Here is a 47,568-nt window from a genome sequence, read left to right as displayed (position 1 = left end):
GTGGCGCCGGTCCGAGTGTACTGCCTGGCCTTCGCGTTCGTGGCGGTCGCGCACCTCCAGGGCGTTCGGGCGGCGGGGTGCGGGCGCCGGACGAGTCACACCGTGAGTCCACAGTGGACCAAACCCAGGCCGCTCCGACCGCTTACGACCGGTGGGCGGGACGCGGCACGTGGCGCCGGCACGGGCGATCCCCGCGAACGCCGCCCGGCGGGCCGGACCCGGTGGTCGCCGCCGCGAACCGACCGGCGAGCGCACTCCCTCCGGCCGAGGGCTCGACGGTCACCGGATACCGCGCTCGCCGCGAACCGACCGGCGAGCGGAATCCCTCCCGGCGGGAACCCCAGCGCTCGTCGGGCATGGCGCTCGCGGCCGCGAGCCGCACTGCGAGCGCACTCCCCTGGAAGGCCCGGTGGTCGTCGGGTGCCGGCACGGCATCCCTCCGTCCACAGTGGACCACTTCCGCGATGCCCTCGGGTCAGGCTCCGCAGCCCGCGCCGTCGCCGATCGGGCGTTCGGCGGGCACCGGCGCGGTCGCCGCGCGCAGGATGCCGGTGTGCAGCTCGCGCGCCAGGGCGGCCGGGGTGGGGTGGTCGAACAGCAGGTTCGCGGGCAGCTTCAACCCCGTCGCGGTGTTCAGGCGGTTGCGCAGTTGCAGGGCCGACAGCGACGTGAAACCCCATTCCTGGAACGTGGTCGCGCCCTCGAGCTCGGTCGCCGAGGTGAACTGGAGCACCGCCGCCGCGTGCTTGCGGACCAGGTCCTCCAGCGCGCGCAACGCCTCCCGGGGTGGCAGGTCGGCCAGCCGGCCCGCCAGGTCGGACCGACCGGGACGGCCGGACAGCTCGGCCAGCAGCGGCCGGGCCAGGGTCGACGCGGGCAGCGCCGTCCAGTGCGGGGTGAAGCACGTCAGCGTCGTCTCGCGGACCGCGCGCGGCAGCACCGCGCCCAGCACGTCCGCGCCCATCGGCTGCCAGCCGATCGACGTCGCGCCCGGCCGGTGCGCGGCCAGCGCGTCGAAGTACGCCGCCATCGGCAGGAACCGCCGCTCGCACGCCGGGTCCCAGACACCCGGCGCGGGCGAGAACAGCACGAACGCGTCGAGCGCCCGGTCCGCGGTCAGCTCGTGCAGGTGGGTCGCCGCGGCGATCAGGTCCGCGGCCGGGGTGTCCGCGCCCAGCGGCGCGGTGTGCAGCACGGCGGTCAGGTCCATCCCGGCCAGCAGGTCGGCCAGCGCCGACCGGTCCGCCGGGTCGCAGCCGACGATCGTGGCGTCCACGCCCTGCGCGGCGAGTTCGGCCTCCAACGCCACGTCCTCGGTCCGGTCCGCGGTCGGCGGCCGCAGCACCACGACCCGCGCCGCGCCCCGGGCCGCGAGCAGGCTCACCACGTCCCGACCCACCGGGCTGAACCCGTCGGTGACGAGCACCGTCCCGCGCGGCCGCCACTCCTCCAGCGCGGGCGGCGCGGGCACCAGCCTGCGGGCGCTCGTCCCGGTCGGCCGCACCGCCACCTCGTCCTCGTCCACCCGGCCCGCGAGCACGTCCAGCACCCGCGCCACGCTCGCCTCGTCCACCCGCGCCGGCACGTCCACCGCGCCACCGGGCGCCCGCGACGTCTGCCGCAGCCCCCACACCAACGCCTGTGCCGGCGTGGACACCGGGTCGCCGACACCGGTCGACACCGCGCCGCTGGTGAGGCACCACACCGGCCCGGTCACCTGGGCCAGCAGCGCGGCGGTCGCCGACGCCTCGGCGCCCAGCGCCAGCAGCGACACCACCGCGACGTCGTGCGACAGCCGCCGCAAGGCCTCCGCGTCCGGGTCCACCAGCACCGACTCGGCCCGACCGGCCAGCGCCCGGGTCCACGGGTGCTCGACCGCCGACCCCGGCACGACCAGCGCGAACGGCCGGCCGACGCCGTGACCGGGCCGGGCCGGGCGCCACACGACGCGGTGCCGGGCGGCGTCGGCGCGGGCGGTCAGCGACGTCCCTCCCTGCCACGCCTGCAACGCCGGCAGCACGGCCCGCAGCGCCTCGCGGCGGACGGCGTCGGTGATGCCCAGCGCCCGCGCCACCGCGTTCTCGTCGGCCAGGTCGAGCCCGAGCCGGGGCGCGGTGGGCGAGTCGAGCCACAGGTGCTGCCGCTGGAACGGGTAGGTCGGCAGGTCGGCGCGGCGCGCGCCGGGGAACGCGGGCGTCCAGTCGACCACGCCGCCGTGCGCCCACCACTCCCCCATCGACCGGTGCAGCGCGGTCACGTCGTCCTGCCCGCGCGCCAGCGACCCGACGGCGGTGACGTCCCGCTGCCCCGCGACCTCCTGCACGCTCATGATCAGCAACGGGTGCGCGCCGACCTCCACGAACGCGGTGTGCCCGGCGTCGAGCAGCCCCCGCACCGCCGACTCGAACCGCACCGTGCGGCGCAGGTTGCGGTACCAGTAGCCGGCGTCGAGCCCGGCGCCGGACTCGCGCCCGCCGGTGACCGTGGAGTGGAACGGGATCCGCGCCTCGCGCGGGCTGACGTCGGCCAGCTCCTCCAGCATCGGCGCCCGCAGCACGTCGAGGTGGTGCGAGTGCGACGCGAAGTCCACGATCCGCTTGGTCCGCACCCCGCTCCCGCCGAGCACCGCCCGCAGCTCCTCGACCGCGTCCGCGTCGCCGGACACCACCGTCGAGCCCGGCCCGTTGACCACGGCCACCTCCAGCCGCCCGGCCCACCGCGCCAGCAGCTCGCGGACCCGGTCGGCGGGCAGCCCGACCGACAGCATCGCGCCGTCCCGGTCCAGCGTCCGCACCAGCCGCGACCGCACGGCGGTGATCCGCGCCGCGTCCGCCAGGGTCAGCACGCCGGCGACGTGCGCCGCCGCGATCTCGCCCTGCGAGTGGCCGACGACCGCGGCCGGCCGCAACCCGTGCGAGCGCCACACCGCCGCCAGGCCCACCATCAGCGTGAACAGCACCGGCTGGACCACCTCGACCCGGTCCACCGGCAACCCGGCGGCCAGCACGTGTGCGATCCGGAAGGTCACGTACGGCCGGAACGCCTCGTCGCACTCGCGGACCACCCGGGCGAACACCGGCGAGTGCCGCAGCAGCTCCCGGCCCATGCCCGCCCACTCCGCGCCCTGGCCGGGGAACACCAGCACCGGACCGGGCTGCTCCACCGCCCGGCCGCGCACCACGTCCGCCGACTCGCCGCCGCACGCCACCGCGTCCAGGCCCGCCAGCAGCCGCTCCCGGTCCCGGCCGACGACGACCGCGCGGTGCGCGAACGGGGTCCGGGTGGTGGCGAGCGAGAAGCCGATGTCGCCGGTGCCGCCGGGCGCGCCGGACCGCAGGTGCTCGCGCAGCCGCCGGGCCTGGTCGCGCAACGCCTGGTCGGTGCGCGCGGACAGCACCCACGGCAGCGCGCCCGACCGGTCCGGCGTGGCCGGGGTGTCCCGGTCCGGCGACTCCTCGACGATCACGTGCGCGTTCGTGCCGGAGATGCCGAACGACGACACCCCGGCCCGCCGCGGCCGACCGCCCGAGGGCCACGGGCGCGGGTCGACCAGCAGCTCCACCGCGCCGCTCGACCAGTCGATCAGCGGCGAGGGCACCTCGGCGCGCAACGTCGCGGGCAGCTCGTGGTGCCGCAGCGCGAGCACCATCTTGATCACCCCGACGACGCCCGCCGCCGCCTGGGTGTGGCCGACGTTGGACTTCACCGACCCCAGCCGCAGCGGCTCGGCCCGGTCCTGGCCGTAGGTGGCGAGGATCGCGTGCGCCTCGACCGGGTCGCCGATCCGGGTGCCGGTGCCGTGCGCCTCGACCGCGTCCACGTCCGCCGGCCGCAGGCCCGCGTCGGCCAGCGCCAGCCGGATGACCTGCCGCTGCGCGGCCTCGCTCGGCGCGAGCAGCCCGTTGCTGGCGCCGTCCTGGTTGACCGCCGTGCCGCGCAGCACGGCCAGCACGGGGTGCCCGTTGCGGCGCGCGTCGGACAGCCGCTCCAGCACGACCACCGCCGCGCCCTCGCCCCAGGACGTGCCGTCGGCGATCGCCGCGAACGGCTTGCACCGGCCGTCCGGCGCCATCGCCCGCTGCCTGCTGAACTGCACGAACACCGCGGGCGAGGACATGATCGTGACGCCGCCCGCGACCGCCAGGTCCGACTCGCCCGACCGCACCGACCGGCAGGCCAGGTGCAGCGCCACGAGCGAGGCCGAGCACGCGGTGTCCACGGTGATCGCCGGACCCTCCAGGCCCAGCGTGTAGGCGACCCGGCCGGAGATCACGCTCGGCGAGGTGCCCGCCATCAGGTGGCCGTCGCCCTCGCCGACCGCCTCGTGCAGCCGCGGCCCGTACTCGGGCGGCATCGCGCCGACGAACACGCCGGTGCGGGTGCGCCGCAGGCTCGTCGGGTCCACGCCCGAGCGCTCCAGCGCCTCCCACGTGGTCTCCAGGGTCAGCCGCTGCTGCGGGTCCATCGCGCGCGCCTCGGCCGGGCTGATGCCGAAGAACGCCGGGTCGAACGCGCCCGCGTCGTAGACGAACGCACCCTCCCGCGCGTAGGACTTGCCCGGTCGGTCCGGGTCGGGGTCGAACAGGTCGGCCAGGTCCCAGCCCCGGTCGACGGGGAAGCCGTCGACCGCGTTGCGGCGCGCCGACACGAAATCCCACAGCCGCTCGGGCGAGGCGATGCCACCGGGCAGCCGGCAGGCCATCCCCACGATCGCGACGGGTTCGGGGTACTCGTGTTCGTGTGCCATGCGCTATCGCTTTCTCGGTGACCGACGAATCGTCGGGAAAAAGAGCATCCAGGAACTCACAGGCCATACTCCGGTGCCGAGTTCCTCGACCGATTCTGGCGAAGTTTCACGCCTCCTCGCAACTTATTCAGGCAAGATCACCCGAACCGGGCGGAGCGCATGATTTATTCCACTAAAACTGTCACCGAATTGCCGGTTCCAGGCACGAATTCACCCGCTTGAGGTAACTCGTACGCGTGATAATGCCGCTACCCGGGAAACCAGTACCCGGAAATACCTTCGCGGCCGGGCCGCGCAAATGCAACCTTTTTCCGACACCCGCCCCGAATGGCGGAAAACGGACGCCCGTCAGGCCGGGTCGCCGAGCACCGCCGGGTCCGCGCCGTCCAGCAGGTCGGCCACCGCGGCCAACCCCTCGCGCGGCGCCTCGACGGTCAGCGGCAACCACACCGAGAACCGCGTGTCACCCGGCCTCGACTCCACCCGGATGTCGCCGTGGTGCTTCTTCACCACGATCCGCCACGAGATGTCCAACCCCAGCCCGGTGCCCTCGCCCACCGCCTTCGTGGTGAAGAACGGCTCGAAGATCCGCGACTTCACCTCCGGCGCGATACCCGCGCCCGTGTCGCCGACCTCCACCACCGCGCAGTCGCCGTCCCGCCACGTCCGCACCGTCAACGTGCCGCGACCACCCATCGCCGCCACCGCGTTGTCCACCAGGTTCGTCCACACCTGGTTCAACTCCGCCGCGTACGCGGGCAGCGCCGGCAGCGACCGGTCGTACTCCCGCACCACCTCGACGCCGTCGCCCAACTTCCCACCCAGCATCACCAACGTCGAGTCCAGCAACTCGTGCACGTCCACCACCTGGAACGGCGCGCGGTCCATCTGCGAGTACTGCTTCGCCGCGCCCACCAGCGTCGACACCCGCGTCGTCGCGTCCTCGATCTCGTTCATCAGGCTCTCGGTCTCGACCGTGTACCCCAGCCACCGCACCGCGGGCTCCGACGCGGTCTGCGGGCACAACCCGACCGCCTTCTCCAACCACTCCACGTCCAGGCCACCCGCCACCAACCGGGGCGCCAGGTCCCACCCGCCCTCGATGCCGCGCGCGTCGAGCCAGTCCGACACCTCGTCCTCGCGGTCCGCGGTCTCCATCGGGCTGAGCCTGGGCGCCTTCGCCACCCGCTCGACCGCCTCCTCCTGCAACCTCACCAGCGCCGGCAGCACCGCCGGGTCCAACTTCCCCTTCGCCAGCATCGCGAGCTTGTGCCGCATGCCCGCCACCCGCTCGCGCAACGCCGCCGTCGCCCGCACCGCCGCCGCGGCCGGGTTGTTCAACTCGTGGGTCAACCCCGCCGACAGCGAACCCAGCGCCAGCAGCCGCTCCCGCTGCGCCACCACCCGGTTCGTGTTCTGCATGCCCAGGAACAGGCCCTCCAGCAGGTGCACCGCCATCGGGAACCACTCCCGGAAGATCGCCCCGAACTCGTCCGCGGGCAACTGGTACATCCGGGTGTCCACCACCGCGTCCACCGTCGCCCCGTACAACCGCGTCGCCACGCCACCGGCGCTCACGAACGACTGGGTCGCGCCGAAGTACGAACCCCGGTGGCTGCTCCGGATCACCTCGACCCGCTCACCGCCCACCGTGCGGCTCAACGCCACCTCGCCGTCCAGCAGCACGAAGAAGCACGTCGCCTCCTCGCCCTCGGACAGCACCCGCGAGCCCGCGACCCTGGTCTCCACCTGGCCGTGCTCCACCAGCCACGCCAACCTGTCCTCGTCCAGGTGCTCGAACAGGAACAGGTCGCGCAGGTCGTCCGCGGTCAGGTTCTCGATCACGACTTCTCCAGGTAACGATGGACCAACGACACCGCCATCGCGCCGTCACCGACCGCCGACGCGACCCTCTTCACCGACTCCGCCCGCACGTCGCCCGCCACGAACACGCCCGGCAGGCTCGTCTCCAGGTGGTACGGCGGCCGGGCGGGCTCCCAACCCGCCGGAGGCGCCCCGTCGGCCACCAGGTCCGGACCGGCCAGCACGAAACCGCGCTCGTCGCGCGCCACCGTGCCCGCCAACCAGTCCGTGTGCGGCGCCGCACCGATGAACGCGAACAACCACGACGCCTCGACCGTCCTGGTGTCACCGGTCTTGTTGTGCACCAACGTCAGCGACTCCAGGTGGGATTCCCCGGAACCGCCCACGACCTCCGTGCAGCAGGACACCTCGATGTTCGGCACCCGCGCCAACTGCTCGATCAGGTAGTGCGACATCGACCGCTCCAGCGAGTCGCCCCGCACCACCAGCACCACCCGCCGCGCGTGCCCCGCGAAGTACAGCGCCGCCTGACCCGCCGAGTTCGCGCCGCCCACCAGGTACACATCCTGACCCGCGCACCCCGGACCCTCGGTCGTCGCCGCACCGTAGAACACGCCCCGACCGGTCAACCCGCCCAGACCCGGCGCCTCCAGCATCCGGTAGGACACGCCCGTCGCCAGGATCACCGTGTGCGCGGCCAACTCCGTGCCGTCCGCGAACCGCACCACCCGCGCCGCGCCCCGCGCCTCCAGCGCCACCACGTCCCGGGTGGTCAGCATCTCCACCCCGAACTTGGCCGCCTGCCGGCGCGCCCGCCCGGTCAACTGCTCACCGGACACCCCGTCCGGGAAACCCAGGTAGTTCTCGATCCGGCTGCTCGTGCCCGCCTGACCGCCGGTCGCCCGCCGTTCCACCAGCACGGTCCGCAACCCCTCGGAACCGCCGTACACCGCCGCGCCCAACCCCGCCGGACCGCCACCGACCACGATCAGGTCGTAGAAGTCGGTCGACGGCGTCGTGCTCAGGCCCACCCGGTCGGCGAGCTCCCCGTCCGACGGCTGCACCAGCGCCTCGCCCTGCGCCGTCACCACCACCGGCAGCCGCGACCCGTCCAGGTCCGCCGCCGCCAGCAGCCGCGCCGCCTCCTGGTCCGCGTCGTCCAGCGCGTGCCAGCGGAACGGCACCGAGTTGCGCGCCAGGAAGTCCCGCACCTCGTAGGAGCGCGGCGACCACCGGTGCCCCACCACCCGCACCTGCCTGGCGGGCTTGCGGTCGGTCTCGCCCCACGCCCGCAGCAGCTCGTCCAGCACCGGGTACAGCTTCTCCTCCGGCGGGTCCCACGGCTTGAGCAGGTAGTGGTCCAGGTCCACGACGTTGATCGCCTGGATCGCCGCGTCGGTGTCCGCGTACGCGGTCAGCAGCACCCGCCGCGCCACCGGGAACAGGTCCATCGCCGCTTCCAGGAACTCGATGCCGCTCATGCCCGGCATCCGGTAGTCCGCCAGCAGCACGGCGACCTCCTCGCCGCGCAGCTTGATCTCCCGCAACGCCTCCAGCGCCTGCGCGCCCGACTCCGCGCGCACGATCCGGTACGCCTCGCCGTACTGGCGGCGCAGGTCGCGCGCGACGGCGCGGGACACCGACGGATCGTCGTCCACGGTCAGGATCGAAGGGCGGGCGACCTGGGCTGTCGTCATGCCGCACAGTCAATCAGCCGGCGGCCACGCGCACGACCCCCGCGTCGACCGGAACACCTTCGCAACCTTTTACCCACTCGTGGAAGATTTCTTTTTGTGATATAATCCGAAATCATCCGCCTATTGTCGTGGCGTGACTCCCTCCCCCGGTAGAACCGCGCTGACCGCCGCCGCCGCGCGCGCCGCGCACCTCCTGGTCGACCACGCCCCGATCGTGTTCGCCGACGACCTCGCCGCGCCGCTGCTCGGTGACCAGGCCGACGCACTGCTCTCCTACCACCGGGAACACGGCGCGAACCCGATCCTGGCCACCGCCCGCGCCGAGGTCGTGTGCCGGGCCCGCTACGCCGAGACCGCCGTCCTGGCCGCCGTGCGACGGGGCGTCGACCAATACGTGGTGCTCGGCGCGGGACTCGACACCTTCGCGCTGCGGAATCCGACCGCCGTCCGCGTTTTCGAGGTCGACCACCCGGCCGCCCGGGCCTGGAAGGCCGACCGGGAAAAGGCGGCGGGAATGCGATCACCCGCGGTGTCGACCCCGGTCGACCTCACCCGCGAATCCCTCGCCGACGGGTTGGCGGCGGTGGGGTTCGATCTCGACCGGCCGGCCGTCGTCGCGTGGCTGGGCGTGAGCATGTACCTCGACGCGGCCACCGTCGACCGGGTGCTGGGCGAACTGGGCCGGCTCGCGCCGGGGTCGGAACTGGTGTTCGACCACCTGCTGCCCGAGGGCGAGCGGGACGACGTCGGCGACCTCTACGTGCGGGCGGTCGGTCCGGTGGTGGCCGCGGGCGGTGAGCCCTGGCGCAGTTTCCCGGGCGTCGCCGAGGCGACGGCCCTGGTCCGCCGGCACGGGTTCGGGTCGGTCGCGTCCGTGGGGCAGCGCGAGTCCGTCGACGCGGCGTTGTGGGAGCGGTCGGACTCGCTGCGTCCGGCGCGGGTGTCGAGCCTGGTGCACGCCCGACGCTGATCTTTAGTCAACACTGAAGGAATAGTGACCCTTACGGGTGAACCCGGCCGGATAGGGTCATCCCATGACCGCCTCTCCCCCGCTCGCGCAGGTAGGGCGGGTGGAGGCGGGCTTCCAGGCGGCGCTCGGCCGCTTCGCCGGACCGGTCCGCGGCGTCGGGGTGCTGTCGATCAGTGCGTTCGGCGTGCTGGGCGTGCCGGCCGACGCCCTGCCGCTCGGCGTCGCGCTGCTGGCGTTGATGCTGGTGGGCGCGGTCGCGGACCTCGGGCCCCGGCGCTGGGCGCTGGTGGCGGCGGTGGCCCGCGTGGTCGCGGTGTGCGCGGCGCAGGGGTGGCTCGGCGACGCGGACCAGTGGGCGCTCAACGTGCTGACCACGACCGCGATCACCCTCCAGTGGGAGTGGTCGCCGAAGGTCACCGTGCCGGTGACCGCAGGGCTCGTCGCGGTCGCGCTGGTCGGGTCGGGGTTCCACGACGTCCCCACGACCGTCGCCCGGGTGGTGGTCGAGTGCTCGCTGGCCTGGCTCGCGTTCGCGCTGCTGCGCCGGTCGAGCAGGCAGGTGGACGAACTCCAGGCCGGGCGGGCCGCGCTGGAACGGGCCGAGGCGGTGGCCGTGGCGACCCGGCGGCGGGAGCGCGAGTACCTGGCGCTGCTGCACGACACGGCGGCGGCGACGTTCCTGGCGGTCGCGGTGCGCGACACCGACCCGGACGAGGTCGCCGGGTACGCGCGGCGGGACCTGGCCGTGCTGACCGGCGGGTCGGGCGTGCCCGGCGACACCCCGGTCGACCTGGCGTCCTCGCTGCGCCCGGTGCTGGACCGGGTGCCGCTGCGGGTGGACGCGGTGTGGGCGACCGCGCTGGTGCCGACCTCGGTGGCACTGGCGCTGGTCCGCGCGGTGCGGGAGGCGCTGCGCAACGTGCGCCGGCACGCGGGCGTGTCGACCGCGCGGGTCGAGGTGGCGGCCGGGGACGGCGTGGTCGTGACGGTGTCCGACACCGGGGTGGGCTTCGACCCGGACGCCGTGCCCGATCACCGACGGGGTGTCCGGGGGTCGATCGTCGAGCGGATGGCGGCGGTGGGCGGGCACGCCGAGGTGACGTCGCGGCCGGGCGGGGGCACGACGGTCCGGCTGGTGTGGCGTGGGTGAGGCGCACGTGACCGCCACCATGCGCCTGGTGCTGCTGGGCGTGGTGGCGACGATCCAGCCGGGCTTGAGCCTCGTGCCGCTCCTCCGGTACGACCACGCGCCGGCCGCCGGTATCGCTTTCGGGGTGTTCGCGCTGGTCACGGCCGGGTGCGCGCCGTGGGTCGCCCGGCGGCGGCCGCTGCCGGGGTGGGTCGAGGCGTGCGGCGCGGTCGCGGTGCTGGGCGCGTCGGTCGCGGCGAACGCGGCGCTGCCCGCCGACGGGTTCTTCGGCCCGGCGCACTGGTCGTTCGGGTTGGTCGGGTGGCACCTGCTGCTGTTGCTGACCGAGCGGTCCGGTCCGCTGGTGGGCGCCCTGGGCCTGCACGTGGTGGTGAGCATCGCGCAGTTCCTGTCGGCCGGCGCGCCCGACCGCGCCGACGTGGGTCGGGCGGGTGTGGTCGTGCTGAGCGTGACGAGCTTCCAGCTCGGCATGTTCGTGATCATCCGGGTGCTGCGGCGCGGTGCCCGCCAGGCCGAACTCGCCGCCGCCGCGCAGCAGCGGGCCGAGACGCGGGTGGCGCTGGCCAGGCAGTGGGAGCAGGACCTGCGCACCGGCTTCGCGGGTCAGCTCGGCGCCACGCTGCCGCTGCTGGCCGACCTCGCGGACGGGGTGCTCGACCCGCGCGACGAGGAGACCCGGCGGCGGTGCGCCCTGGCCGCGACCCAGCTGCGCCGGCTGTTCGCCGAGAACGACGACGTGCCGGACCCGCTGGTGCACGAGGTGGCGGCGTGCGTGGACGTGGCCGAGCGACGGGGCGTGGCGGTGTCGCTCGCGGTCGGCGGCGCGCCGGTGCCGGTGCCGAAGGACGTCCGCCGCGCCCTCACCACTCCCCTGGCCACCGCGCTGTCGGCCGCGCACGGCAAGGCCCGGGTGAGCCTGCTGCGCACCCCCGACGAGGTGCGGGTGGCGGTCGTCGCGACCGGCGGCCCGACCACCGCGACACCGCCCGACCCGTCGAACGGCGTCGAGCCGGCCGGCGGCCGGGCGGTCGCCGTGGAGACCGACACGTACGGTGGCCGGACGCGGACGGAGGCGAGATGGCGCGTGAGGTGAGCGCGGTCGTGGTGGACGACCACCCGGCCGTGCGGGCCGGGGTGGCGTACTGGTTGTCGACCGGCGAGCCGCCGATCCGGGTGGCCGCGGCCGGTGACGACGTGCGGCACGCGTGGGTCGGACCCGGCGCGGACGCGGACGTGGTGATCCTCGACCTGCACCTGGGCGGACCGACGCCGGTGCTCGGCGACCTGCGGCGGCTGGTCGAGGCCGGGCGGCGGGTGGTGGTGTACTCGATGCGGGCCGACGACGCGATCGCGTTGCAGTGCCTGGAGTCCGGCGCGCTGTGCTACCTCACCAAGGCCGAGGGCGAGGAGCACCTCGTGCAGGCGACGCGGGCGGCGGCCGAGGGCGCGCCGTACACGCCGCCGTCGTTGGCGGGCGCCCTCGCGGGCGACCGGTCCGACCACCGGCCCGCGCTGTCCGCCCGGGAGACCGAGGTGCTGGTGGAGTGGTTCCAGTCGGAGTCCAAGGACTTCGTCGCGCAGCGGCTCGGGATTTCGCTCAGCACGGTCAACTCGCACCTCGAGCGCATCCGGATCAAGTACGCGCTCATCGGCCGGGAGGCGCCGACGAAGGCGGCCCTGGTGGCGCGGGCGATCCAGGACGGACTGATCGACATCGACGACCTCTGACCGACCGGCCACTGTGGTGCGAACGACCGACAGCACCGACCGCGCCGGGCCGCTAGCGTCGCGGGCAACCCCTCTCGTGAAGGAGATCCGTGTTGACGCACGTCCGTGGACCCCTGCTCATCGCAGCCGCCGCCCTGCTGCTGTCCGCGTGCGGCGGCACGACGTCCGGCACCGCGACCACCGCCGACGCCGGCACCACCGCGCGGGAGACCACGAGCGCCGCCGAGTCGACCACGAGCAGCGCGACCAAGCCCAGCGCCACCAAGTCCGGCACACCGCAGACGTCCTCGGCGGACGCCACCGCGCCCGGCACGGAACTGAAGGTCGGCGACCGGGCCGTGGTGCCCTTCAAGTACGGCACCGACAAGAGCGGCACGATCGCGATCACCGTCACCGCGATCGAGCAGGGCGACAACGCGGACCTGGCGAAGTTCGGCGACAAGGCCAAGGGCATCACGCCGTTCTACGTGCGGGTGACCGTGGAGAACCTCGGCGGCACGGACCTCGCCTACAGCTCGGTGAGCCTGCGCGGCCTGGGCGAGGACGGCAAGAGCAGCGGCGTGATCATCTCCGGCGAGACCGCGAAGTGCGAGTCCGAGACCGCCGGCAAGGACTTCACCACCGCGGGCGTCAAGTACGAGACCTGCGTGCTCACCGCGACCCGCGAGGGCGCGAAGATCGTCGCCGCGAGCTTCGACAAGGGCGACGGCTACGACAAGGCGCCGGTGGTCTGGAAGGGCTGACCGGCCCGCGACGAAGGCCCCCGGTGACCACCTGGTCCCGGGGGCCTTCGCGATGCCGAGGTGAGGAGAAGGAAGGCACTAGAGCCTGGGAGTGTGGGAGGAAGCGCCCTCATGGCCTCACCGCGCCACAGTAGCGACCCCGCTCCCGGGTGATCAACCCGGTTACGCCGGCACCAGCTCGGTCAACCGCGCGGTGGTGATCACGTCCGACCCGGCGGGCAGCCCGTCCGGCGCGGCGAGACCGACGTAGGTGACCGGCCCGGTCCACGTCGTCCGGCCGTCGTCCACCGTGTACTCCCCCGCCAGGGTCAGCAGGTCCCGGACCGTGAAGTACCGGCGCCGCAACACCTGGCGCGCCAGCAGCGCGGTGCCGAACCGGTTGTCCTCGACCCGGTTGTGCTGGTCCAAGCCCCGGCCGTACAGCTGGGTCCAGGTGGCCACCCAGCCGGCGGGACCGCGGTGGAACACCACCGGCAGCGCGATCCGGCCCGGCCCCCGGGTGCTCGACCTGAGGCGCACCGTCGCCGGTTCGAAGGGCAGGCCGCGCTGGTCGAGCGAGCGCAGCATGTACCCGAACTGCGACTCGGCGACCTGGTCGAACCCCTCACCCGAGTACACGTTGACCTGCGGCACGACGTAGTGCCCGCGCAGACCCTCCAGCGGCACGTCGATGAACTCGGTCGCGCCGTGCTCGGACTCCGTCACGTCGCCGGAGTAGTACGCGCCGAGCGCGTGGTGGTTGGTCCACGACACCTGGCCGGCGAAGGTGAAGTCCTCGTGCAGCAGCATCACCGACAGGTCGTGGTCGGTGGTCCGGGCGCTCTCCCGCCAGTAGGTGAAGAACCGCAGCAGTTCGCCGTCGGCCGGGGTCACCGAACCGCGCGGCAGCACGCCGAACCCGTCGGCGGTCGTCTTGCCGGACAACGGGAGCGCGACGTCGAGTACCGCCGGGTCGACCACCACCGCGCCGCGGTCGGGCAACCGGGAGCGGATCTCCGCGTCCACAGTGGCCTCGATCGCCGCGAGCCGCGCCCGGTCGAACGGCGGCCGCTCGTCCGTCGTGGCCCAGCCGCGGCCGAACCGGTTGACGAACACCCGGGAACCGCCCGGTTCGGTCCGGTTGAGCAGGTGCTCGCGCACCGACAGCAGCACCCGACCGGACACCCGGCCCACGACCCGTTCCAGCGCGCGCTGCACCACGTCCGGGTCGGCCACGCGCAGCAGCCGGTCGAGCGACCGCGCGAACGCGCCGGGCGAGGCGGACAGCAACTCGACCGCGCGGGTCGCGTCGCCGGACCGGAAGGCGCGCTCCACGTGGGACGCGGGCGACCGGAACTCCTCGTCGCCCCGGGCGACCGCGAAGACCCGGCGCGCGTGCGGGCGGTCCGGGTACTCGTGCGGGTGCAGTCGTTCGCCGAGCCGCTGCCAGCGCCGGGCGAACCGCGCCACGTCGCCGAGCCTGGTCTCGTCCGCCGCCACCACGTCGTCCAGCACGGCCATCAGCGCGCGCCGCTCGGGACGGCGGAACGCGCGGAACCGGGTGGGCGTGAGCAGGGTCGGGTCGCCGCCGGAGACCTGGCACGCCAGGCGGAGCACGTCGGTGACCGTGTCGACGCCGACCACCGGCAGGCCGCGGCCGAACCGGACGCCGTTCAGCACGGCGCGGACCTCCCGGATCGGCGGCACCGGCACGTCCTCGCCCGCGCACAGCTCGGCGAGGCCCGCGAACAGCCGCAGGTCCTCCTCGTTGCCCGGCACCGTCGAGCCCGCGAGGGCGCGGTAGAGCCGGACCGTCTCGACCGCGGACGTGTCGCCGAGGTGCAGGACGGTCAGCCGGTCGGTCACGGCGGGCAGGAACTCCTCGTGCGCGCGCACGAGTTCGGCGAAGTCGTGCCGGTACCGCCCGTAGACGGCGGTGTGGAACAGGGCGTCGTTGCCCCAGCGGACACCGAGGCAGGACAACCAGTGCTCGACCGTGCTCGGCACGCCGGCCGGGAAGTCCACGAAGTACGGGTTGTGCCGCACGTGGTCGCCGACCAGCGCGCGCACCGCGTCCAGTGCCACGACCGCGCGGTCGAGCGCGACGTCCGGCGCGAGCGCGGCCAGGTGCGCGAGCAGCGGGCCGGATCCCTTGAACCCCACCGCCATCAGGGCGGCGTCGAACTGGCGTGCCACCGCGGCGCCGTCGCCCGCCGGCGCGGGGTCGGCGGGCACGCGCAGCGTCTTGCGGATGAGGAGCGAGTCGATCACCGGGCCATCGTCCCTCGCGGACGGTGCGACGACCACCGGTTTCCGGCTACTCGGGCGCGAGCAGGATCGCGGTCGCCCGGCGGACGGCCAGCGTGAACAGGCCCATGGCCGTGCCCGGCGTGCCGAGGACGACCAGCAGCAGCGTGCCGCTCAACGGCTGCACGGCGATGCACCCCCGGTCGCCCTCCAGCAGCACCGACTGGAGCCTGCCGAGTCCGGAGAACTGGACGAAGCGCTGACCGACGCCGGCGGAGGCGGCGCCCATCGCGGAGGCCTGCGCCGCCGCGTCGTCCGGGTGCGGGGTGCCCGGCGCGAGGTCGGCGGCGACCACGATGCCGTCCCGGCTGGTCACCGCGAGGCCGTCGACACCGTCGACCTCGGCGCGCACCCTGGCCAGCAGCGGGCCGAGCGCGTCCGGGTCGGTGAGCCTGATCTGGACGCGGTTGCCGGTCATACGGTCAGGGCCTGCTCGACGCGCCGCAGGTGCAGCCGGGCCAGGGCCAGGTTGGACCGCGCGCGGTCGAGGACCAGGTACAGGAACAGCCTGCTGCCCTTGAGCTCGGCCAGCGGCCGGATGATGTGGTACTGCCTGGTCAACGTGATCAGCATGTCCTCGATCGTGTCGTCCAGCTGGAGCGAGGCGATCGTGCGCAGCTTGGCCCGCACCACCTCCGTGTTGCCCGCGCCCGCGGCCTCGAGGTCGAGCAGCGCGTTGCCGCCCAGCGCGCCCAGCGTCATGCCGCTGTCGTAGTCGACCAGCGCGACGCCCATCGCGCCCTCCACCGACATCGCCTCGCGCAACGCCTCTTCGATGTTCACCCGCGGGACCTCCACCCCAGTGCACCGGCCGATTCCGACACGCACCGTACCCAGAAGATCCCCTGTTCCGGGTAGCCGCTGATCGTTTGGGCGAGTGAATAGGGCAGGAATGTTACTTTGCGAAGCCACCCGGTGTGATCAAGAGAACGCGCCGAGCCCCTCGCGGATTCCGGCCGACGACGATCTCGCGCACCCGGCCGGGGTGCGGTCGGGCGTGGCCGAACGGCGGGTGCGGCGGCGGCCGAGCACCGCCCCACCCGCCGGGCGGTCAGGCCAAGCGGATGTCCACCGGCACCGCGGCGGCGAGCGTGTGGCCGACCGGGGACGACCGGATCACCTTCTCGTGCAACGACTCCAGGTCCGCGCGCGGCGCGTCGGACTCCACCCGGACGGTGGCGGTGATCGAGTCGAAGCCGGCGTGGCCGTCCGCGAGGCCGAGGAACACGTGCAGGTCGACGTTGCCCTTGACCTCGACGGTCAGCGAGTCCAGCGCGATGCCGGCCACCGTGGCGTTGGCCGCGTAGCCGACCGCGAGGCAGTTGCCGAGCGCGCCGAGCAGCTGCTCGACCGGGTTGGCCGCGGTGTCGCCGCCGCCGAGCGCGGTCGGTTCGTCGGACGGGGTCGGGTCGAAGGAGCGGACCGCGGCCTCGGACCGGAACGCGCCCTTCCAGCGGACGCGCGCGGCCCACGTCGTGCGGGCGTTGGCGGGGTCGGTCTGCACGGCGGCGACCAGGTCGCCGACCGCCTTGATGTCGACGTCGTTGAGCGGGCTCTGCACTTCGGTGGTCATGGCGGCCTCCCGGGGGTGAGGGGGAACTCCCGGTCAGGATGCCGCGCCGGCGCGCCGCCGTTCGGCTCAACCGCATGGTGGGAAGCGGTGCGGGAGCGGTGCCGCTGTGGTAAGAGCGCACCGTCCACTTCGGACTCCCCGGCCACCTGATCGAGTGGTGCGGGCGCGTCGTGGTTGGACCTGTGGTCTGGTGGGCACCCCGGGCTTTTCCGCAGGTGTCGCTCAAGGAGGTTCGCCGGTGGCGGGTACGGACGAGGTGGTCGGCGAGGGCGCGGTGGTCGCCGGGTTCGACGGGACGGACCGGTCCCGCGCGGCGGTGCGGTGGGCGGCGCGGGAGGCGCGGGCCACCGGGCGGCGGCTCGTGGTGGTGTACGCGGTGCGCGGCGCGCTGCCCGAGGTGGTGTTCACGCCGACCGTGTCACCGCTGCCGCAGGTGGTGAGCGAGGAGACGGTGCGGGAGTACGCGCACGACAAGGTCGCCGAGGTGGCGACCGAGGTCGGCGGGCAGGTCGAGGCGTACGTGCTGGACGGCCACCCGGCGCAGGTGCTGGAGAAGGTGACCGAGGGCGCGGACCTGCTGGTGGTCGGTGCCTCCGGGTCGGGCGCCCTGGCCCGCTCGGTCGGTTCGGTGGCCGCGGACGTGGTGACGCACGCGCCCGCGCCGGTCGTGGTGGTGCGGGACGGCGGTGTCGAGGACGGCCCGGTGGTCGTCGGCGTCGACGGCTCGGAGACCAGCGCGAAGGCGATCGACTTCGCGTTCGACTTCGCCGCGCGCCACGGTCTCGGCCTGGTCGCCGTGCACGCGTGGACCGCCCTCCCGCTGGAGGCGCTGAGCCCGGTGCCGGGTTGGGAGTACGACCCGGAGCTGTTCCGGTCCTCGTCGGAGGCGTTGCTGCGGGAGGCCCTGGCCGGGCCGGAGCAGCGGCACCCGGAGGTGGCCGTCGAGCGGGTGACGGTGTCGGCGCGCCCGGCGGAGGCGCTGCTGGAGCACGCCGACCGGGCGTCGCTGGTGGTCGTCGGCAGCCACGGCCGAGGCCTGGTCCGCCGCGCCCTTCTGGGCTCGGTGAGCCACGCGCTGCTGCACAACACCCCGGGACCGCTGGCGGTCGTACGCGCCTGAATCCCGACGGGGGCGGGCCGTGCCCGCCCCCGCGCGTCGCCCCACGACGAAGTCACCGCCCTGGACGCCACCGCCGAAAGCGGCCGTGAGCCCGGCCGGCGCGAACAGCGGCAGCGGAGTGCGGCGGTGTCCGCCGGGCCGGGGACGCTCGCGGCGGGCGCCGGGCCGCCGGGGAGGCCGGCTCATCGGGCTCGGTCCGCCGCGCCGACGACCACTCCCCGTCACCACCGCGGCGGGCCCGTCCGGCATCGCCGATTGCCGGGAGACCGAGCCCCTCTCGGGTTGCGGCGTGTTGCAACCGACACGCCGTCGAGCCGCAGGATTGCGCGTCGACGCCGGTCCTACCGGGTGAACGTTGGGCCGGACGGGCCGCGGCCGTTCGCGTGTCGACAACTGGTCCACACAGTCGTGCTAGAAGACGGGGAATGGGGGACGTATCGTCTCCGGACCGGAAACCCTGGGGAGGACGACGATGACCACCCGACGCGGACTCGTGATCGGCGGCGTTGAGGCGCCCGCGCTGTCCGGGCGCGAGGTAGAGGACCACAACCCGTTCACCGGCGAGGTGCACGCCGTGCTCGCGGCCGGTGGGGTCGAGGACGTCACGCGCGCGGTCGACGCGGCGCAGGCGGCGTTCGCCGAGTGGGCCGGGGTGAGTCCGTTCGCGCGGCGGAAGTTGTTGCTGGGCGCGGCGGACCTGCTCGAGTCGCGGGCCGAGGAGGCCGTGGAGCTGGTCGCCCGCGAGGTCGGCGGGGTGCGCGGTTGGGCGCTGTTCAACGTGGGGTTGGCCGCCGAGGTGCTGCGCGAGGCCGCGGCCGCGGTGACGGCGCCGCAGGGCGACGTGCTGGCGACGCAGCACGGCGGGCTCAGCCTCGGCGTGCGGGAGCCGGTCGGGGTGGTGGCGGCGTTCGCGCCGTGGAACGCGCCGCTGATCCTGGGCACCCGGGCCGTGGCCGCGCCGCTGGCCGCCGGGAACACCGTGGTGCTCAAGCCGAGCGAGGCCGCGCCGTTGGCGTGCGGGTACTTCATCGCCGACGTGCTGCGCGACGCCGGGTTGCCCGACGGCGTGCTGAACGTGGTGACCAACGATCCGGCGGACGCCGCCGAGGTGGCGCAGGCGCTGGTCGCCGACCCTCGGGTGCGGGCGGTCAACTTCACCGGGTCGACGGGTGTCGGCCGGATCATCGGCGAGCTGGCCGCGCGGCACCTCAAGCCGGCCGTGCTGGAGCTCGGCGGCAAGAACGCGATCGTGGTGCTGGACGACGCCGACCTGGACCACGCGGTGGCCGCTGCGGTGTTCGGGGTGTTCCACAACGCCGGGCAGATCTGCATGTCCGGCGACCGGGTGCTGGTGCACGAGGCGATCGCCGACGAGTTCACCGCGCGGTTCACCGCCAAGGTCGCCTCGCTGCCGACCGGCGACCCGACCGCGCCGGGAACGATCATCGGACCGCTGGTCGACGCGCGGTCGGCGAAGCGGGTCGCCGCGCTGGTGGCCGACGCGCGGGCCAAGGGCGCGACGGTGCTGACCGGTGGCGACGAGCCGACCGGCGCGCTGCACCCGGCGACCGTGCTGACCGACGTCACGCCGGACATGGACCTGCACCACGGCGAGGCGTTCGGGCCGCTGTGCGTGCTGGCCACGTTCACCGACGACGACCACGCCGCCGCGCTGGCCAACGACACCGAGCACGGGCTGACCTGCGGGATCCTGACCGAGAACGGCGTGCGCGGGCTGGCGCTCGCCCGGCGGATCCGGACCGGCATCGTGCACGTGAACGACCAGACGGTCGGCGACGAGCCGCAGGCGCCGTTCGGCGGCGTCGGCTCCAGCGGCTACGGGCGGTTCGGCGGGCGGTGGGGCGTGGAGGCGTTCAGCAACACGCGCTGGATCACCGTCGCCACCGACCGCCCGCACTACCCGTTCTAGCCGCGGGGTCAGGGCCGGGGACCGATCTCCCGGCCCTCCTCCGTCACGAGGATCGCCGACGCCGGGCACGAGTCCGCGGCGTCGAGCACCTCCTCGTCCGGCGCCACCTCGTCGCGCAGCGCGGTCGCGGTGGCGCCGCGCAGCGCGAACAGCTCCGGCAGCAGCGCGGCGCACATGCCCGAGCCGATGCAGGTGTGCCCGTCCACCGACACGTGCCAGGTCACGGTGCTCACCAGCCGATCGGCATCGACCGCGGACCGCGCACCAGCATCTGCGTCTTCCACGTGATGTCGCCCGCGATCCGCAGGTCCGGCAGGTCGCGCAGCAGCGCGAGGAGCGCCTCCTGGAGTTCGAGCCTGGCCAGCGGCGCGCCGAGGCAGTGGTGCACGCCGTGGCCGAAGCCGACGTGGTGGTTGTCGGCGCGGTCGAGCACCAGCTCGTCGGCCGAGTCGAACCGCAGCCCGTCCCGGTTGGCCGCGCCGATCGCGACCAGCACGGGCTCCCCCGCGCGCACCAGCACGCCGCCGACCTCGACGTCCTCGGTGGCGTAGCGGGCGAACCCGGCGCCCGCGCCCAGCGGCACGAACCGCAGCAGCTCCTCCACCGCGGCCGGCACCAGGTCCGGGTTCTCCACCAGCCGCCGCCACCGGCGCGGCTGCTCGAGCAGCGTGTAGACGAAGTTGGGGATTTGGCTCGCGGTCGTCTCGTGGCCCGCGATGAGGATGCCGACGCACAGGTCGACCAGCTCCTCCTCGCTGAGCCGGTCGCGGACGTCGCGGGCCTCGATCAACGCGGTCATCAGGTCGTCGGCGGGTTCCTCGCGGTGCCGCGCGATCAGGCCGCCCATGTAGTCGAGCAGTTCGGTGCGGTTGCGCCCGAACTCCTCGGCGGTCAACCCGCTGGTGGACAGCGCGGCGTCGCTCCACACCCGGAAGCGCGGCCGGTCGGCGGCCGGCACGCCCAGCAGCTCGCAGATCACCGCGACCGGTATCGGCAGGGCGTAGTCCTCGACCAGGTCGGCGGGTTGACCGGCGGCCTTCATGTCGCGGATCAACCCGGTGGCCAGGTCGGCGACGCGCGGGCGGAGCAGTTCGACGCGACGGCCGGTGAACGCCTTGGCGACCAGGGTGCGCAGCCGGGTGTGGTCGGGCGGGTCCATGGCCAGGATCCCGCCGGGACGCCTGCCCGGTGACATCCGCGGCTCGTCGTGGTCGACCGACGCGGCGCGGGAGAACCGGCGGTCGCCCAGGACCAGGCGCACGTCGGCGTACCGGGTGGCGAGCCAGGCCGGTTCGCCGTGCGGCATCCGGACCCTGATCATGCCGTCGGCGTCGCGCGCCGCGGCGTAGGCCTCGTTGAGGTCGAGTCCCTCCTCCTCGTTGAACGGGTAGGAGACGGGCTCGACGCGCGTGGTGGTCATCCGGGAACCCCTCCACTTTGTAAGCGGTTGCTTACAAGCTAGCGACGGTGACGCAGCGCGTCAACGCGCGCACTCAGCGCGACGCACTACCCTCGGCCGCCATGACGTCCGAACCGCCGGTCCGCAAGCGGGACGCCACCGCGACGAAGGCCCTGATCCTGGACGCCGCGGCGGTCCTGTTCGCCGAACGCGGGTTCGACCGGACGACGGTGCGCGACATCGCGGCCCGCGCGGGCGCGAACCAGGCGCTGCTGTTCCGGTACTTCGGCTCGAAGGAGGCGCTGTTCGAGGAGGTCGTCGCGCGCGGCGGGCGCGAGCAGCTCGAGTCGACGCCCGCCGCCGCGCTGCCGGCCGCGATGATCCGCCGACTGCTGACCGGCGACGGCCAGTCGATCGCGGTGTTCCTGCGCGCCGCGCACAGCGACCGCGCGGCCGCGGAGGTCCGGGCCAGGCTCGGCGACGACTACACCCGGGTGCTCGCGACGCTGACCGACGCGCCGGACGCGGAGCTGCGCGCCGAACTGGTGCTGGCGTGGGTGCTCGGGCTGGGGTTGGTCCGCGAGGTCGCGGGCGCCGAGCCGTTGCGCGGCGCCGACCCCGACGAGGTGGTGCGACTGCTCGCGCCCGCGGTGCGGACACTGCTCGAACGCGCCGAGTGACCACCGCTTTTCACCATTCTGGTGGACCTGTGCGGGCGCCGCGCCCGGCTAGCCTTGGCGAATGGAAAAAGGTGACCTGGTCCCCGATTTCACGCTGTCCGACCACAAGGACCAGCCGCGGTCGCTCACCGAGTTCACCGGTTCCGGCCCGGTGGTGCTGTTCTTCTACCCGGCCGCGCTGACGCCGGGCTGCACGATGGAGAGCTGCCACTTCCGCGACCTCGCCGCGGAGTTCGCCCGGCTCGGCGCCCAGCGGGTCGGCATCAGCGCGGATTCCGTTGCGCGGCAACGGGAGTTCGCCGAGACGAACGGCTTCGACTACCCGCTGCTGTCCGATCCGGACGGTGCCGTGGCGACCCTGTTCGGAGTGCGCCGCAAGGTGCCGCTGCCCGGTCCGCTGGCCGCGCTGAAAACCCGCCGGTGGACGTTCGTCATCGGGTCCGACCACGTGCTGCTGGACGTGGTGAAAAGCGAGGTGAACATGGTCGCGCACGCCGACCGGGCCCTGGAGGTGCTGCGCGCGCGGGAATAGCGGGAATAGTCGGAAAGGCGCCCGGCGGGCACCGGGCGCCTTTCCTCACCGCTCGTTCACAGTTCCACGAGCACCTTCCCGCGTTTGCCCGCCCGGTCGGCGAACAGGCTGCGGTAGGCGGTCGGGATCGCGTCGAAGCCGTAGTGGATGGTGTGGTCGTAGACCAGCTCGCCGGACCGCACCAGGTCGCCGAGGTCGCGTTCCAGCTCGGCCCAGCAGACCGGGTCCTCCATCCACGCCACGGAGAAGATGCCCCGGACCGTCGCGCGCGGCCGCATCAGCATCGGCAGCAGCCGCGGCCCGAGCGGATCACCGCCCGCCTGGGTTTCGAACTGGGCGCACACCGCCACCTCGGCCTCGATCGCGAGCATCCCGAACACCTCGTCGGTCAACGCGCCGCCCACGGTGTCCAGGTACCGGTCGACGCCGGTCGGGAACGCCTTCTCCAGCGCCGCCCGCACGTCCTCGGGCCGGTCGCCCGGTCGGTACACCAGCACGTCGTCGAACCCGAGCGACCGCAGGTGGTCGGCCTTCTCCGGGTAGGCCGTGGTGCCGACCACCCGACCACCCGCCCGCCGGGCGAGCTGGCCCGCGAGCGTCCCGACCGCGCCGCTGGCACCGCTGACCAGCACCTCGTGCCCCGGCCGGACGGTGAGCGCCTTGGTCATCGCGCCCCACGCCGTCATGCCCGGCCCGCCGAGCACGCTGATCGCGGTGTAGAGCGGCAACGCGTCGTCGTAGCCCGCCGGGTCGAGCGGGCGGTAGGCCGGGAAGACCAGCGGCGCGTTCTCGGCGGTGTGCCACGTCGACCGCCACGGTTGCGGGCCGCCGGTCGCGATCACGTGGCTGCGCCAGCCGCCGAAGCCCTGCACCACCTCGCCCGGCCGGTGCGCGGCGTCCGGCCCGGACTCCAGCACCCGCATCACCGAGTCCGCGCCCATGTGGTCGCCCAACGGCGTGTCCAGGGCCAGGCCCTGCTGGTACGGGTCGACCGACACGAACAGGGTTTCCAGCAGCATCTCGTCCGGCGCGAGGCGGACGTCGACGTCCTCCACCACCTTCTCGTAGATCCGGTCGACGTCGGGCAGTCCGGGCAGGTGCTCTCGGACCACCCATTTCTCGATCTTCACAAACGACCCCTCTGGAGTTCGAGCCGACGCGGTCGTCCGACCGGCGGCGCGGACGGTCCCACCGGGATCACCAGGTGGGTGGGCGGAGGCCCGTGGTCGTCCACGTGTGCGGTGAACGGGACCCCGTCGTCCCGGCACACGAACTGCATCACCTGACGACCCGCGGCGGCGGCGCGGATCAGTCCACCGGTCGTGGCCCACACGCCGGACTGGTAGAAGTCGCGCAACCCGGGCAGGCCGGGTCCGTACTTCTTGACCAGCTCCTCCAGCGTCTCGCCGCTCTCCACGAACGGCTGCCAGCCGAGCACCGTGCCGTCGTAGTTGCCGGTGTAGCGCACCTGGGTCACCGGCGTGGACAGGTCGCGGACCACGATGGACTCGGAAATGCCCGGGTAGCGCTTCTCCAGGTACCGGACCAGCGCCTCCCGGGTGCGGCGCTTGGCCTGGTAGTAGCCGCGGCCGTGGCGCACCGGCAGCGTGTGCAGCACCTCGCCCGCCTTCTTGCGGGTGACCTGCTCCGGACCCTCGTCCACCTCGCGCCACGGCGCGATGTCCGCGAAGTAGGTCATGTAGACCACCGTGGACCCGCTGGGCGAGAGCTCCGGGAAGTGCCTGCTGCGGAACTGGACGTTGATGCTGCCGTGCCGGATGCCGACCAGGTCGGCGGCCTCCTCGTCGGTCAGCAGGTGCGTGGTGCACGGTTCGCCCTCGGGCACCGGCCGGTCGAGGCCGAGGAACAGGCACACGTAGCCGGGGAACACCATGCCCGGCTCCTCGATGGTCCGGGTGTAGAGCTTGCGGTACTCCTCGGTGAGGTAGCGGCCCTTGAGGAACTTCATCACCGTGGTGTGGCCGTCGGCGGCGGACACCACGACGTCGGCGCGGAACTCGCGGCCGTCGTCCAGCCGCACGCCCGCCGCCCGGTCGTCCTCGACGATGATCTCCTCGACCTTGGCGTTGTAGGTGACCTTCCCGCCCAGTCGCAGGTAGCGCTGCTCGATGGACCGGGCCAGGCCCAGCGAGCCGCCCTCGGGCACGCCGGCCGACCGGTTGGCGTGCGCGGCGAGCTGGAAGTAGAACGGCAGCACCGGGAAGTTCGCGTGCTTCTCGTACAGCACGTAGTTGAACGCCTCGCGCAGCAGCGGCGAGCGGAACCGGGTCGAGTAGTCGGTCATCAGCGTGCCGATGGACTTGCGGACCACGTTGAAGTACGGCACGAACGAGGCGAGCATCCGGGTCTTCTCCAGGAAACCCATGAGGCCCAACGGTTTCAGGAACGGGTAGACGCCGAGCGCGCGGCGGAACTTGCGCAACCCGTCGCAGAAGTCCCGGATCGGCCCGGCGTCCTGCGGCGCCAGGTCGAGCAGGTGCGCCTCCAGCCGGTCCGGGTCGGAGTAGAAGTAGACCTTCCGGCCGTCGGTGGCGCGCACGATGTTGAACACGTCGAAGTGCCGCATCTGCTTGCCCTGCAACGCGCCCAGCTCGAGCCAGATCTGGTGCATCTCGTTGCCCGGGCCGTTGCCGAGCAGCCAGCTCACGCAGCAGTCGAAGGTGAAGTCGCCGCGGTCCCAGGCCGTGCAGCAGCCGCCGGGGATCTCGTGCATCTCCACGACGTGGCTGTCGTAGCCGTTCATCTGCGCGTAGCAGGCGGTGGAGAGGCCACCGAGGCCCGCGCCGATGACCAGCACCGTCTTGCGTCGGGATCGGGTCATGAGCCTGCCGTCCTCGCTGTCGGTCGGGTGGCCGCGCGTCGCTCGGCGTGGTCGAGCTGGGGCAGCTCGCCGAGCTTGCCGGGGTGCCACGGCGCGGAGCCGGTGCTCTCCCAGGCGCGGAACGGGACGCCCAGTTCCCGGCACGCGAACTGGGTCGCGAACCGGCCGGACGAGGCGGCCTTGATCAGGCTGCCGCCGCCGACCCAGTGGCCCGCCAGGTGGAACCCGGCCAGTCCCGGCAGCGCGAGCCGGTCCTTGGCCACCAGCGCGTCGAGCAGGTCGTCCGCGCGCGGCGACTTCCACGCCAGGATCGCGCCGCGGTGGTTGCCGGTGTAGCGCTCGGTGGTCGCGGGCGTGGCGATCTGCACCAGCTCGATCCGGTCGCCGATACCGGGGAACCGGCGTTCCAGGAACTCCCGGACGAACGCCTCCAGGTCCTTCTTCAACGCCCAGTAGGCCCTGCGGTCCTTGGTGCGCAACGACTTCCACAGGTCGTAGTCGGCGAAGTAGTTGCAGTGGATCAGCGAGCTGCCCTCCGGCGCGAGTCCGGACATGAAGCGGGACCGCAGGTGCACCACCATGCTCTTCTGGAGCGCGCCGGGCAGCCGGGCCGCGTCGTGGTCTTCGAGCAGGTAGGTGGTGCTGTGCGGCTCGTCGGCCGGCACGTCGCCGCGGTAGCCCACGAACACCGACACCACCGACGGGTAGAGCTGCTCGGTGTCGGGCAGCACCTCGGTCAGCAGCTCGTGCAGCCGGGGGTTGGTGTAGCGGCCCTCCAGCAGCGTCGCGACGGTGGACGGCGTGTCGCACGCGGCGATCACGTGGTCGGCGTAGTGGCGTTCGCCGTTGCGCAGCTCGACGCCGACCGCGCGGCCCTCCTCGACCAGGATCCGGGTGACCTTGGCCCGGTAGTCGATCCGGCCACCGAGTCCGAGGTAGCGCTCCTCGACCGAGCGGGCCAGGCCGAGCGAACCCCCTTGCGGCACACCGACGTTGCCGTTGTGCGCGGCGGCCATCGTGTAGTGGTAGGGCAGGATCGCGAAGTTGCGCGGGTCCTGGAAGAACATGTTGCGGAACGCGACGCCGAGGAACTCGTCGCGCAGCCCGTCGGCGAAGTCGGCCATCTGCCGCCCGGCGGTGCGGGCGAACAACCGCAGCAGCGGCACGACCTTGCGCGCCATGGCGAGCTTCTCCCGCAGCGTCATCAGCGGCGGCGGGGTGAGGAACGGGTGCAGCTCGACCTTGGTGAACCGGCGGTAGTCCGCGCAGTAGGCCCGGATCGCGTCCGCGTCGGCGGGCGAGCACGCCTCCAGCTCGGCCTGCAACCGGTCCGGGTCGGTGTGGAAGGTGACCTGGCGGCCGTCCGGCGCGACCACCCGGTTGAACATGTCGAAGGTGGTGACGGTTTTGCCGTCCAGGGCGCCGAGTTCCCGCCACACCTGGTTGGCCTCGTTGCCCGGCGCGGTGCCGTTGAGCCAGTCGATGCAGTAGTCCAGCAGGTACCCGCCGCGCGACCACGCCGTGCAGCAGCCGCCCGGCAGCACGTGCATCTCGAAGATCCTGGTCTCCAGGCCGCTCATCTGGCCGTAGCAGGCCGCGGACATGCCGGCCACGCCCGCGCCGACGACGATGACCCGGGGCCGGGAACCGGCGGCGCGCGGCCGCCGGTCCCAGACGTGGCGCGTGCTACGCGACATCCCGCGCGCCTCCCGCCGTGAGCGCGCCGCGCAGCAGTTCCGCGTTGCGGGCGAGGTGCTCGCCGCTGAGCATCTCCGCGTGCGCGCCCGAGCCGGTCAGCACCGCGGCGCCCTGCTGCGAGCTGGCGCACCACGTGCCGTGCGCGGACGCCGCGTAGAACTCCGCCTTGTGCTCGTCGGAGATCACCGTGACCGGGCCGGACACCGTGCCCAGGTTCGGGGTGCGGCTGGAGAAGTGCAGGTACTCGCGCGCCTGCCGGAGGGTTTCCTCGGCCACCGCGGCGGACCCGGTGTGCCGGTGCAGGTGCTCGGCCAGCTCGTGCTCGAACTCGGCCACGTGCTCGTCGGCCAGGGTGAACCGCTCGGGCACCCGGTAGGAGTCCATGATCACCACGTGCGCGGCCGCGTGCCCGCGCCGTTCCAGCTCCTTGGCGACCTCGAAGGCGAGGTTGCCGCCGAGCGAGTAGCCGAACAGCCGGTAGGGCCCGACCGGTTGCAGCGACTGCACGAGATCCGCGTACTCGACCACCTTGTCCTCGCCCGGCACGTAGTTGAACGCGGCCAGCCGGTACTCCGGCAGGTGCCCGGCCAGCAGCCGGTACACCAGGCCGTGGCCGCCGGCCGGCGGGAAGCAGAACACCGTCGGCTCCCGGTCGGGGTTGAACAGCAGGTACGGCTTGGCGCCCGCGATCGCGCCGGTGACGATGTGCTCGACCGTCTTCGCCATGCCGCGCAACGTGGTCACCCGGAACAGCAGGCTCACCGGGATGGTGATCGCGAACTCCGACTGGAGGTGGTGGATCAGCTCGATCAACGTGATCGAGCTGCCGCCCGAGTCGAAGAAGTCCTGCTCCAGGCCCACCTGGTCGACGCCGAGCAGCGCCTGCCAGTGCTTGGCCGTGCGCACCTCGTACAGCGTGGTCGGCGGTTCGTGCACCGCGACCTCCGGCGCGGTCGGCAGCGGCAGCGCGGCCACGTCGACCTTGCCGTTGGCCGTCAGCGGCAGCGCGGGCACCGCGACCAGGTGCGCCGGGATCATGAACGTCGGCAGGTACTCGCCGAGGTGGGCGCGCGCCGCCCGGCCGTCGAACTCCGCGTCCCGCGCCGGCACGCAGTACGCGACCAGCGCGTCCTCGCCCCGGGCGTCGGGCCGCACCAGCACCACCGCGTGCGCGACGCCGGGCACCCGGCGCAGGTGGCTCTCCACCTCGCCGACCTCGACCCGGTGGCCGCGCACCTTGACCTGGCCGTCGGCCCGGCCGAGCAGCTCGACCCGCCCGGACGCGGTCCACCGCGCCAGGTCGCCGCTGCGGTAGAGCCGGACCGCGCGTCCGTCGAAGTCCCTGGTCACGAACCGCAGCGCGGTCTGCTCCGGGTCGCCGACGTAGCCGGCGGCCACGCCGGAGCCGCCGATCCACAGTTCGCCGACGACACCGGCGGGCACCGGTTCGCCGCGCTCGTCCAGCACGTACAGCGCGGAACCGGGCAGCGGGCGGCCGATCGGCACCACCCGACCGGGCTCCAGGTCGTCCACCGGACCCTCGAAGCACGCGCTGTCCACGGTGGCCTCGGTGAGGCCGTAGGAGTTGAGCACCCTGGTCCGCGGCCCGCACAACGCCTTCAGCCGGCGGTACTCCTCGACCTTCCACACGTCCGAGCCGACGACCAGCAGCCGCAGGAAGTCCAGCCGGGAGCCGGTGCGCTCGCAGTGCGCCATCAGGCCGCGCACCACGGCGGGCACGAACTCGGCCGTGTCGACCCGTTCGGCGACCATCGTGTCGTACAGCGCGGCGGTGTCGAACAGCAGGTCGCGCGGCACCAGCACGAGCGTGCCGCCCGACGCCAGCGCCCGCACCAGGTCGCCGGTGAACACGTCGAACGCGAACCCCGCGAGTTGCAGGTGCACGCGGGCCTCGGTGTCCAGCCGGTACTCCTCGCGCCACGCGGCGAACGCGGAGGCGAGGTTGCGGTGCTCGACCACGACGCCCTTGGGCGTGCCGGTGGAGCCGGAGGTGAACACCACGTAGGCCGGGCTGTCCAGCGCGACCGGCGGCAGTTCGGTCCACAGTGGACTCAGCGACGCGAGGTCCACCGCGCCCAGCCCGGCGAGCACCGGGTCCGCGTCGGCCAGCACCAGGGAGGCACCGGCCGCGGCGACCAGGTCGCGCAGCCGGTCGACCGGGTGGTCCGGGTCCAGCGGCAGGTACGCGGCGCCCGACTTGAGCACCGCCAGCACCGCCACGACCAGGTCGGTCGACTTCGCCAGGCACAGCCCGACGACCGAGCCCGCGCCGACGCCGTCCGCGCGCAGTCGACCCGCGAGCCCGGCGGCCCGATGCTCCAGCTCGGCGTAGGTGAGCCGGTCCGCGCCGGGCAGCACGACCGCGATCGCGTCCGGGGCGGCGAGCGCGGCGGCCGACACCAGCTCGGTCACCGGCGCGTCGACGCGCACCACGTCGGTCGCGCCGCTCCACTCGTCGAGGATGGTGTCCCGCTCGCTCGGCGACAGCATGGGCAACCCGGTGGCGACGGCGGTGGCCGGCGCGCGGGTGAGGCTGTCCAGCAGCGTCGTGTAGTGCCCGGCCATCCGGCGCACGGTCGAGGCCAGGAACAGGTCGGTGTTGTACTTGAACGCGCAGTGGAACCGGCGGTCGGCCTCGTCCTCGTAGACCGAGAGGGTCAGGTCGAACTGCCCCTCCTCCTCCGGCAGCTCGACGTACTCGAGCCGGTAGCCGTACTTCTCGGTGGACACCTTGTGCGACAACAGGATGAACATCGCCTGGAACACCGCGGACCGGCTCGGGTCGTGCTTGAGCCCCAGCCGGTCGACCAGCAGCACGAACGGGTACTCCTGGTTGTCCAGTCCGTTGAGGACGGTCGTGCGCACCCGGTCCAGCAGCTCGCCGACGCCCGGCTCACCCGCCAGCGACACGCGCAGCGGCAGCGGGTTGACGAAGTAGCCGTAGACCGAGCCGAACTCCTTCTCCGTGCGCCCGGTCACCGGGCTGCCGACGATCACGTCGTCCTGGCCGGAGTAGCGGCTCAGCAGCAGGTAGTACGCCGCCATCAGGACCACGAACACGGTGACGTCGTGCGCGCGGGCCAGCTCGTGCACCCGGGCGCTGAGGTCCGCGTCCAGCACCAGGAACTCCGACGCGCCGTTGTCGGTCTGCACGACCGGGCGCGGCTTGTCCGTCGGCAGGTCGAGCACCGGCACCCGCTCGGGCAGGTGGTCGCGCCAGTACGCGAGCATCCGGTCCGCGTCCGGGCTCGCCAGGAACCTGTTCTGCCAGTTGAGGAAGTCCAGGTAGCGCGCGCCCCGCTCGGGCAGCTCGACCCGCTCACCGGCGCGCAGGCCCTCGTAGACGGCCAGCAGCTCCTCGATGAAGGTGAACGTGGAGATCGCGTCGGAGACGATGTGGTGCACCGCCTTCATGATCACCCAGCGGCCCTCGCCCCGGCGGAACAGCCGGAACCGCACCAGCGGGTCGGTCGCGAGGTCGTAGGGCGCGCGGTACTCGGCGATGATCCGCCGGTACACCTCGTCCCACTCGACGCCCTCGACGTCGTACCAGGCGACGTCGGCCTCCGCGGTGTCCCGGACCAGCTGCACCGCCTGACCCTTCTCCACCACGAAGTTGGCCCGCAGCAACGGGTGCCGGGCCACCAGCGTGCGCACGGCGGCGAACATCAGCTCCGGGTCCAGGTCCACCGCCACCTCGACCGCGCCGCCGATGTTGTAGGCGAAGCCGTCGGGGTTGAGCTGCTTGAGGAACCACAGCGCCTTCTGGTTCTGGGTCAGCGGGAAGCGGTGCTCGTCGGTGAACACCTCGACCTCGGTCTCCTCGCCCGCCTCGCCCAGCGCGTTCGCGACCAGGCCCGCGTGCACCTGCTCGACCAGCTCGGCCACCGGGGTGCCGCTGAGCAGCGCCACCACCGGCAGCGCCACGCCGAACTCGGTGGTCACGCGGGCGCGCAACTCCATGGCCAGCAACGAGTCGAGGCCCGCCGCGGTGAGCCCGGCGGTCGGGTCGACGCCCTCGGCGGGCACCCGGAGCACGGAGGCGACCACCGCGGTGAACCGCTGCGCGGCCAGGTCGTGCCGGGTGGCGCGGTCGGCGGCCCGGAACGCGTCGAGGAAGCTGCCCGTCTCGGCGGGCGCGGCGTCCGCGGCGTCGGCGGCCAGCGCGGTCACCAGCGGCGGCGGCGAGCCGTACCAGGACAGGAACACCGGCCAGTCCACGACGGTCGCGACCAGCAGCTGCGCCCGCTCCTGCCCGATCACCCGCTCCAACGCGGCCATCCCGGCCTCCGGCGACAGCGAGCTCATGCCGCGGCTGAGCCGGTAGTGGTCGACCAGGCCGAGTTCCTCGATCATGCCGGTGGCCCACGGTCCCCAGTCGACGCTGAGCGCGGGCAACCCCAGCGCGCGCCGGTGGTGGGCCAGCGCGTCCAGGAACGCGTTGCCCGCCGCGTAGTTCGCCTGGCCGGCCGTGGTGAGCAGCGAGGCGATCGACGCGAACAGCACGAAGTGGTCCAGCGGCTCGTCGCGCAGCAGCCGGTGCAGCAGCAGCGCGCCGACCACCTTGGGGTCGTGCACCGCGTCGAACGTGGCGCGGTCCATCTCCGGCACGAGCGTGTCCCGGACGTGGCCCGCCAGGTGGAACGCGCCGCGGATCGGCCGGCCGTGGTCGCGCCGGTAGTCGGCGAGCCAACCGGCGAACGCGCGTTCGTCGGTCACGTCGACCGGCGCCAGCACCACCTGCGCGCCGTGCGCCTCCAGGTCCCGCACGAACCGCACGGCCTGACCGACCGGCGTCTCCCGGTCGAGCATGCTCCACCAGGCCCGCTCGGGCAGCCGGGTGCGGCCGACCAGGATCAGCCGCCGCGCGCCGCGGGCCGCGAGGGTTCGGCACAGCAGCCTGCCCAGCGCGCCGAACGCGCCGGTGACCAGGTACGCGCCGTCCTCGCGCAACCGAAGGGGCAGCGGGCGGGTGAGGTTCGGCGCGGCGGAGACGAGCCTGCTGGTGTGCCGGCGGTCGCCGTGCAGCGCGATCTCGTCCACCCGGCCGAGGTCGCCCACCTCGGCGTCGACCGGCGCGAGCAGTTCCCGCACCAGGGCGTCGAGGTCGGTGTGCTCGTCCAGGTCGATCAGCTTGCCGCGGTGCGCGGTGAGCTCCTGGTGCCACAGCACGCGACCGACGCCCCAGGCGCGGGCGCCCAGCGGCGCGACCCGCTCCCCCGGCGCGACCGCCTGCGCGGCGCGGGTGACGACGTGCAGCCGACCGGACAGCTCGCCCGCGAGCAGCGCCCTGGCCAGCGCGACGAGCGAGTACGCGCCGGCGGCCGTGCCGCGGTCCAGGTCGGCGCGGGCCAGGTCGTCGACGTCGGGCAGGTCCAGGTTCCACAGGTGCACCACGGCCTCGAACGGCTCGCCGTCCTCGGCGGCCAGGTCGGCCGCGAGCCGGGACAGGTCGGCGTCCTCGCCGGGCACCACGGTGGACTCCCAGCGACCGCGCCGGTAGTCGTGGCCCGCGCGCACCAGGTGGCAGTGCTTGCCCTTGGCGCGCAACGCGGACGCGAGTTCCTCGGCGACGCCGGACCGGTCGGCGAACAGCAGCCACCGGCCGGGCGCCTGCTCGGCCGGCGGCGCGGCCGGGCACTCGGGCCAGGACAGCTCGGCGAGCCAGCCGTCGATGGTGGCGCGGCCGACCGCCGTCGCGGCCTTCTCCACGTCCGCCGCGCGGAAGTCCAGCACGTGGCCGAGCGGCGTGCCGTCGGCCGCGTACACCCGCAGGTCGCCGACCAGGTCGCCGTCGTCGCGGCCGGTGATCACGCCGTGCGCCCAGATCTCGCCGACGACCGGGTCGAGCCGGATCTCGCCGACCGACACCGGCAGTCGCACGCCACCCGGCTCACCCGCGCCCGCGAGCAGCGGGGTGAGCAGGGTTTGGAAGCACGCGTCCAGCAGCACCGGGTGCACGTGGTGGCCGGTCGGGTCGACGCCCTCCGGCGGTCGGATCCGGGCCAGCGCCTCGTTCTCGGAGATCCACACCTCGGCGATGCCCCGGAACGCCGGGCCGTAGTGGTAGCCGAGCTCGCCCAGCCCCGCGTAGACCTCCTCGGCGGACAGCAGGCGGCACCCGGCCCGCACCGCGTCACCGTCGAGCGGCGCGGTCGCGGGACGTTGGCCGGCGCGCACCACGCCCGCCGCGTGCACCACGCGTTCCGCCGCGACGTCCGCGACCGACGCGACGGTGAACGCCGCGTCCTCGCCGGAGAACGCGAGGCGCACCCGGCGCGACTCGGTGTCGGACACGAACAGCGCCTTGCGCAGGTCGAGGTCGGCGATCGCGGCCGAGTGGCCGCCGGTCATCGCGCGCACCGCCTGCACGACCATCTCGACGTACCCGGCGGCCGGGAACAGGGCGTTGCCCTCGATCCGGTGGTCGGTCAGGTACGGCAGGTCCTCCACGTCGAGCGTGGCCTCCCAGGTGGGCTCGGAGCCCTCGACCCGGCGGCCGAGCAGCGGGTGGTCGCGGCGGCCGAGCCGGACCTGAGCGACCGACTCGGGTTCGACCCAGTACCGGTCGCGCCGCCACGGGTAGCGCGGCAGCGGCACGGTGTCGCCGGCCGGCTGGAGCGCGTCCCAGTCGACGGTCGCGCCCAGGGCGTGCAGCGCGGCGACCGACCGGTTGAGCCGGGCGGGCTCGTCCTCGTCGCGCCGGACCGACGGCACCGTGGCGCCCTCGAGCCCTCGCGCGGCCAGGGTTTCCGCGATGGAGTGGGCGAGCACCGGGTGCGGCCCGATCTCCAGGAACAGCCGGTGGCCGTCGGCCGCGAGCTGCTCGACGGCGGCCCGGAACCGGACCCGCAGCCGCACGTTGTCCCACCAGTACGCGCCGTCGAGCTCCGGCCCGACCGCGCGGCCCGCGCGTCCGGTCAGGTACAGCGGCACGGTGGCCTCGGCGCCCTTCAGGTCGGCCAGCGCGGTGAGCAGCTCGTCCTTGATCAGGTCCATCCGGGGGCTGTGGTAGGGCACCCGGACGGTGAGGAACTTGGCGAACACGCCGTCGGCGGTGAGCCGGTCGCGCACCTCGGCGAGCGCGTCCTCGTCGCCCGCCAGCGTGACCGCGCCCGGCGAGTTGACCGCGGCCACCGACATCCGGTCGCCGTACGGCTCGACCAGCGCGGACGCCGCGTCCTCGGTGAGGCCGGCGGCGAGCATCGTGCCGGTGCCGACGAGCTTCTGCTGCAACCGGCTGCGGTGCAGGACCACGTCGACCGCGTCCGCCAACGTGTACACGCCCGCTTCGTGGAAGGCGGCGACCTCACCGGTGCTGTGGCCGACGATCGCGGCCGGCCGGACGCCCCGGGAACGCCACAGCGCGGCCAACCCGACCTGCACGGCGAAGTTCGCGGGTTGGGCGAGCCAGGTCTCGGCCATCGCCGAGTCGGCCTCGTCGGCCGCCATCAGCTCGACCAGCGACCACCCGGCCTGGCGGCGGATCTCCGCGTCGACCCGTTCCACCACCTCCCGGTACACCGGCTCGGCGGCGAGCAGGCCCCGGCCCATGGCCCACCACTGCGGGCCCATGCCGGTGAACACCCACACCGGGTCGCGGTGCTCGGGCGCGTGGTGCTCCAGCACGTCCGGGTGCGCCTCGCCGCGTTCCCGGGCGGCCAAGGCGGCGTCCAGGTCGGCGCGGTCGGTGTAGGCGATCGCCAGCCGGTGCTCGTGGTGCTGGCGGCGGGCGAGGGTGCGGCCGACGTCGGCGACCGACGCGCCGGCGCCGAGTTCCGCGCGGATGCCGGTGACCAGCGCGGTGAGCGCGCGGGGGTCGCGGGCGGACAGCGGCAGCACGGTCCGGGCGGGTGGCGCGGCGGTGTTCACCGCGCGCCGGGGCGGCTCCTCCAGCAGCACGTGCGCGTTGGTGCCGCCGAACCCGAACGAGTTCACCCCCGCCCGGGCCGGGCCCTCGTGCCGCGGCCACGGGGTGACCTCGGTCGGGATGTCGTAGGGCTGGGCGGCCAGGTCGATCGCCGGGTTCACCTCGTGGAGGTTGATGTGCGGCGGGATCACCCGGTGCTCGAGCGCCAGCGCGGTCTTGATCAGGCCGGCGATGCCGGCGGCCGACTCGGTGTGGCCGATGTTGGTCTTGACCGACCCGACGTAGCAGGGCGCGTCCGGTGCGCGGCCCTCGGCGAGCACCCGACCGAGCGCGTTCGCCTCGATCGGGTCACCCACCGGGGTGGACGTGCCGTGCGCCTCGACGTACTGGAGGTCGCCCGGCGTGATGCCGGCCTCCGCGCACACCTTGCGGATCAACGTCACCTGGGCGTCGCCGTTGGGCACGGTGATGCCGTTGGTGCGGCCGTCCTGGTTCACGCCGGTGCCGATGATCACCGCGTGGATCGGGTCGCCGTCACGCTGGGCGTCGGCCAGCCGCTTGATCGCCACCACGCCGACGCCCTCGGCGCGCACGTAGCCGTCGGCCGCGGCGTCGAAGGTGCGCGAGAGGCCGTCCGGCGACAGAAAGCCGCCCTTGGTCTCGGCGATCGTGTACTGCGGGGTGAGGTGCAGCAGCGTGCCGCCGGCCAGCGCCAAGCCGGTCTCGCCGCGGCGCAGGCTCTGGCACGCCAGGTGCACCGCCACGAGCGAGGAGCTGCACGCGGTGTCGATCGAGACGCTGGGTCCGCGGAAGTCGAAGCAGTAGGAGATCCGGTTCGACACCATCGTCATCATCGTGCCGGTGGCGGTGTGCGCGGCCAGCGTCTCGAAGCCGAGGTCGGCGAACTGGAGGATCTTGTAGTCCAGCGTGAACGCGCCGACGAACACGCCGACGTCGGTGCCGGCCAGCTCGGCCGGGCGCTGCCCGCCGTCCTCCAGCGCCTCCCAGGCGACCTCGAGCAGCTTCCGCTGCTGGGGGTCCATGTGCTCGGCCTCGCGCGGGCTGATGCCGAAGAACGCCGGGTCGAACTCGTCGAAGCCCTCGATGTAGCCACCGCGCCCGCCGACCAGCCGGCCGGGTTTGGCCTTGTCCCGGCTGGCGAGCGTGGTCACGTCGTAGCGGTCGGCCGGTGTGTCGGTGATGCAGTCCTTCCCGTCCAGGAGGTTCTGCCAGTACGTGCGGTGGTCCGACGCGCCGCCGGGAAGGCGGCACCCGATGCCGATGACGGCGAAGCGGTCGTCGGGCGGCGGCATGGCTGTGCTTGGTCGCATGGGAGTGGAAGTCCTTTGCGGGAGCGGCATGGCCCCACGCCGCGCGGGGGCGCGGAGCGCAGGTCCTTGAGGGGGTGACGCGAAACCGGCGGGGGCCGGTGTGGAGGGCGCGGACGGGGGTCAGCGCCTGGCCGCGCGGGGGCGCAGCGGGTGCAGGAACGACGCGACGACGGCGTTCGTCCGGGGGAACGACGCCGGGTCGCCGAGTCCGACCGCGCGGGGGCTGCGGCCGGGAACCCAGGTGTAGCTGCGGAACAGGTGGTCCCAGATCGCGAGGTCGGAGCCGTAGTGGCCGGCCTCGGACAGGTCGGTGCTGTGGTGCAGGCGGTGCTGCTCGGGACCGGCCAGCACGTGGTTGAGCGGGCCGATGGTGATGTCGATGTTCGCATGGGTGAAGTAACCCTGCGCGGTCACGAACAACCCGACGACGAAGACGGACTGGAGCGAGAAGCCGGCCAGCGCGAGCGAGGCCTGCACCACGCCCTGCGCCAGCACGATGTCGAGGACGTGGTTGACCCCGTTGTTGCCGACGTTCACCTTTTCCGGCACGTGGTGAACGCCGTGGAATCTCCACAGGAAACTGTTCGTGTGCCCCAGTCGGTGCACGACATAACTGCCGAGCGAACCGAGCAACAATGCCGCCGGAACCTCCGCCCAGAGCGGCCACTGCGGTGTTGCCGGGGCCAGCGCGCCGACCACTGCGGTGACCAGCGCCTGCGCGATCGCGGCCCCGAGCGCGGTGATCAGGAAATAGACGCCGTACCAGCCCCATTCCCGGGCGTCCGGGTGCCAGTCCGGGTTGAACGGGATCACCCGTTCGAGTAACACGAAGTACGGGATGACGCCCGCGACGAAGAGGGGGCTGATCACGCCGGGGTCCCAGTGCAGGACGATCGTGGCCGCGGCGGTGCCGACGACGGCCGCGAGGAGGACCGGGTACGCGGCTCCGCGCGCCACCGCGGGCAATAGCCCGCCGGATGCGCCCACACGTGAAGCAACCACCGGATCCCCCTTTGTCCCCGGGCGTTCGCACGCCGTCGACCCGGCCAACCGATTTCCGGGCAGCCCGGATGTCGAGGTCGTCGAAAAATGATCGGGCGGCGATCGCGTCGACACGGTCGAGGACCGTCTCCGCAGCGGATCGGCAGCCGAACTTTTCACCGGCACCTCGAATTACTGATTAGACGATACGAGGCCCCCGAGTGGCGCTCAAGCACCCGATAGGTTGAGCACCGGAAGTGGACACGGAAGCATGATTTTCCGGCCGACGTGGCCTGGAAATCCTTTTGCCACACGCCCTCGAACGGCGCAACGGGTCCACTGAGGACGATCACCTCGCAGCACGGATCGCCCGAAACGACTGCGGAGCGTTACCAGTTCTCGACCACGGACCGTGACAAGTCGAGCGTCCGTCACCCGGCCCGCGCCACGACGGCTCCCGCGCCACGCACCGCGACCGCTGCCGTTCGTGGTTGACCGGCGACACAGTCCTCACTCGAACGCCGGGTGTCGGGTTCGCCGGGGGCGCGCGGCAACTGGTGCGCGTGCGCGTCGACCCGGTCCGCGGTGGACCGGGTCGACGGGATTCGGGGTGCGCTGTCAGGCCTTCGACTTCATCGACCTCGCGGTCATCCCGGCCAGCGAGTCCGCGCCCACCTCGGCGTTGTGCGCGTGCGCGGCGTGGTGCAGGCCGAACACCGAGTCCATGCCGGCACGCAGGCCCATCAGGTCCTCGGCCTGGTTCACCGCCTTCTTCGTCAGCGCCAACCCCAGCCTGGGCATCCGGGCGATCCGCGCGGCGAGGGCGAACGTCTCGGTCTCCAGGTCCGCGCGCGGCACGACGTGGTTCACCATGCCCAGTTCCCGCGCGCGGGCCGCGGGCACCCGGTCGCCGGTGAACAGGAACTCCTTGGCGAACCGCGGGCCCATCACCCACGGGTGCGCGAAGTACTCCACGCCCGGGATGCCCATCCGCACCACGGGATCGGCGAAGAACGCGTCGTCGGCGGCCACGATCAGGTCGCAGCACCACGCCAGCATCAACCCGCCCGCCACGCACGCGCCCTGCACCATGGCGATCACCGGCTTGGGCAGTTCGCGCCAGCGCCGGCACATGCCCAGGTACACCTCGGACTCGCGGGCGAACCGGCTGTCCACGCCCTCCTTGCCGACGTGGTCCCACCACAACCCGGCCCGCCGGTCGAACGAGGTGTCCACGTCCCGCCCGGGCGTGCCGATGTCGTGCCCGGCGGAGAAGTGGTCGCCCGCGCCGGCGAGGACCACCACCTTCACCGCGTCGTCGGCGGCGGCCCGGTAGAACGCCTCGTCCAGCGCGTAGGTCATCGCGGAGTTCTGCGCGTTGCGGTACTCCGGGCGGTTCATGGTCACCACGGCGACCTCGTCGCGCGTGTCGTAGCGGACCACCACGGCGTTCTCCTCTCTAGGCGGCCGGGCGCGCGCCGGTGCGCGGCAGGCCCAACTCGTCGGCGACGACCGCGCGGTGCCACGCGGCGGTGCCCCAGTCCGCGGCCAGCGCCCAGGCGCGCTTGGCGAACAGGTGCAGGTCGTACTCGGTGGTGTAGGCGATGGCGCCGTGGCACTGGATCGCCGTGCGGGCCATCGCGGTGGCCGCCTCCGACGCCAGCACCTTGGCCATCGCCACGTCCCGCCGCCGGTCCGGCGCGCCGGTGGCCAGCGACCACCCGGCCCGCGCCACGGCCGGTTCGGCGAACTCGAGCTTGATCGTCGCGGACGCCAGGTGGTGCTTCACCGCCTGGAAGCTGCCCACCGGCACGCCGAACTGGGTGCGGGCGCGGACGTGCTCGACGGTCATCTCCAGCATCCGCCTGGCAAGCCCGGTCAGCTGCGCCGCCGTGCCGAGCACCCCGCGCGCCCAGGCCTGCTCGACCACGTCCGGGTCGCGCACCTCGGCCAGCACCTCGCCGTCGACCCGGCACAGGTCGGCGCGCGGGTCGACGGCCGCCACCGGTTCCCGGCCCGTCGGGCGCACGACCTCGATGGACCCGACACCGCCGAAACCGCCGCGCAGCACCAGGTCCGCCCGGGAGCCGAACCGGACCGGGTCGCCGACGCCCACCAGCAGCGCGCCGGAGGCGAGGTCACCGGTCGACCCGGCGGCCGCGAGCACGCCGGGCGCGACGCCCACCGTCTCCACGACCGGCAGCGCCACCGCGCCCCACCCGGTTTCGGTCGCCACCGCGACCAGGCACGTCTCGTCAAGGCCCAGGCCGCCGTGCTCCTCGGCGAGGAGCGTGCCGTAGACACCCACCTGCGCCAACGACCCGTGCGGGTCGGCCGACCGCGCCACCACGTCGTGCACCAGGGCACGCAGGTCGCGCTGCTCCTCGGACGCCGCGAACCGCACCGGTCACCTCCTCGGCAGGCCGAGCACGCGCTCGGCGACGATGTTGCGCTGCACCTCGTTGGTGCCCGCGTAGATCGGTCCGGCCAGCGCGAACAGGAAGCCGCGCGTCCACGGCGAGTCCAGCTGCGCCTCCGGTCCGAGCAGCTCCAGCGCCGCCTCGTGCAGCGCGATGTCCAGTTCGGACCAGAACACCTTGTTGAGACTGGACCGCGCGCCCGGCGTGCGGCCCTCCACGACGTCGGTGACCTGGGCGAGGGTGAACAGCTGGTAGGACTGCGCGCCCAGCCACACGTCGGTGATCCGCTCGACCAGCGCGTCCGGCGCGCCCCGGCGGCGGGCCTCGGCGAGCAGGCGTTCGGCGGCGTGCAGGAACCGGCCGGGCGAGCGCAGCGTCAGGCCGCGCTCGGAGCCGGTCGTGGCCATCGCGACCGACCAGCCCTGGTCCACCCCGCCGAGCACCGCGTCGTCGGGCACGAGCACGTCCTCGAGGAACACCTCGGCGAAACCCTCGTCGCCGTCGAGCCGCTCGAACCCGCGCACCGTCACGCCCGGGCTGTCCAGCGGCACGAGGAAGTAGGTGAGCCCGCGGTGCCGCTCGGCGCTCGGGTCGGTCCGGAACAGCCCGAACAGGTGCGTGCAGAACGCGCCGCGCGTGGTCCACGTCTTCTGCCCGGACAGCCGCCACCCGCCGTCGACCCGCTCGGCCCGGCTGCGGATGCCCGCGAGGTCGCTGCCCGCGCCCGGTTCGGACCAGCCCTGGCACCACAGGTCCTGGGCCGCCGCCATCCTGGGCAGCCAGCGGTCCCGCTGTTCCCGGGTGCCGAACTCGAAGAGGGTCGGCGCGAGCAGGAAGATCCCGTTCTGGGTCACCCGCTGGGGCGCCCCGGCCCGGTAGTACTCCTCCTCGAAGATCAGCCACTCCCACAGCGACGCGCCGCGCCCGCCGTACTCGCGCGGCCACGACACGACCGACCACCGGGCGGCGTGCAGCTCGCGCTCCCACTCGACGTGCGCGGCGAAGCCCTCGCGGGTGTCGCCCGAGGGCAGCCCGGCCGGCACGTGCGCCGTCAGCCACTCGCGGGCCTCCGCGCGGAACGCCTCCTCGGCGTCGCTCCAGGTCAGGTCCACCCCGTCACCCCGTCACCGCGTGCCGGCGCAGCTCCTGCCGCGCCACCGTCCTGATGTGCACCTCGTCCGGGCCGTCCGCGATGCCGAGGATGCGGGCACTGGCCCACATCCGGGCGATCGGGAAGTCGTCGGTGACGCCACCCCCGCCGTGCGCCTGCACGGCCCGGTCCAGCACCGCCCGCGCCACCCTCGGCGCGATCACCTTGATCGCGGCGATCTCGGTCGCCGCGCCCTTCGCGCCGACCCGGTCGATCAGCCACGCCGTCTTGAGCACCAGCAGCCGGGCCTGTTCCAGCTCCATCCGCGATTCCGCGATCCACGTGCGCACCACGCCCTGGTCGGACAGCGGCCCGCCGAACGCGTGCCGGCTCGTGACCCGGCGGACCATCAGCTCCAGCCCGCGTTCGGCCATGCCGAGCGTGCGCATCGCGTGGTGCACCCGGCCGGGGCCGAGTCTGGCCTGGGCGATCGCGAAACCCTCGCCCTCGCCGCCGAGCAGGTTCGACGCCGGCACCCGCGCGTCGGTGAACCGGATCTCGCAGTGGCCGTGCTGGTCCTGGTAGCCGTAGATCGGCAGCGACCGGACGATCTCCACGCCGGGCGTGTCCGTCGGCACGAGCAGCATCGACTGCTGCCGGTGCGCGGGCGCGTCCGGGTTCGTGCGACCCATCACGACCAGAAGCGCGCACCGGGGGTCGGCCGCGCCCGTGGTCCACCACTTGCGGCCGTTCACCACGTACTCGTCGCCGTCGCGGACGATCGAGGTGGCGATGTTGCGCGCGTCGGAGGACGCCACGTCCGGCTCGGTCATCGAGAAGCCGGACCGCGTGACCCCGTCCAGCAGCGGCTCCAGCCACCGCGACCGCTGCTCGTCGGTGCCGAACAGGTGCAGCAGCTCCATGTTGCCGGTGTCCGGCGCGGAGCAGTTGAGCGCCTCGGGCGCGAGGTAGGGCGACCGGCCGGTCTCCTCGGCCAGGTAGGCGTACTCCAGAGTGGACAGTCCGGAGATGGCCGGCAGGAACAGGTTCCACAGGCCGAGCGCGCGGGCCCGGCTCTTCAGCTCCTCCACGACGGGCGGCAGCACGTGGCTGCCGGGCGCGAGCTGCGCCGCGTACACCGGCTCGGCCGGGTACACGTGCTCGCGCAGGAACTCCCGCAGCACGCCCAGCAGTTCGGTCGCCCGCGGCGACGGTCCGAGATCCACGTCAGTCCTCCCCCACCGTCAGCACGACCTTGCCCACCGCGGTCCGGCTCATCACGGAGTCCAGCGCGGCGGCGGCGTCCGCGAGCGGGAACGTCGCGCTCACGTGCGGACGCAGCCGCCCCTCGGTGTAGAGCTCCAGCAGCCGGGCCACGTTGGCCGCATTGTGCGCCGGGTTGCGCCGGGCCCACTCGCCCCACAGCACGCCGAGCACGCCGGCTTCCTTGAGCAGCACCCGGTTCAGCCCGACCTTCGGGATCGTGCCGGAGGCGTACCCGACGGTCAGGTACCGGCCGCCCCAGGCGAGCAGCCGCACCGCCGTCTCCGCGACCGCGCCGCCGACCGGGTCGTAGACCACGTCGAACGCGCCCGCGAGCTCGGCGTAGTCGAGCGCCTGGTGCGCGCCGAAAGCCGTGCACAGCGCGCGTTTCGCGGGCGTGGACGCCGCCGCGACCACCTCCGCGCCCAGCGCCACGCCGAGTTGCACCGCCGTCAGCCCGACCCCGCCGGACGCGCCGAGCACCAGCAGGCGTTCGCCGGGCTTCACGACCGCCCGGTCGACCAGGCCGTGCCACGACGTGCCGTAGACCACCGGGAACGCCGCCGCCTCGGTGAACGGCATGGCGTCCGGGATCGGGTGCACCCGCCACCGGGGCACAGCGACCTGCTCGGCGTACCCGCCGGTGCCGCAGAACACCATCACCCGCTCGCCGGTCGCCCGGTCCACGCCCGCGACCTCGCTGCCCGGACTGAACGGCGGCGTGGGCTTGACCTGGTACGTACCGGCGACCATCAGCCCGTCCGGGAAGTTCACCCCGGCCGCGCGCACGTCCACCAGCACCTCGTCGGGTCCGGGCACGGGTTCCGGTACGTCCTCGAAGCTCAGCGGCGCGCCGAACTCCCTGCACAGCTGGGCTTTCACGAGCCGAACTCGTCCCGCACGCGGTCGGCGACCCCGTCCAGGTTCAGCTCGTAGGTGAAGCCCTGCTCGTAGCGGTAGCTGCGGTTGACGTCCCACGGGTCGATGCCGTTCAACGACGCCTTCGCCAGCCGGATCACGGTCGGGTGCTTGGCCGCGATCGTCCGGGCCAGCGCGAGCGCCGCGTCCCGCAGCCGCGCCGCCGGCACCACCGAGTGCACCGAGCCGTAGGCGTGCAGCTCGGCCGCCGTGGCGGTGGCCGAGGTGTACACCATGGCGCGCATCCGGTGCTGCGGCACGAGTCTGGACAGGTGGGTGGCCGCGCCCAGCGCGCCCCGGTCCACCTCGGGCAGCCCGAACGTCGCGTCGTCCGAGGCCACGATCACGTCCGAGTTGCCGACGAGCCCGATCCCGCCGCCCAGGCAGAACCCGTGCACCGCCGCGATCACCGGCACCGGGCACTCGTAGACGGCCTTGAACGCCGCGTGGCAACCCCGGTTCGCGCCCAGCAGCGCGGAGAAGCTCTCGGCGCGCTGCATCTCCTTGATGTCGACGCCCGCGTTGAACCCGCGTCCGCCTGCCCGCAGCACCGCCACCCGGACCCGCTCGTCCCGGCCGACCCGGTCGAACGCGGCGGCCAGCGCGAACCAGCCCGCGACCGGCAGCGCGTTGACCGGCGGGTGGTCCACCACGACCTCGGCGACGCCGTCGTCGTGCACGGTCGTGGTGACGATGTCCGCCTCGTCGGGCGGGAACGACTCAGACGCCATCGTGGTTCTCCTCCTCCGGGACGACGAACGTGGACCACGCGACGACCGCCGCGTTCCCGTTCTGCCGCAGGCACTTCAGCTCGACGTCCACGCGGGGCTCACCGTCCGCCGCGTACTCGCGGACCACCTCGCCGACGCAGGTCAGCTCGTCGCCGGGCCAGACCTGCTCCAGGAACCGGATCCGGAACGACCGCACGTTGGCCGCGCCCAGCCAGTCGGTGGCGAAGGTGCCGAGCAGCCCGGCCTGCCACATGCCGACCGAGAACGGCGTGGGGAACCCGGCCGCGCGGGCGAACTCCTCGTCGTGGTGGATGGGGTTCAGGTCACCGGAGGCGCCCTGGTAGCGGACGAAGTCGGTGCGGGTGACCGGGCCGACCACCCGCGGCCCCGGTGTCGTCGGCACGCTCATGATCCCTCCGCCGGGGGTCGCGCGGTCTCCACGCCGGTCATCCTGGCGCGCGCCACGAGCCGCCCGGTCGCGTCGTGGAAGTCGGTGTACATCACGGCGAAGGTCAGCTCACCGCCCCGCTTGCCCCGCTTGGTGTAGATCTCGCCGATCCGCGACCGGCAGGTCAGCTCGTCGCCGGCGCGCGGCGGCGGTCCGAAGAACGTGTACTCCTGCTCGGCGTGCAGACCGCGCTGCTGGTCCAGTTCCACGGTGTGCCAGGGGTTCGCGGCCTCGGGCTGCCAGAAGAACGTGGTGGTGAGGAACGTCGGCGGCGCGAACGGCCGGTCCTGCGAGTCCACTTCGGACAGGTCGGTGGTTCCGGTGGCGCGGACGAACTCGCGGATCTTGCCGCGTTCCACGGACATCCGGAACGGCGCGCCCTCGGTCCCGACGGCGTCGGGGTTGGCCATCAGGCCCTCCTCACGGGTGTTGGCTGCTCACCGACACGACCTCGCCGGTCATGTAGGAGGAGTAGTCGCTGGCCAGGAACACGATCACGTTGGCGATCTCCCACGGTCGCGCGGCCCGCCCGAAGGCCTCCCGCGCGGACAGCTCGGCCAGCAGGTCGTCGGTGGTGACCTTGGCCAGGTGGGCGTGCATGGCGATGCTCGGCGACACCGCGTTGACCCGGACGCCGTGCGGCGCCACGTCCATCGCCGCGCACCGGGTCAGCGCCATCACGCCCGCCTTGGCCGCCGCGTAGTGCGCCTGACCTGCCTGCGCCCGCCAGCCGATCACCGAGGCGTTGTTCACGATCACGCCGCCGCCGGCGGGCACCATGTGCCGCAGCGCGGCCCGGGTCGCCTTGAACGTCGAGGTCAGCGTGACGGCGATGACCGAGTCCCACTGCTCGTCGGTCATGTCCACGACGCTGGCCGTGCCGCCGAGCCCGGCGTTGTTGACCAGCACGTCCAACCGGCCGTGCTCGGCGACGGCGGTGTCCACGAGGTTGTCGATCGCGCTTTGGTCCGTGACGTCGCACGGCACGGCGAGCGGTCGGGTGCCGGTCAGCTCGGCGATCGCGTCCGCCGTCTCGGCCAGCCGCCGCTCGTGCCGGTCGCTGATCACGACCGCGGCGCCCTCCTCGACGCAGCGCCGCGCGGTCGCGTGGCCGATGCCGGTGCCGGCGGCGGCCGTGACCACGACGACCTTGCCGGTCAGCAACCCGTGCGCGGGTCCCGCCCAGTCCTCAGCCACGGGCACGCATCTCCTCGTCCAGCTCGGCCACCGTCCAGCGGGAGCCGTGGTCGACGGTCCACTCGTAGGACCAGCCGCGGAACTTCCGGATTTCGCCGCCCTTGGCGTAGAAGACCTCGCCGGTGGCCGGGCAGCCCTCCGCGAGCAGCCACGCGACCACGGGCGAGACGTTGCCGGGGTGGTAGACGTCGAACTCGGCCGGGTCGGCGGGCGCGGCCACCAGCTCCGCGATACCGGGCACGTGTTCGGTCATCCGGGTGCGGGCGACCGGGCAGACCGCGTTGACCCGCACGCCGATCCGGCTCAGCTCCTGGGCCAGGATCACCGTCAGCGCCGCGATGCCGGCCTTGGCCGCGCCGTAGTTGGTCTGGCCGACCGCGCCGATCAGGCCCGACGTCGAGGTCACGTTCACCATCGACGCGGCCGCCGGTCGACCGGCCTTGGACTCGGCGCGCCAGTGCTCGGCGAACACCCGGGCCGGCGCGAAGGTGGCCCGGAGTTGGCCGTGCACCACGGCGTCCCAGTCCTCCTCGGACATCCCGAAGAACATCCGGTCGCGCAGCACGCCCGCGTTGTTGACCAGCCCGTGCACCGCGCCGAACTCGTCCAGCGCCAGCGCGAGCAGTTCCCGCGCGCCCGCCACCGACGCGGCGTCGGCGGTGCTCGCGACCGCGACCCCGCCGCGAGCGGTGATCTCCTCGACCACCGCCCGCGCCACGCCGGGGTCGGGGTTGGTGCCGTCGGCGTCGACGCCGTTGTCGTCCACCACGACCCGCGCGCCCTCGGCCGCCGCCAGCAGCGCGTGCTCGCGGCCGATGCCGCGTCCCGCGCCCGTGACGACGACCACCCGGCCGTCCAGGTGACCCATCAGTCCTCCTCGCCGTCGAACCGGCGCAGCACCCGTTCCGCCTGCGCCACCACCCGGTCGACCAGCTCGGCGCAGGTGGGGATGTCGTCGATCAGGCCGACGACCTGGCCGGTGGCCATCACGCCGACGTCCACGCGGCCCTCGAGCAGGGCCGAGCGGTAGAGCATGGGCGCGTTGGCGGCCATCACCACCTGGCTCCACGACAGGCCGTGGTTGCGCTTCATCGCCAAGCCCTCGCGGACCATGTCCTTGATCGGGGTGCCGGCCATCCGGCGGAACGCCAGCGCGTTGCGCGCGGCCCGGGTGAGCCGCTTGATCCCGCCGGAGGACTCCAGCGCCTGCACCGTTCCGGTGCGGATGACCCGCTGCGGCACGCCGTCCACCTCGGTGGTCAGCACCGTGTCGGTGACCGTCCGGGCCAGGTAGAACTCCTTGACCTGCCTGGCCACCGGCGATTCGGCGGTGAGCAGGAACCGGGTGCCCATCGCGATCCCGGACGCGCCGTAGGCCAGCGCCGCGACCAGGCCGCGGCCGTCGAAGAAGCCGCCCGCGCCGATCACCGCGATGTCCACCGCGTCCACGACCTGGGGCAGCAGCAGGCTCGTCGGCACGCCGCCGGTGTGCCCGCCGCCCTCGCCGCCCTGCACGATCACCGCGTCCACGCCCCACGCGGCGACCTTCTCCGCGTGCCGGCGCGCGCCGATCGAGCACACCACGACGAGTCCGCCGTCCTTGCACCGCGCGATCACGTCCTGCTTGGGCGCCAAGGCGAACGACGCGACCTTCACCCCGGACTTGACCAGCAGGTCGATCCGCTTGAGCACGTCCGGTTGGTCGGCGCGCACGTTCACGCCGAACGGCTCGGCGGTCTTGGACCGCACCGCGTCGATCTCGGCGGCGAGTTCCTCGTAGCTCAGCAGCCCGGCCGAGAGGATGCCCAACCCACCCGCCTCGGCGGTCGCGGCGGTGAGCGTCGAGTCGGACACGTAACCCATGCCGGTCTGCACGATCGGGTACCGCACCCCGAACAGGTCGCACGCCTTGGTGCGCAACGCGCTCATCCGGACACCTCCCGGTCGCGCAGCCCCTTCGGGTCGAGCACCTCCCGGATCAGCCGGGTCTCCTCGACCGTGGGCAGCCTGGTCTCCGGCACGTCGTCGGGCACGTCCAGCGGGAAGCCGGTGTTCTCCCGCACCCGGTCCACCGTGACACCGGGGTGCACCGACCGCACCCGCACGCGGCCCTCCGCGGAGAACCCGAGCACGGCCAGGTCGGTCACCACCACCCGCAGGTCGTGGTAGCGGGTCGCGCCGGGACCCGCCGCGCGCGCCCGGTCGTGGCCGACGCCCGACACCATGTCGACCTTCGGCACGAACACCCGGGTCGAGTGCCTCGGCACCCAGTAGCTCGTGGGGTGGCACACCGTGTTGCCCGGCGCGCCGCGCACGCCCAGCAGCTGGGCCTTGGGTTTGTGGTAGTCGCCGACCGCGGAGAGGTTCATGTTGCCGTGC

Annotated in this window: 35 protein-coding genes (1 of these 35 only partly in view); 9 read left to right on the top strand and 26 right to left on the bottom strand. The window is 73.5% G+C overall.

The window, feature by feature from the left end; all coding sequences use genetic code 11:
• Positions 1–475: 475 nt before the first annotated feature.
• From AB0G50_RS21620 to AB0G50_RS21610, 3 genes are all read right to left on the bottom strand, one after another.
• Positions 476–4,747 (bottom strand): beta-ketoacyl synthase N-terminal-like domain-containing protein, encoded by a 4,272-nt coding sequence (locus AB0G50_RS21620; protein WP_360111394.1) that lies wholly within the window; start codon positions 4,745–4,747, stop codon positions 476–478.
• A 348-nt stretch (positions 4,748–5,095) separates the two neighbouring features.
• A complete protein-coding gene (locus tag AB0G50_RS21615; RefSeq protein WP_360111403.1) occupies positions 5,096–6,589 on the bottom strand; it encodes an ATP-binding protein in 1,494 nt (497 codons plus the stop codon).
• Entirely contained in the window at positions 6,589–8,268 is a 1,680-nt protein-coding gene (locus AB0G50_RS21610; RefSeq protein WP_360111391.1) for an FAD-dependent oxidoreductase, read from the bottom strand. Before AB0G50_RS21610 ends, AB0G50_RS21615 begins: the two co-directional genes overlap by 1 nt.
• A gap of 133 nt (positions 8,269–8,401) precedes the next feature.
• On the opposite strand from AB0G50_RS21610, the gene AB0G50_RS21605 reads away from it, so the two are divergent.
• The 5 genes from AB0G50_RS21605 (at position 8,402) to AB0G50_RS21585 (ending at position 12,859) form a co-directional block, all read left to right on the top strand.
• Positions 8,402–9,238, top strand: a complete 837-nt coding sequence (locus AB0G50_RS21605) for an SAM-dependent methyltransferase (RefSeq protein WP_360111388.1) — start codon at positions 8,402–8,404, stop codon at positions 9,236–9,238.
• 64 nt (positions 9,239–9,302) lie between these two features.
• Positions 9,303–10,388: an ATP-binding protein gene (locus AB0G50_RS21600; protein WP_360111385.1), complete on the top strand. Its 1,086-nt coding sequence runs from the start codon at positions 9,303–9,305 to the stop codon at positions 10,386–10,388.
• A gap of 7 nt (positions 10,389–10,395) precedes the next feature.
• Entirely contained in the window at positions 10,396–11,481 is a 1,086-nt protein-coding gene (locus AB0G50_RS21595) for a hypothetical protein (protein WP_360111382.1), read from the top strand.
• The gene (locus AB0G50_RS21590) at positions 11,466–12,116 is read left to right on the top strand and encodes a response regulator transcription factor (RefSeq protein WP_360111379.1); all 651 of its coding nucleotides are present in this window, start codon (positions 11,466–11,468) and stop codon (positions 12,114–12,116) included. The genes AB0G50_RS21595 and AB0G50_RS21590 overlap by 16 nt, the downstream gene beginning before the upstream one ends.
• Before the next feature lie 92 nt (positions 12,117–12,208).
• Positions 12,209–12,859, top strand: coding sequence for a hypothetical protein (locus tag AB0G50_RS21585; protein WP_360111376.1), 651 nt, complete (start codon positions 12,209–12,211; stop codon positions 12,857–12,859).
• 162 nt (positions 12,860–13,021) lie between these two features.
• Here AB0G50_RS21585 and AB0G50_RS21580 read toward each other — a convergent pair whose 3' ends face one another.
• The 4 genes from AB0G50_RS21580 to AB0G50_RS21565 all read right to left on the bottom strand — a co-directional run bounded on the left by AB0G50_RS21580 (position 13,022) and on the right by AB0G50_RS21565 (position 16,718).
• Positions 13,022–15,109, bottom strand: coding sequence for a hypothetical protein (locus AB0G50_RS21580; protein ID WP_360111373.1), 2,088 nt, complete (start codon positions 15,107–15,109; stop codon positions 13,022–13,024).
• Between the two features lie 46 nt (positions 15,110–15,155).
• On the bottom strand, positions 15,156–15,563 hold the full coding sequence (locus tag AB0G50_RS21575) for a roadblock/LC7 domain-containing protein (RefSeq protein WP_360111370.1): 408 nt from the start codon (positions 15,561–15,563) through the stop codon (positions 15,156–15,158).
• A complete protein-coding gene (locus AB0G50_RS21570) occupies positions 15,560–15,928 on the bottom strand; it encodes a hypothetical protein (RefSeq protein WP_360111367.1) in 369 nt (122 codons plus the stop codon). Before AB0G50_RS21570 ends, AB0G50_RS21575 begins: the two co-directional genes overlap by 4 nt.
• A gap of 268 nt (positions 15,929–16,196) precedes the next feature.
• Complete coding sequence (locus AB0G50_RS21565; protein ID WP_360111364.1) at positions 16,197–16,718, bottom strand: OsmC family protein; 522 nt, start codon at positions 16,716–16,718, stop codon at positions 16,197–16,199.
• A 238-nt stretch (positions 16,719–16,956) separates the two neighbouring features.
• On the opposite strand from AB0G50_RS21565, the gene AB0G50_RS21560 reads away from it, so the two are divergent.
• A complete protein-coding gene (locus AB0G50_RS21560) occupies positions 16,957–17,838 on the top strand; it encodes a universal stress protein (protein WP_360111361.1) in 882 nt (293 codons plus the stop codon).
• 472 nt (positions 17,839–18,310) lie between these two features.
• Positions 18,311–19,768: an aldehyde dehydrogenase family protein gene (locus tag AB0G50_RS21555; RefSeq protein ID WP_360111358.1), complete on the top strand. Its 1,458-nt coding sequence runs from the start codon at positions 18,311–18,313 to the stop codon at positions 19,766–19,768.
• An 8-nt stretch (positions 19,769–19,776) separates the two neighbouring features.
• On the opposite strand, the gene AB0G50_RS21550 is transcribed toward AB0G50_RS21555, so the two are convergent.
• Positions 19,777–19,992, bottom strand: a complete 216-nt coding sequence (locus tag AB0G50_RS21550) for a ferredoxin (protein WP_360111400.1) — start codon at positions 19,990–19,992, stop codon at positions 19,777–19,779.
• 5 nt (positions 19,993–19,997) lie between these two features.
• Complete coding sequence (locus AB0G50_RS21545) at positions 19,998–21,188, bottom strand: cytochrome P450 (protein ID WP_360111355.1); 1,191 nt, start codon at positions 21,186–21,188, stop codon at positions 19,998–20,000.
• 101 nt (positions 21,189–21,289) lie between these two features.
• On the opposite strand from AB0G50_RS21545, the gene AB0G50_RS21540 reads away from it, so the two are divergent.
• Positions 21,290–21,847, top strand: a complete 558-nt coding sequence (locus AB0G50_RS21540) for a TetR family transcriptional regulator (RefSeq protein WP_360111352.1) — start codon at positions 21,290–21,292, stop codon at positions 21,845–21,847.
• Between the two features lie 61 nt (positions 21,848–21,908).
• Positions 21,909–22,379, top strand: coding sequence for a peroxiredoxin (locus AB0G50_RS21535; protein ID WP_360111349.1), 471 nt, complete (start codon positions 21,909–21,911; stop codon positions 22,377–22,379).
• Between the two features lie 56 nt (positions 22,380–22,435).
• Here the strand turns inward: AB0G50_RS21535 and AB0G50_RS21530 are convergent, their stop codons facing one another.
• The 17 genes from AB0G50_RS21530 to AB0G50_RS21450 all read right to left on the bottom strand — a co-directional run.
• Entirely contained in the window at positions 22,436–23,509 is a 1,074-nt protein-coding gene (locus tag AB0G50_RS21530) for an NADP-dependent oxidoreductase (RefSeq protein ID WP_360111346.1), read from the bottom strand.
• The gene (locus AB0G50_RS21525; protein WP_360111343.1) at positions 23,506–25,221 is read right to left on the bottom strand and encodes an NAD(P)/FAD-dependent oxidoreductase; all 1,716 of its coding nucleotides are present in this window, start codon (positions 25,219–25,221) and stop codon (positions 23,506–23,508) included. The genes AB0G50_RS21530 and AB0G50_RS21525 overlap by 4 nt, the downstream gene beginning before the upstream one ends.
• Positions 25,218–26,918 carry an NAD(P)/FAD-dependent oxidoreductase gene (locus tag AB0G50_RS21520; RefSeq protein WP_360111340.1) on the bottom strand — a complete coding sequence of 567 codons (1,701 nt, stop codon included), beginning with the start codon at positions 26,916–26,918 and terminating at the stop codon, positions 25,218–25,220. The genes AB0G50_RS21525 and AB0G50_RS21520 overlap by 4 nt, the downstream gene beginning before the upstream one ends.
• Positions 26,908–36,141 carry an amino acid adenylation domain-containing protein gene (locus tag AB0G50_RS21515; protein ID WP_360111337.1) on the bottom strand — a complete coding sequence of 3,078 codons (9,234 nt, stop codon included), beginning with the start codon at positions 36,139–36,141 and terminating at the stop codon, positions 26,908–26,910. Before AB0G50_RS21515 ends, AB0G50_RS21520 begins: the two co-directional genes overlap by 11 nt.
• A gap of 120 nt (positions 36,142–36,261) precedes the next feature.
• Positions 36,262–37,257, bottom strand: a complete 996-nt coding sequence (locus tag AB0G50_RS21510) for a sterol desaturase family protein (RefSeq protein ID WP_360111334.1) — start codon at positions 37,255–37,257, stop codon at positions 36,262–36,264.
• Between the two features lie 483 nt (positions 37,258–37,740).
• Entirely contained in the window at positions 37,741–38,568 is an 828-nt protein-coding gene (locus AB0G50_RS21505) for an enoyl-CoA hydratase (RefSeq protein WP_360111331.1), read from the bottom strand.
• A 13-nt stretch (positions 38,569–38,581) separates the two neighbouring features.
• Positions 38,582–39,526: an acyl-CoA dehydrogenase gene (locus AB0G50_RS21500; protein WP_360111328.1), complete on the bottom strand. Its 945-nt coding sequence runs from the start codon at positions 39,524–39,526 to the stop codon at positions 38,582–38,584.
• Between the two features lie 3 nt (positions 39,527–39,529).
• On the bottom strand, positions 39,530–40,654 hold the full coding sequence (locus AB0G50_RS21495; protein WP_360111325.1) for an acyl-CoA dehydrogenase family protein: 1,125 nt from the start codon (positions 40,652–40,654) through the stop codon (positions 39,530–39,532).
• A gap of 4 nt (positions 40,655–40,658) precedes the next feature.
• Entirely contained in the window at positions 40,659–41,858 is a 1,200-nt protein-coding gene (locus AB0G50_RS21490) for an acyl-CoA dehydrogenase family protein (RefSeq protein WP_360111322.1), read from the bottom strand.
• A gap of 1 nt (position 41,859) precedes the next feature.
• Complete coding sequence (locus AB0G50_RS21485; protein WP_360111319.1) at positions 41,860–42,777, bottom strand: NADPH:quinone oxidoreductase family protein; 918 nt, start codon at positions 42,775–42,777, stop codon at positions 41,860–41,862.
• Positions 42,774–43,544 carry an enoyl-CoA hydratase family protein gene (locus tag AB0G50_RS21480; protein WP_360111316.1) on the bottom strand — a complete coding sequence of 257 codons (771 nt, stop codon included), beginning with the start codon at positions 43,542–43,544 and terminating at the stop codon, positions 42,774–42,776. The genes AB0G50_RS21485 and AB0G50_RS21480 overlap by 4 nt, the downstream gene beginning before the upstream one ends.
• A complete protein-coding gene (locus tag AB0G50_RS21475; protein ID WP_360111313.1) occupies positions 43,534–43,953 on the bottom strand; it encodes a MaoC/PaaZ C-terminal domain-containing protein in 420 nt (139 codons plus the stop codon). Before AB0G50_RS21475 ends, AB0G50_RS21480 begins: the two co-directional genes overlap by 11 nt.
• Positions 43,950–44,402 (bottom strand): MaoC family dehydratase N-terminal domain-containing protein, encoded by a 453-nt coding sequence (locus AB0G50_RS21470; protein ID WP_360111310.1) that lies wholly within the window; start codon positions 44,400–44,402, stop codon positions 43,950–43,952. The genes AB0G50_RS21475 and AB0G50_RS21470 overlap by 4 nt, the downstream gene beginning before the upstream one ends.
• Before the next feature lie 10 nt (positions 44,403–44,412).
• Positions 44,413–45,189 (bottom strand): SDR family oxidoreductase, encoded by a 777-nt coding sequence (locus AB0G50_RS21465; RefSeq protein ID WP_360111307.1) that lies wholly within the window; start codon positions 45,187–45,189, stop codon positions 44,413–44,415.
• On the bottom strand, positions 45,182–46,057 hold the full coding sequence (locus tag AB0G50_RS21460) for an SDR family NAD(P)-dependent oxidoreductase (RefSeq protein ID WP_360111304.1): 876 nt from the start codon (positions 46,055–46,057) through the stop codon (positions 45,182–45,184). Before AB0G50_RS21460 ends, AB0G50_RS21465 begins: the two co-directional genes overlap by 8 nt.
• Positions 46,057–47,118: a nitronate monooxygenase gene (locus AB0G50_RS21455; RefSeq protein ID WP_360111301.1), complete on the bottom strand. Its 1,062-nt coding sequence runs from the start codon at positions 47,116–47,118 to the stop codon at positions 46,057–46,059. The genes AB0G50_RS21460 and AB0G50_RS21455 overlap by 1 nt, the downstream gene beginning before the upstream one ends.
• Positions 47,115–47,568: the 3' portion of a CoA-transferase gene (locus AB0G50_RS21450; RefSeq protein ID WP_360111298.1), read on the bottom strand. 311 nt of this gene lie beyond the right edge of the window; the window shows 454 of its 765 coding nt (coding positions 312–765); its start codon lies beyond the right edge, outside the window; it ends in the stop codon at positions 47,115–47,117. The genes AB0G50_RS21455 and AB0G50_RS21450 overlap by 4 nt, the downstream gene beginning before the upstream one ends.

It is taken from the genome of Actinosynnema sp. NPDC020468 (assembly GCF_040642015.1).
Lineage (GTDB): Bacteria > Actinomycetota > Actinomycetes > Mycobacteriales > Pseudonocardiaceae > Actinosynnema.
This window is presented reverse-complemented; position numbering and strand designations above follow the sequence as displayed.

Coding starts and splice junctions, on each gene's coding strand:
- AB0G50_RS21620 (WP_360111394.1), bottom strand. CDS start 4,747: ATGGCACACGAACACGAGTACCCCGAACCCGTCGCGATCGTGGGGATG.
- AB0G50_RS21610 (WP_360111391.1), bottom strand. CDS start 8,268: ATGACGACAGCCCAGGTCGCCCGCCCTTCGATCCTGACCGTGGACGAC.
- AB0G50_RS21600 (WP_360111385.1), top strand. CDS start 9,303: ATGACCGCCTCTCCCCCGCTCGCGCAGGTAGGGCGGGTGGAGGCGGGC.
- AB0G50_RS21590 (WP_360111379.1), top strand. CDS start 11,466: ATGGCGCGTGAGGTGAGCGCGGTCGTGGTGGACGACCACCCGGCCGTG.
- AB0G50_RS21575 (WP_360111370.1), bottom strand. CDS start 15,563: ATGACCGGCAACCGCGTCCAGATCAGGCTCACCGACCCGGACGCGCTC.
- AB0G50_RS21565 (WP_360111364.1), bottom strand. CDS start 16,718: ATGACCACCGAAGTGCAGAGCCCGCTCAACGACGTCGACATCAAGGCG.
- AB0G50_RS21555 (WP_360111358.1), top strand. CDS start 18,311: ATGACCACCCGACGCGGACTCGTGATCGGCGGCGTTGAGGCGCCCGCG.
- AB0G50_RS21545 (WP_360111355.1), bottom strand. CDS start 21,188: ATGACCACCACGCGCGTCGAGCCCGTCTCCTACCCGTTCAACGAGGAG.
- AB0G50_RS21540 (WP_360111352.1), top strand. CDS start 21,290: ATGACGTCCGAACCGCCGGTCCGCAAGCGGGACGCCACCGCGACGAAG.
- AB0G50_RS21535 (WP_360111349.1), top strand. CDS start 21,909: ATGGAAAAAGGTGACCTGGTCCCCGATTTCACGCTGTCCGACCACAAG.
- AB0G50_RS21525 (WP_360111343.1), bottom strand. CDS start 25,221: ATGACCCGATCCCGACGCAAGACGGTGCTGGTCATCGGCGCGGGCCTC.
- AB0G50_RS21520 (WP_360111340.1), bottom strand. CDS start 26,918: ATGTCGCGTAGCACGCGCCACGTCTGGGACCGGCGGCCGCGCGCCGCC.
- AB0G50_RS21515 (WP_360111337.1), bottom strand. CDS start 36,141: ATGCGACCAAGCACAGCCATGCCGCCGCCCGACGACCGCTTCGCCGTC.
- AB0G50_RS21480 (WP_360111316.1), bottom strand. CDS start 43,544: ATGGCGTCTGAGTCGTTCCCGCCCGACGAGGCGGACATCGTCACCACG.
- AB0G50_RS21475 (WP_360111313.1), bottom strand. CDS start 43,953: ATGAGCGTGCCGACGACACCGGGGCCGCGGGTGGTCGGCCCGGTCACC.
- AB0G50_RS21470 (WP_360111310.1), bottom strand. CDS start 44,402: ATGGCCAACCCCGACGCCGTCGGGACCGAGGGCGCGCCGTTCCGGATG.
- AB0G50_RS21460 (WP_360111304.1), bottom strand. CDS start 46,057: ATGGGTCACCTGGACGGCCGGGTGGTCGTCGTCACGGGCGCGGGACGC.
- AB0G50_RS21455 (WP_360111301.1), bottom strand. CDS start 47,118: ATGAGCGCGTTGCGCACCAAGGCGTGCGACCTGTTCGGGGTGCGGTAC.